The sequence below is a fragment of the Bacillus sp. AFS073361 genome (assembly GCF_002567005.1).
Lineage (GTDB): Bacteria > Bacillota > Bacilli > Bacillales > Cytobacillaceae > Neobacillus.
The window spans coordinates 1-57,671 of record NZ_NUZU01000019.1 but is presented as its reverse complement, the minus strand read 5'-3'; the positions used below and the strand labels follow the sequence as shown (position 1 = coordinate 57,671).

General features: G+C 40.3%; 50 protein-coding genes and 2 pseudogenes (1 of these 52 running past the window's edge). 13 read left to right on the top strand and 39 right to left on the bottom strand.

Features of this window, described 5'->3' with window-relative positions; all coding sequences use genetic code 11:
* The 4 genes from COJ96_RS11435 to COJ96_RS11420 all read right to left on the bottom strand — a co-directional run.
* Window positions 1–744: the 5' end (the start) of a SagB family peptide dehydrogenase gene (locus tag COJ96_RS11435; protein ID WP_098573149.1), read on the bottom strand. The gene continues 828 nt to the left of window position 1, outside the view; only the first 744 of its 1,572 coding nucleotides appear in the window; its start codon is at window positions 742–744; the stop codon falls past the left edge of the window.
* Between the two features lie 23 nt (window positions 745–767).
* On the bottom strand, window positions 768–2,717 hold the full coding sequence (locus tag COJ96_RS11430; RefSeq protein ID WP_098573146.1) for a TOMM precursor leader peptide-binding protein: 1,950 nt from the start codon (window positions 2,715–2,717) through the stop codon (window positions 768–770).
* Window positions 2,714–4,678, bottom strand: a complete 1,965-nt coding sequence (locus tag COJ96_RS11425; protein ID WP_098573143.1) for a putative thiazole-containing bacteriocin maturation protein — start codon at window positions 4,676–4,678, stop codon at window positions 2,714–2,716. Before COJ96_RS11425 ends, COJ96_RS11430 begins: the two co-directional genes overlap by 4 nt.
* A 159-nt stretch (window positions 4,679–4,837) precedes the next feature.
* The gene (locus tag COJ96_RS11420) at window positions 4,838–5,149 is read right to left on the bottom strand and encodes a hypothetical protein (protein ID WP_257148491.1); all 312 of its coding nucleotides are present in this window, start codon (window positions 5,147–5,149) and stop codon (window positions 4,838–4,840) included.
* Window positions 5,150–5,505: 356 nt separating this feature from the next.
* On the opposite strand from COJ96_RS11420, the gene COJ96_RS11415 reads away from it, so the two are divergent.
* The gene (locus COJ96_RS11415) at window positions 5,506–5,763 is read left to right on the top strand and encodes an HPr family phosphocarrier protein (protein ID WP_098573136.1); all 258 of its coding nucleotides are present in this window, start codon (window positions 5,506–5,508) and stop codon (window positions 5,761–5,763) included.
* Between the two features lie 61 nt (window positions 5,764–5,824).
* Here COJ96_RS11415 and COJ96_RS11410 read toward each other — a convergent pair whose 3' ends face one another.
* The 10 genes and pseudogenes from COJ96_RS11410 to pdxR form a co-directional block, all read right to left on the bottom strand.
* Entirely contained in the window at window positions 5,825–6,520 is a 696-nt protein-coding gene (locus COJ96_RS11410) for a YoaK family protein (RefSeq protein WP_098573133.1), read from the bottom strand.
* A 520-nt stretch (window positions 6,521–7,040) separates the two neighbouring features.
* Window positions 7,041–7,211, bottom strand: a complete 171-nt coding sequence (locus COJ96_RS28625; RefSeq protein ID WP_180230078.1) for a hypothetical protein — start codon at window positions 7,209–7,211, stop codon at window positions 7,041–7,043.
* A gap of 173 nt (window positions 7,212–7,384) precedes the next feature.
* On the bottom strand, window positions 7,385–8,371 hold the full coding sequence (locus COJ96_RS11405) for a Gfo/Idh/MocA family protein (protein WP_098573130.1): 987 nt from the start codon (window positions 8,369–8,371) through the stop codon (window positions 7,385–7,387).
* 13 nt (window positions 8,372–8,384) lie between these two features.
* A pseudogene (locus COJ96_RS29590) lies at window positions 8,385–8,477 on the bottom strand (SEC-C metal-binding domain-containing protein); the annotation flags it as partial.
* A gap of 1,232 nt (window positions 8,478–9,709) precedes the next feature.
* A complete protein-coding gene (locus COJ96_RS11395) occupies window positions 9,710–11,833 on the bottom strand; it encodes a glycoside hydrolase family 3 protein (protein ID WP_098573124.1) in 2,124 nt (707 codons plus the stop codon).
* Between the two features lie 383 nt (window positions 11,834–12,216).
* Window positions 12,217–13,416 (bottom strand): AraC family transcriptional regulator, encoded by a 1,200-nt coding sequence (locus tag COJ96_RS11385; RefSeq protein WP_098573118.1) that lies wholly within the window; start codon window positions 13,414–13,416, stop codon window positions 12,217–12,219.
* Between the two features lies 1 nt (window position 13,417).
* On the bottom strand, window positions 13,418–14,500 hold the full coding sequence (locus COJ96_RS11380; RefSeq protein WP_098573115.1) for an LLM class flavin-dependent oxidoreductase: 1,083 nt from the start codon (window positions 14,498–14,500) through the stop codon (window positions 13,418–13,420).
* Window positions 14,501–14,682: 182 nt separating this feature from the next.
* The gene (locus COJ96_RS11375; protein WP_098573114.1) at window positions 14,683–16,218 is read right to left on the bottom strand and encodes an NCS1 family nucleobase:cation symporter-1; all 1,536 of its coding nucleotides are present in this window, start codon (window positions 16,216–16,218) and stop codon (window positions 14,683–14,685) included.
* Window positions 16,219–16,729: 511 nt separating this feature from the next.
* Window positions 16,730–17,377 (bottom strand): pyroglutamyl-peptidase I, encoded by a 648-nt coding sequence (pcp, locus tag COJ96_RS11370; protein WP_098573111.1) that lies wholly within the window; start codon window positions 17,375–17,377, stop codon window positions 16,730–16,732.
* A 30-nt stretch (window positions 17,378–17,407) separates the two neighbouring features.
* Entirely contained in the window at window positions 17,408–18,838 is a 1,431-nt protein-coding gene (pdxR, locus tag COJ96_RS11365; RefSeq protein WP_098573108.1) for a MocR-like pyridoxine biosynthesis transcription factor PdxR, read from the bottom strand.
* 159 nt (window positions 18,839–18,997) lie between these two features.
* Here pdxR and COJ96_RS11360 point away from each other — a divergent pair, with 159 nt between their 5' ends.
* The 3 genes from COJ96_RS11360 to COJ96_RS11350 all read left to right on the top strand — a co-directional run bounded on the left by COJ96_RS11360 (window position 18,998) and on the right by COJ96_RS11350 (window position 21,114).
* A complete protein-coding gene (locus COJ96_RS11360) occupies window positions 18,998–19,189 on the top strand; it encodes a hypothetical protein (protein ID WP_098573105.1) in 192 nt (63 codons plus the stop codon).
* A 186-nt stretch (window positions 19,190–19,375) separates the two neighbouring features.
* On the top strand, window positions 19,376–20,302 hold the full coding sequence (locus COJ96_RS11355; protein WP_098573102.1) for a DMT family transporter: 927 nt from the start codon (window positions 19,376–19,378) through the stop codon (window positions 20,300–20,302).
* A gap of 131 nt (window positions 20,303–20,433) precedes the next feature.
* The gene (locus tag COJ96_RS11350; protein WP_098573099.1) at window positions 20,434–21,114 is read left to right on the top strand and encodes a zinc metallopeptidase; all 681 of its coding nucleotides are present in this window, start codon (window positions 20,434–20,436) and stop codon (window positions 21,112–21,114) included.
* A gap of 48 nt (window positions 21,115–21,162) precedes the next feature.
* Here the strand turns inward: COJ96_RS11350 and COJ96_RS28620 are convergent, their stop codons facing one another.
* Window positions 21,163–21,318: a hypothetical protein gene (locus COJ96_RS28620; RefSeq protein WP_155929020.1), complete on the bottom strand. Its 156-nt coding sequence runs from the start codon at window positions 21,316–21,318 to the stop codon at window positions 21,163–21,165.
* 330 nt (window positions 21,319–21,648) lie between these two features.
* On the opposite strand from COJ96_RS28620, the gene COJ96_RS11345 reads away from it, so the two are divergent.
* Both COJ96_RS11345 and COJ96_RS11340 read left to right on the top strand, forming a co-directional pair.
* On the top strand, window positions 21,649–22,428 hold the full coding sequence (locus tag COJ96_RS11345) for a Cof-type HAD-IIB family hydrolase (RefSeq protein ID WP_180230077.1): 780 nt from the start codon (window positions 21,649–21,651) through the stop codon (window positions 22,426–22,428).
* Between the two features lie 49 nt (window positions 22,429–22,477).
* Complete coding sequence (locus COJ96_RS11340; RefSeq protein WP_098573094.1) at window positions 22,478–23,005, top strand: GNAT family N-acetyltransferase; 528 nt, start codon at window positions 22,478–22,480, stop codon at window positions 23,003–23,005.
* 66 nt (window positions 23,006–23,071) lie between these two features.
* Here COJ96_RS11340 and COJ96_RS11335 read toward each other — a convergent pair whose 3' ends face one another.
* The 3 genes from COJ96_RS11335 to COJ96_RS11325 form a co-directional block, all read right to left on the bottom strand.
* Window positions 23,072–23,377, bottom strand: a complete 306-nt coding sequence (locus tag COJ96_RS11335) for a BC1872 family protein (protein ID WP_098573322.1) — start codon at window positions 23,375–23,377, stop codon at window positions 23,072–23,074.
* A gap of 534 nt (window positions 23,378–23,911) precedes the next feature.
* Window positions 23,912–25,027 carry a cysteine desulfurase family protein gene (locus tag COJ96_RS11330; protein ID WP_098573092.1) on the bottom strand — a complete coding sequence of 372 codons (1,116 nt, stop codon included), beginning with the start codon at window positions 25,025–25,027 and terminating at the stop codon, window positions 23,912–23,914.
* Window positions 25,028–25,050: 23 nt separating this feature from the next.
* Entirely contained in the window at window positions 25,051–25,785 is a 735-nt protein-coding gene (locus COJ96_RS11325) for a gamma-glutamyl-gamma-aminobutyrate hydrolase family protein (protein ID WP_098573090.1), read from the bottom strand.
* Window positions 25,786–26,227: 442 nt separating this feature from the next.
* Here COJ96_RS11325 and COJ96_RS11320 point away from each other — a divergent pair, with 442 nt between their 5' ends.
* Entirely contained in the window at window positions 26,228–26,464 is a 237-nt protein-coding gene (locus COJ96_RS11320) for a hypothetical protein (RefSeq protein WP_098573088.1), read from the top strand.
* A gap of 57 nt (window positions 26,465–26,521) precedes the next feature.
* On the opposite strand, the gene COJ96_RS11315 is transcribed toward COJ96_RS11320, so the two are convergent.
* The gene (locus COJ96_RS11315; protein ID WP_098573086.1) at window positions 26,522–26,776 is read right to left on the bottom strand and encodes a DUF1292 domain-containing protein; all 255 of its coding nucleotides are present in this window, start codon (window positions 26,774–26,776) and stop codon (window positions 26,522–26,524) included.
* 115 nt (window positions 26,777–26,891) lie between these two features.
* Here COJ96_RS11315 and COJ96_RS11310 point away from each other — a divergent pair, with 115 nt between their 5' ends.
* The 3 genes from COJ96_RS11310 to serC all read left to right on the top strand — a co-directional run bounded on the left by COJ96_RS11310 (window position 26,892) and on the right by serC (window position 29,961).
* Window positions 26,892–27,272: a hypothetical protein gene (locus COJ96_RS11310; protein WP_098573084.1), complete on the top strand. Its 381-nt coding sequence runs from the start codon at window positions 26,892–26,894 to the stop codon at window positions 27,270–27,272.
* A gap of 137 nt (window positions 27,273–27,409) precedes the next feature.
* A complete protein-coding gene (locus COJ96_RS11305; RefSeq protein WP_257148488.1) occupies window positions 27,410–28,711 on the top strand; it encodes an MFS transporter in 1,302 nt (433 codons plus the stop codon).
* Window positions 28,712–28,863: 152 nt separating this feature from the next.
* Window positions 28,864–29,961 (top strand): 3-phosphoserine/phosphohydroxythreonine transaminase, encoded by a 1,098-nt coding sequence (gene serC, locus COJ96_RS11300; RefSeq protein ID WP_098573082.1) that lies wholly within the window; start codon window positions 28,864–28,866, stop codon window positions 29,959–29,961.
* 63 nt (window positions 29,962–30,024) lie between these two features.
* On the opposite strand, the gene COJ96_RS11295 is transcribed toward serC, so the two are convergent.
* A complete protein-coding gene (locus tag COJ96_RS11295) occupies window positions 30,025–31,026 on the bottom strand; it encodes an LLM class flavin-dependent oxidoreductase (protein WP_098573080.1) in 1,002 nt (333 codons plus the stop codon).
* Between the two features lie 309 nt (window positions 31,027–31,335).
* Here COJ96_RS11295 and COJ96_RS11290 point away from each other — a divergent pair, with 309 nt between their 5' ends.
* On the top strand, window positions 31,336–31,761 hold the full coding sequence (locus COJ96_RS11290) for a hypothetical protein (protein WP_098573078.1): 426 nt from the start codon (window positions 31,336–31,338) through the stop codon (window positions 31,759–31,761).
* A 290-nt stretch (window positions 31,762–32,051) separates the two neighbouring features.
* Here the strand turns inward: COJ96_RS11290 and COJ96_RS11285 are convergent, their stop codons facing one another.
* The 8 genes from COJ96_RS11285 to COJ96_RS11250 all read right to left on the bottom strand — a co-directional run bounded on the left by COJ96_RS11285 (window position 32,052) and on the right by COJ96_RS11250 (window position 41,877).
* On the bottom strand, window positions 32,052–33,344 hold the full coding sequence (locus COJ96_RS11285) for an MFS transporter (RefSeq protein ID WP_098573076.1): 1,293 nt from the start codon (window positions 33,342–33,344) through the stop codon (window positions 32,052–32,054).
* A gap of 33 nt (window positions 33,345–33,377) precedes the next feature.
* Window positions 33,378–34,553: a M24 family metallopeptidase gene (locus tag COJ96_RS11280; protein ID WP_098573074.1), complete on the bottom strand. Its 1,176-nt coding sequence runs from the start codon at window positions 34,551–34,553 to the stop codon at window positions 33,378–33,380.
* A gap of 28 nt (window positions 34,554–34,581) precedes the next feature.
* Window positions 34,582–36,033 carry an aldehyde dehydrogenase family protein gene (locus COJ96_RS11275; RefSeq protein ID WP_098573317.1) on the bottom strand — a complete coding sequence of 484 codons (1,452 nt, stop codon included), beginning with the start codon at window positions 36,031–36,033 and terminating at the stop codon, window positions 34,582–34,584.
* A gap of 88 nt (window positions 36,034–36,121) precedes the next feature.
* Window positions 36,122–37,177, bottom strand: a complete 1,056-nt coding sequence (locus COJ96_RS11270) for a homoserine dehydrogenase (RefSeq protein WP_098573072.1) — start codon at window positions 37,175–37,177, stop codon at window positions 36,122–36,124.
* On the bottom strand, window positions 37,167–38,414 hold the full coding sequence (locus COJ96_RS11265) for a M20 metallopeptidase family protein (RefSeq protein WP_098573070.1): 1,248 nt from the start codon (window positions 38,412–38,414) through the stop codon (window positions 37,167–37,169). The genes COJ96_RS11270 and COJ96_RS11265 overlap by 11 nt, the downstream gene beginning before the upstream one ends.
* 35 nt (window positions 38,415–38,449) lie before the next feature.
* Window positions 38,450–39,649, bottom strand: coding sequence for a cystathionine gamma-synthase family protein (locus COJ96_RS11260; RefSeq protein WP_098573068.1), 1,200 nt, complete (start codon window positions 39,647–39,649; stop codon window positions 38,450–38,452).
* 16 nt (window positions 39,650–39,665) lie between these two features.
* Complete coding sequence (locus COJ96_RS11255) at window positions 39,666–40,670, bottom strand: cyclodeaminase (protein WP_098573066.1); 1,005 nt, start codon at window positions 40,668–40,670, stop codon at window positions 39,666–39,668.
* Between the two features lie 22 nt (window positions 40,671–40,692).
* Window positions 40,693–41,877: a M24 family metallopeptidase gene (locus tag COJ96_RS11250; RefSeq protein WP_098573064.1), complete on the bottom strand. Its 1,185-nt coding sequence runs from the start codon at window positions 41,875–41,877 to the stop codon at window positions 40,693–40,695.
* A gap of 243 nt (window positions 41,878–42,120) precedes the next feature.
* On the opposite strand from COJ96_RS11250, the gene COJ96_RS11245 reads away from it, so the two are divergent.
* On the top strand, window positions 42,121–43,296 hold the full coding sequence (locus COJ96_RS11245) for a M24 family metallopeptidase (protein ID WP_098573062.1): 1,176 nt from the start codon (window positions 42,121–42,123) through the stop codon (window positions 43,294–43,296).
* Window positions 43,297–43,367: 71 nt separating this feature from the next.
* On the opposite strand, the gene eutB is transcribed toward COJ96_RS11245, so the two are convergent.
* The 6 genes from eutB to COJ96_RS11215 all read right to left on the bottom strand — a co-directional run bounded on the left by eutB (window position 43,368) and on the right by COJ96_RS11215 (window position 50,695).
* A complete protein-coding gene (gene eutB / locus COJ96_RS11240) occupies window positions 43,368–44,375 on the bottom strand; it encodes a hydroxyectoine utilization dehydratase EutB (RefSeq protein ID WP_098573060.1) in 1,008 nt (335 codons plus the stop codon).
* Window positions 44,376–44,522: 147 nt separating this feature from the next.
* Entirely contained in the window at window positions 44,523–45,686 is a 1,164-nt protein-coding gene (locus tag COJ96_RS11235) for a M20 metallopeptidase family protein (RefSeq protein ID WP_257148487.1), read from the bottom strand.
* A gap of 81 nt (window positions 45,687–45,767) precedes the next feature.
* On the bottom strand, window positions 45,768–46,751 hold the full coding sequence (locus COJ96_RS11230) for an electron transfer flavoprotein subunit alpha/FixB family protein (RefSeq protein ID WP_098573058.1): 984 nt from the start codon (window positions 46,749–46,751) through the stop codon (window positions 45,768–45,770).
* A 10-nt stretch (window positions 46,752–46,761) separates the two neighbouring features.
* Window positions 46,762–47,532 carry an electron transfer flavoprotein subunit beta/FixA family protein gene (locus COJ96_RS11225; RefSeq protein WP_098573056.1) on the bottom strand — a complete coding sequence of 257 codons (771 nt, stop codon included), beginning with the start codon at window positions 47,530–47,532 and terminating at the stop codon, window positions 46,762–46,764.
* Between the two features lie 36 nt (window positions 47,533–47,568).
* On the bottom strand, window positions 47,569–48,795 hold the full coding sequence (locus COJ96_RS11220; RefSeq protein ID WP_098573054.1) for an NAD(P)/FAD-dependent oxidoreductase: 1,227 nt from the start codon (window positions 48,793–48,795) through the stop codon (window positions 47,569–47,571).
* Between the two features lie 211 nt (window positions 48,796–49,006).
* Complete coding sequence (locus tag COJ96_RS11215; RefSeq protein ID WP_098573052.1) at window positions 49,007–50,695, bottom strand: PucR family transcriptional regulator; 1,689 nt, start codon at window positions 50,693–50,695, stop codon at window positions 49,007–49,009.
* 253 nt (window positions 50,696–50,948) lie between these two features.
* On the opposite strand from COJ96_RS11215, the gene ehuB reads away from it, so the two are divergent.
* On the top strand, window positions 50,949–51,833 hold the full coding sequence (gene ehuB / locus COJ96_RS11210) for an ectoine/hydroxyectoine ABC transporter substrate-binding protein EhuB (RefSeq protein ID WP_098573050.1): 885 nt from the start codon (window positions 50,949–50,951) through the stop codon (window positions 51,831–51,833).
* Window positions 51,834–51,906: 73 nt separating this feature from the next.
* Here the strand turns inward: ehuB and ehuA are convergent, their stop codons facing one another.
* The 5 genes and pseudogenes from ehuA to COJ96_RS11185 form a co-directional block, all read right to left on the bottom strand.
* Complete coding sequence (gene ehuA, locus COJ96_RS11205; RefSeq protein ID WP_098573048.1) at window positions 51,907–52,722, bottom strand: ectoine/hydroxyectoine ABC transporter ATP-binding protein EhuA; 816 nt, start codon at window positions 52,720–52,722, stop codon at window positions 51,907–51,909.
* Complete coding sequence (gene ehuD / locus COJ96_RS11200; protein ID WP_218936509.1) at window positions 52,722–53,426, bottom strand: ectoine/hydroxyectoine ABC transporter permease subunit EhuD; 705 nt, start codon at window positions 53,424–53,426, stop codon at window positions 52,722–52,724. The genes ehuA and ehuD overlap by 1 nt, the downstream gene beginning before the upstream one ends.
* A gap of 1 nt (window position 53,427) precedes the next feature.
* On the bottom strand, window positions 53,428–54,087 hold the full coding sequence (gene ehuC, locus COJ96_RS11195; protein ID WP_373561685.1) for an ectoine/hydroxyectoine ABC transporter permease subunit EhuC: 660 nt from the start codon (window positions 54,085–54,087) through the stop codon (window positions 53,428–53,430).
* Between the two features lie 189 nt (window positions 54,088–54,276).
* Window positions 54,277–55,965 carry a PucR family transcriptional regulator gene (locus COJ96_RS11190; RefSeq protein ID WP_098573046.1) on the bottom strand — a complete coding sequence of 563 codons (1,689 nt, stop codon included), beginning with the start codon at window positions 55,963–55,965 and terminating at the stop codon, window positions 54,277–54,279.
* Between the two features lie 213 nt (window positions 55,966–56,178).
* A pseudogene (locus tag COJ96_RS11185) lies at window positions 56,179–57,536 on the bottom strand (transposase).
* Window positions 57,537–57,671: the final 135 nt, after the last annotated feature.

Sequence of the window (57,671 nt, the reverse complement as noted above, 5' to 3'; positions counted from 1 at the left end):
AGTAGACCAGATAGTCGGTTCAACTGAAAGCGGAATAACCGCATAAACACTTTCCTCCTGTTCGGAAAGCCCAATTAGATGGTTTATGGCTCGATCAAGAAACTGGAAGTAAACACCCGTTGCAAAGCCAAAGCGTTTTGATACCTCCAGTAGCTGTCCTATCACCACGCCGGCATCCAACCCTTGCAGACGGTAAGAAAAGTTATTGTATTTAAAGAAATTTTTCCAAAACATAGTCGACACAAATACTGTACCAAAGCAGGCAGATACATCATTACGATTACCAAGAGCGCGGGCTATATATGAATCAAAATTTCCTTCTCGCAACAAAACCAAGCGGTGATGAGCCGCATCATAATGGTACATCCCAACAGGCAAATCCTTTATCTTAAGATAAACATATAATTCGTTTGGATATAGTGCCCCTCCGGAAGGAGCGAACCGCCGAAACGACTGTACTAGGTTCGCTGTCTTAGCTGTGGGATCCGAGGGAAAGACTGTTTGGCTAACTTGAGTAAGGCCATAAACAAACCAGAGAAAATGACCAATTTTGCGAAGATTAGGATTAGTGGGCCGTTCTTGCTCCTCAAGTGTCAGCGGTACTTCAAGAGAAAATGGTACCTCTGGCAGGCCGCGGTAAAGCTTATAAGGGAGTGGCGCATCTTCCCAATCCACTTTCCAATTGGGTACGCTTGCCTTATCAATGTCAAAATGTAGATTAAGCAAAAACTCCTTTAGACTCATCCTCCTTGCCTCCTAGTCTCCGCTTATGGAAACGGATGCGGATGTGGGTTTAGTTGTTCAAGTGTCAACGGTTGTTTTGAATATCCAAGTTCCATCGGTACCTGGAGCACCCGCTCTAGCCCAGTTACGCGGGTAAGATGTTGTCCAAATGTCATCGGAAGCATTCCCGGAATCAGCACCTTCACGCAAAATAGCCCATTCCGTTTCAATTCTGGTGCCGTCTGGTCTACCACAATCACATCAAGATTTAATTGACGAAAAACATGAAGAATGTCTTGTAAATCATCTGTAAGGTCTGAATGCCTTGACTTCCATTTAAATTCCTCTGCAAATGTTCTTAATGGACGATTATCTTCAAGTAAAAAATCCAGCCGCTTTTCCGCTTGCGGCAAACCGTACAACATGCCATGATCATCCATCTGCTGCACCAGAGATGAATCATGCAGCATTCGGCTATACTCTACCCGGTTCGATTCCAATTTCTCATCTAGCGTTAACATCATTCCAGCCAACTCATGAACCGCACTTTTAACAGCCCTTACCGGGTCAAGATGTGCGCCAGCTGCACAGATAAGATTCAATCCCTTTTCTTTCCTGTTTTTAGCAATCGCACAAATACTCGGAATTCCGTGCTCCATCGTCGAATTATACAAATACAAATCATATCCCGCGACTGCCCGCATACGTTCGATCATCAACTGCAATTCTTGGTCGTCAGCAGAAGATGGGTCAAGTCTCGGCAGTTTCAGCTGCGCGTACCAGGTCATTAGAAATGAATCCCGCTCCACCACTTCCATAATTCCATAGAAAATAGCCTCTTCCAAACTCCCCCCTAACGCGCATCCATTGGAAGTTTCATAGACAAATCCACGCTGCCCGCATCCCAGGCTATAATAGGCAAGCAGCTCAGGCACAAGTATTGGACGCTCTTCCAAAAACGAATGGCCCCATACCCAATTCATTGGCCGTTCAGGATTAAACGGTTGATAGGGAAAACCATGCCGCTTATACTGTCCCTCTGCATGTACACCTACTTTCATAGGATTGAGTGCTTTATTTTGCAAATTACGGAAACTATTAAAAACGACTGTACGTTTCCCGCGTGGCTCTAGACCGCAGTACCGCTCCAGTCCTTCTAAAATGGCAGTCAACTCACTTACCTCATATGAATTTGTCCTGCCTGCCGTTCCCTCATCCCCGTCGAACAAAGGAAGATTTACACTAACATCGGCAAAGGGTGGCACTAAATTAACCATTTTACCATTCAAAAGGCCAGTTCGATGATCTAAATAGTCTTTAGTTAAAACTTTATTCAGCTCTTCCAACGAACGGCAGCGGTAACTGTCAGGGCTGATTTTCGGACTTGGCTGCAATGAAATCCGGGCAGCCTCCTCCGAATCGTCGGGTAATTGGCTGCAAATCGGACACACCGGGTCAGGCAGAAAAGAATGCCAAGAACTCGATAATGTTTTCAAATTGATTATACATACCTGGCCGTCCGAAAGAGCATAATCACCCTGTAGAATTCGTTTAACCTCCGCCCTGAGTTGGTATGCCAGTTGCAAGAGTCCTGTGTTCGATACAAATCCTTCAGGCTGAATACCTCTGTACTCCTTCAGCCTTTGTTGAATCCCCCACATCTCTTTTCGGTCGCGTCCAGCCATGAGACGTCTCAAATCCGCGCACTGAGAACATCCCGGTGTCCCTGGTCGAACTAGCGGCCCCACCACACCCTCTCCAAATGATACGAAGCCCCTCAGCCAAGGCGTCCCTGTTCGTCGAAACATCTCTTCTGCCTTTTGATGAACAGAAGGATTCCAGGCATCCTGCACTACCAGAGCCAAATCAGTTTTTTTCGGTACAACCGCCTCGAATTCGGTCTGGCGAACTACATGGTAATGGGCGAAAAGTTCTTCGCATACAATGTCTGCCGCCACCCCTTCTCCTATAACCAAAACGACAGCAGCGCTCAACTAAATTCCTCCTCTCGAAGCAACACGCCGAACACACCAGCCAAACCTTCTTTTAAAAATGGTTCAATTTCTTGTTCAAATACCGAAAGCCGCTTATGATTTTGTTTCAAGACATCCATAGCGGACCGCAAGTTCTCGGATTGTATCCACTCTTCATAAGCAGGGATGACAAGGCTTTGCGACACCTTTTTTTCCAGATGAAAGGACGATACATCAAATGCTCTAGCTAGGGAGCCGCCTTCCGGGTTTTGTACTTTGCTAAGAGCTTGTTGTAACGCCTTACGTAACGCCATTGTTATATTCAAATCTACACTGCGATACCATCCGTCACTCGTACTGACCCAAACCACAGGGAAACCGGACACTTCATCTCCTAACCCGATATGCGGTGCTCCCTGTATCGTAGTTAGCGCCTGCAAATAAAACCGGCAGCGTTCATCCTCCACAGCACTCAACTGGACCAGGGAGACTTTTATTCTCTGATTACGCTGTTGAATGTTCAATTCTTTGTCCAAACACTTTTGCAGCCCACGGCAAACACCTTCCGCAAATGTTTCTCCCGCACCAACTCCTACAAATTCCTCCCATTCTAGTAATCTACCCTCAACTTTCTGATTTGGAAGTAGATTTGTACCGCTCAAATCGATCATTCGTGAAACATATGCTTCAATCCCCGCCAGACCAGCTTCCCTGCGTGCCTCTTCATGTGTCAGACCTGAACAGACAATCTCACTTAACAGCTCAGCAGGTCCCTCCGATAACGGGTCCACTGCCTGAACACGACACTGAGCTAGCGGCAGCTGCTTTAATTCCTCCTCCCCCCATCGATGGAAAATCCCAGTCTCTTTTGATGTCAACTGGTAGAAGTATAGAAGCAATTCACTTTGCTGAACAGTGTTTAATCCCTGTTCAAGCCGGCTATTAAAATCTTCAACCCATTTCGCCGATATTCGTCCAATCACCAAAGGATGAGGCATAAACGAATGCCAGTTTCCTTCCAACGTATCAAGATCAAGCAAGAAGAATTGATTCTGTTGTTCCTGTTCAGTTACTCCTGTAACCTCCTTAAATAATTCAAATACAATCACATTGGCTAACATTGCTCCTGCTGTCGAAGAATATGCCGATAATTGTTGATCTTTGAAAAGCACAGATTGGTGCAAGCGGCGCCAAGCAGACTCCCAACATGCCTCAGAGTCTGGTTTTACTAACGGACCTGCAATACCCACTTGTTGTATGCAAATAGCAGGGAGTAAAAGCTTCTTTTCTTCCCTGCAAACCGTATGAAGAAGTCGCAGTTCCTCTAGATTTCCCTCCTGTGACACAAACAAAATCGAATCAAACGGCTGCACACTCTCCCGCCAAGAGCTTACTCTATCTTCCTTTAATTTGACCTCTTCTACCTCCACCTCAGGGTCTGATTTACGGGCATGTGCCACTAATTCCAACAACCGCCGTCTATTAGTCGGTACGGTGTCGGTGATTATCAGTTTGAACTTGGGCAATCCGGATTCAATCAAAGAAGAAACCAACGAAACCAAAAAGGGACCAGAGCCAACTGCCAACACTTTGGCCTGACGATAGGTTTGAAAACGATACGCCCCCGAATTAACAAAACTGTCCACAAATTCAATTTGTGCAGCATGCTTTTTAAGAACATAATCCTCCAATTGATGCGGATGGTCTTGACTTACATCTCTGACAAACCCATTTCGATACAGCACTTCTGCAATTTCATACACCCGATCCCGATATGGTCCAGGTAATCCTTCAGTTAAATTTCCCAACGTATACTCCCCGTTGAACATTGGAATTAGCTTCTCAACCCATTGCTCGATTGTACTGCCTTCCATACGAAAGGAGCTTATATTGTTCCGGAAATACACACCTCTGTTTGAATCGGGGAGAAAAAACGTATCCCTTTTCACTTTCAGTCGCATAGAAGGGTTCAAACTTGTCATTTCGTTCCTCCTTAGCCTTAACTTTTCTCCAAACTGTATGATGACTTCACTATAATTCTATGTAACGCAATTTGTCCCATATGTCTAAACTAATAGAGAAGAGCCTTTACAAAGCTCTTCTCATTAACCGACCAGTTTTACATTGGAAAAAGAGAGCGATTAACCTCCGCAGCGATGGCCTCCACCGCAATTATGGCCGCCGCAACGATGCCCGCCGCCACAATTAGAGCAATGCGAACAATTAAAGCAACTAGAGCAGCGGAAACAACTAAAGCAATTAAAGCAGTTAAAACAGCTAAAGCAACTAAAACAACTAAAACAACGGCCAATACCACCAATACCGCCTATACCACCAACACCACCAATACCGCCTATACCGCCAAAACCACCAATTCGAGACTGATCAAGATAGTATTGGTTTGGGTCAAAAGGAACTGCCTGACTCGCTTGGAAGTCGCCAACATTTAACATTTGGAGTTCATTTTGTAAGGGATTCATTTTCATACCTCCATCTATTTAATATCAATAATTTGTGTTAGTACATAAAACTTCAAGTACTCTCTTCATCAAAATATGACCTATGGCTGGGTATTGCTACTGATTCAGAAGCCCATATTATTGGGACATTCCTAATACTTTGCCTAAAATGTTGATTAAACTAACGGATTAGGGGTATTCAAAAGGAGGATTAAACCTGTTGTCAGGAGGACTACCACAAAGAATGGCCCATAATGAATTAATCAGAGCATTTTTTATGAGCTAGTTTCATACATAAAGAAAAGTGCATAATTTAGAATTTTTACAAAAGCGCACTAGGGAGGGAAATCATGATACAACAAACAGTGACTATCAACAGAAATGCAGGTTTATATGCTCAGCCGGTCAATCAATTAGTTCAAAATGCTTCTCGATTTAATGCGGATATCTTTCTAACATACAAGGGACGAAAGGTGAATGTAAAATCGGTCCTCGGCGTGTTATCTTTAGCGATTCCTAAACAAGCAGAAATTATCTTAGAAGTTTCAGGGGACGATGAAATTGAAGCACTGAGAGAGGTTATTCATACATTGGAAATGCTAGAGTAGAAAGATCTGAATAGAAAAGCAGAGGCTGGATCCAATTTGGGTTCCAGCCTCCTCCAAAAAACTATTTAAACGTTAAGGACTTGCTTACATATCCCCGGTCCCGATGATACAAAATAAGCGCGACTACTAAGATGCCCGAAGCAATCCAGATTGATGTGTTCCCTATGAAGGTGGTGGAAAATGTCCCGGTTAATGCACCAAATAAAAATGAGATAATAATTGCAAAGAATTCTTTGAATTGTTTTTTTGCTTCTTCATTATGTTCTTTTAAAGCCAAATAGGCTGCTTGTGTAGCCGTCCGAAGATTTCCTGTTGTCATTGTTGAATTGTAAACCCACTTGTCGAGTTTATTGAAAGTGGAAATTTGTAAAGACGAGACAAACGCTATACATACAGTTACCACGATATTCGGTATACTGCTTGGTAATAGACCGACAATAATTAAAACTAAGCACTCCAAGATAAGAATAGACCTTCTATAGCTATGCAGGACATGTCTTATCCGGGGAATTTTAGCAATTTCTGAGACCAAAACACCTAAAATAAAAGCCAGAATTGGGGGGATATAAAGCAAGGCTCCGTGCCATTCCCTGTTTGCTGCTTTAACAGCGAGGAGGACCAAATTTCCTGTTTGGGCATTGGCAAATACTCCATCTCTGCTAATAAACGTGTAGGCATCTAAAAAACCTCCAACCACCGCTAACAACATGCCTAAATAAAATGAGTTGGACGATAACGAAGGGATTTTATCTTTCATTTTATGTTCTCCTTGTTCCGATTTGTTGCTTGAATAGTATTTCCTAAATCCTGATTTTCTTAAAATATCATGTATTTGGATGAAAAAGTTACCTCATTTTTGACAATAAAAGAAAATTATTTAAAAACACGGGAAATTGAGTTTAAATTTATATGATTTTCCAATTCTATAGTTATAGGATTGGATGGTTTTAGATTTACTGGGCGAATATTTGCATTTTATGAGCAAATTCTAGCATCTATTGAGCGAATTCTCCCCTTCAATGAGCGAATAGCGAAATCTCTCTCAAAGAATCCTAGTTCTATCAGCGAATTTCCACGTCAAATCAGCGAAGTCGATATTTAGTGAAATCCCCAAAAAAAGGACCAACCTCATTAGTTAGCCCCTGGTTTCACAATCCAATATTATTGTTATTGATTATTTCTCATCCAATCGATTAGTTCTGCAATTGCGTCTTCAAAATCCACTGCTGCCGTCCCGTCTTCAGGTTAAAAATCAATAAAAAAACGCCTAAAGGCGCTTAATAATTGCACTTTGGACAAGGTTGAAAGCGGTCTTTACCATGTCCGCATTGTCTGCAATTGTCTGAGTATTTTTTCCCATTTTTACATTTCCATTGTTCATACGTAATGCCATGTGAATCTTTATCGTTTAAGTACTTGATATAATCATTCCCATAAGGATAGATCATCAACATCACCTCCAGTGCTCACTACCAATGTATGCGCTTACATACATGAAAAACACTGGAAAAATAAATAAAAGTACCTGTGTCATTTTTCATATGTACAAAAATACAGCATGGTTAAAACCATGCTGCATTCAATGAGTCTATATCCTTTTCAACAATAGTTCATTACTAGTTTAGTAATAATTCCTCACCATTTCTCCCATGACCCAGTTCGTTCTCGCACCTGAAACCCCTGTACTTGGGCACTGGGAGCCACCAGTTGTTAAGTCTGCAACAATTGTTTCAACAAGTGGTTGATGAACGTGCTGTGGCCGTTCGAAACTCCACTGTTCTGTTCCGCCAGCTGTCGTCAAAACGATGGGCTCGTTTCCGAAGGTGGAAAAGCTGATTTTCCCTTCGCTCCCCACGATTTCATTCAAATCGACATCTTCAAAAGCCGTGAAACACCAATTTCCTACGCCATGGATCCCAGATTCAAACTTATATGTACCCGTTACAATATCCTCCGCCGAATAATACCCAGCTTGATTGGAAGCTAAACCTTGAACGGAAGTAATCGGTCCAAGCAGAAAATCTAAAAGATCAAGCGTATGGCTGGCTAAATCAAAAAAAAGTCCCCCACCGGCCAATTCGGGTTGTACCCTCCAAGGAAGATGTTGCGGATCCCACACGTCTTCAGAAGCCTTTTGATATTGGGTAGACGATACAAAACGGACCTCTCCAATCGCACCGTCTTCCAATAACTCTTTAATTTTTAAAAATCGCTCTTGTGCCCTGCGATAATACGCCACATATAAGGGCACGCCAGCTTCCTCACAAGCCGCAATCATTTCTTGGCATTCAGCATAATTGCGAGCCATTGGCTTTTCTACATAAACAAGTTTCCCTGCCTTTGCTGCCTTGATGGTATATTCTTTATGTGGTCCTGGCGGTGTGGCAATATAAATTGCATTGACCTCAGGATCGTTAATGAGTTCATCGGCATTATCGTACCATTTGGGGACACCATGCCGTTTTGCATAATCCTCGGCAAGCTCCCCTGATCTCCTCATAACCGCTACCAATTCTGAATGATTGATTTTTTTGAAAGCTGGGCCGCTTTTCACTTCCGTTACGTCACCGCATCCAATAATTCCCCAACGAACCTTATCCAACTTCATCCTGCATCTCTCCTTATTTGCCACAGCACTTTTTATATTTTTTACCGCTCCCACATAGGCATGGATCATTTCGGCCAACTTTATTTTCCTTTTGAATTGGACTGCTTTGGGGATTGCCCCCCCGATTGCTAGCATTTCTGAAATCAATTTCTCTTGCAAGTGCGGCAAGTTTCCAATCCAATAGTTCCGGGTGTGACTCGCCTAAAATGGAATAATACCCATAAACAGTCTGTTCAATATCAACTAGGCTAGAGAAGTATTCATTTTTCATATGATTACTTATTACAGGTAATGCTTTTCGAGATAGCTGATGACAGAGGGCTTCAATCAGCATATCTTGTTCATCTAGTTCATCTAGTTCATCTGTCCCCCGATAAGCTTTTATTAAAGCTTGTACTGCCCGGTCAGATTTAATATTTTCAACAACGGAACTCGCATAAATAATCGAATCGGAATTTTTTAAATATGGTTCTACCGCCTGCACAACATCATCCGATTGAAAACCAATTAATGCGGCTGAAACCTCTTCTAACAAGATATCATCATCACGGTCCAACAATCTAGCTAAGAGGGGGATATGCTTTTCTAGTTTCAGTATTCCAATCATATATACAGCCAAGATACCATGAAACGAAAACCATTTTTCGTTTAATTCCTCTTGCAAAATTTCCTCGATATCCTCTTCTGTGATCCAGCCATTTTGAACGATACAGGCAGCAAGTTTTTTCGCTTCAATAAATTGTGAATGTTCATACGTTTTGGCTTTGTCGAGAGCATTGATTCTTTGTGCAAATTCTTCCCAAACTTCTTCCTCATCCCCATTTACAATCAGTTCAGCTAAAGACCAATGCTCTTCATTAAGATATTTCTGGAGCGGTTCTTTATATTTGAGGCTTAGCATGGGTTCGATCCGTTCTAATAACTTCACTGCCAAGTGGATTTGGGTCTTATCCATCTTTGGGATATTCTCTAACAGAAGCTTGACACCCTCTTCATTGATCTTCATGTTATCAATGTAAATTAGTATCGACGATTGCTTGTCCTCGTTCGTAAACGCTTCCTTCAATAATCTTAACGTCCATTCTTCAGGAACGTTTGGATAATCGTGTAAGGCATGAAGCACTATTTCTTGAATTAAGATATCCTGGCTAATTACATGTGGTTCTATTTTTTCTAAAAAAGTCATCGTATCCGTCCTTTAACCATCTTTATTCTCCTTAGTATTATAATTGATTTTAGCAGCATCACCAAAAGAAAACCTTAATGGAGCAATCAAAATACAAAAACTCGCCGCAAATCTTTTTGGGCGAGTTTCTGATTTATAATTGTTTTACTATCTTAAAATGTTAATCCATGACCAAGCTTATAAATATTACCATCACTATCTTTATAAGCGTACCGGAGACCTTCCGGCATATACTTATCCTTGTCATAGCCCGGTACATCATTTCTTGACACACAATTACCTTCTTCATCAACCGCAATGACGGCTTCACTCGCTGGCAATGTTAACGGTAAAACACCTACTGGTCGGCTATTACCTGCCATAACCTCATACTGTGCCTTAAAGTAGGTATCGTAACCCGCGATTAGAACATCTGCTAAAGGCTCAACGTTTCCAAGGATCCATGGCAAAATGACATTCACACTCATAATCACTTTTCCGCCGCGGATATGGATACTGTCTGCCACTTCTTTAAGATGGGCCATTCCACTTAAGGTGGTTTCCTGATAGGTAGTACCATCTAATGCCGTTTCTGTCTTATCTTCGCAGATTTCAAGTTCTAACAATCCTGGGGTTGCATTGAAATATGCTCCAGATTTGGGACTTAAGAAGAGAATAGCAATGTCAGCTTCTTCATAGTTATCCGTCAAGATAAATTGACCAAGCTCCTGACATTCCTTTCTTGCATTTTCCGTATAAGCTGCAGCCCGCTCTGGTTCTTTGTGGAAAACTTCCACATAAACTTTCTTAGTACCAAGCATATCAGCTGTTAAAGGTAAGGTCCGGTTTGTATTTTTTAGAACGGTTACTGATTTTTTATGAGCCTCATATGCGGCTTCCCAGCTAGCAGGATTACTAACTACTGTAGCAGCATTCTCTGGTGAAACATAGGTACGATCATCAAATAATCCTAACGCAAACATTTCAGTAAGCAGTCTTACATTTGCTTCATTAATCCGCTCTTCACTAATCCAGCCATTTTCAATCGCTTTTTTAAGGTTTTCAATATCGTTCGTATCAGAAATAAGATCTGTACCCGCATTAATTGCTTTTGCAAAACGTTCCGCCTCGCTTAAGGTTTCAACGCCCCAGCTCATTTTACTTGTGACTCCGCTGTCACTATTGATATAGCCTTTGAAGCCTAATTTTTCTCTAAGGATTGAATTTAAGAAATAATCATTAAAGGTAAAACCAACCTCTTCGAATGGAATGCTTTCACCTTCGAATTCTTGTACTGCACTTTTCTTGATGCTAGGGATCGAATAATATGGCATCATCGATGAAGTCCCATGCTCTACTGCTGCTCTAAACGGAGGCATATGATACTTTTCTAAGCTTCCAGGTGTTGGGTATAGGTTCCATTTCCCCTCTTCATAATGTGGGTCAAATCCATTTTCCCTTGGTCCACCACCGGGAAAATGCTTAGTAGTCATTGCGATACTATGGTTTCCAATGCCCTTCCCCTGAAAGCCGTCAATTATGCGGCCGATGGCATCCGAGATAAATTCCGGGTCTTCCCCGAAGGTACCATAGATCCGCTGCCATCTCGGGTCCGTAACAGTATCCGCCATGTACATATATCCTTTTCTTAACCCAACAGCATCCCACTCATCATGGGCGATTTCGGCAAAATGGCTAAAAAGGGAGGCATCGCCGCCATTTTTTATATCGCCTTTAGCTGCTGCTGCAAGTCCTAACGTTCCTGGCCAAGTAGAAAAAATCCCAGCTGCATCATTCATCCCAAAAATGAATTCTGTGTTTTCGTTTCTGGAATTCGATGCGATTAAGCAAGGAATACCCAGACGTGTTCCCTCACATACTTCATTCATGGTATTGACCCACTCGGCCATTTGAGCCGGGCTCCAGTTATCTCTGAGAATGAAGTGGCGCAGATGCATGTTCTCAATCGTATGCGTTGTACCATATACTTTTGCCAAAGCAAAAATAGTTTCGCCCTTTTCAACAATACCTTCATCTAACACGCCATCATGACTTGTTTTACTCTTATCTTTTTGAGTAAGTCCCATTTGACGCGTATTTATAAGCATCATTCCGACCTTTTCGTCGATATTCATTAATGAAACTAGATTCTCCGCACGTTCCTTCGGGCTTAAGCGCCAGTCCTTATATGGTTCTAGTTTCCCACTATTATTTAAATCTTTAAATTTTAATCCATCCACTTCAATGATGTTCTTGACTCTTACTTCTAAAATCGGCTGTTTATGGTTTTCTTTCATTTTAATGCCTCCTAAACTTGTAAGCACTAGTAATAGTAAGTACAACTTCATCTTAGCAATTTCAGGCCATATTCACACACACTATTGATATTTTTTATATAATATTGTGCTTTTAATGATATTTTTTAATTCGCCATTTCGCCTAAAATAAAGGCTGTGTTAAACTAGTCTGTTGATTTCCGTTCCAGGCACTTCGCTTTCCGCGGGCGTGCCGGGGAGCCTCCTCAGCGCTTTTAGCGCCTGCGGGGTCTCCCCTGCCCCGTACTCCCGCAGGAGTCTTCGTGCCTTCCACTCCAATCAACAGAGTTCCAAAATCAACATTATTCTTTAACACAGCCAAAATAAAAAAAGGACATGAATTTATCATGCCCCACCTTTTCTTTCTATTTGCAATCTCTATACTCTGTAGCCGTCATACCTTTTACTTCTTTAAATACTTTACAAAAGTAATTATAGCTGCTAAAGCCGACTTGAATACCAATATCTGTAATAGATAACCGACCTTGTTCAATAAGAAATATTGCCTCTTTTATCCGCTTATTATGAATATAATCAATCACACTAATCTTCAATTCTTCTTTAAATCTCCTGGCAAGATAGGATCGATTAAAACCGATTTCATCTGCAATAGATTGTACATTGATCGATTCTTTAAAGTAGACATTTATATACATTAACGCTTTTTTGACAACAGTACTATATCCTTTAACTGCAAAATTTTTAACCGCATCACAATATTCTTCCACCATACTGAAATTTATTGCATCTAAATCGGACATCGTCACAGCTGCCTCAATTTTAAATGCGAATTTTTCCGATATAGCATGTAAATATTGAGGTTCGACCCCTCCTTTAGCTGCAGCCAGCCGATTCATTGTATTACTTGAAAAGCTAAGATTTTTTTTCGCCCGTAAAGGATTCCCTGGAACTCTATAGGAAAAGTCACCCGTAAAATCAATCAATGCTTTCAGTGCAGAATCTTTATCCCCAATTTCGATAAAATGTAAAAATTTCTTTTCAGCGGCATATCTGAGCTTCACCTCCATACCATCTTGATCATAATCCAGAGGCTGTACCTCCGGTTGATTATGCTCATTATGATTTGGAGCCGTAACAAATTGGGAGTCAACTCGCGGATTCATTAATAGATTCACTAATAGATCACCAATTGCTAAGTAGGATTGTCCCAAATATGGCAATGATTTATAAAACTTCTCAAAGGGTTTACCCCAATTATTTTCAAGCCGATTTTCTCTGATAACACTCCAGATAAAATGGTCAGTGATCTTTTCTAACATGAAAGGTCCGACGATAACCATTCCATGAAATTGTTCATCCATGTGCAGGGCCGCTGCCAAATACGAAAGTTGGAAAGAATCTGTATGAAAACAAAAACTATTTTTATTGGCTGCTTCTAATGCATTTTTAAGATCCAAATAGATTTTCTTGCGTGCCTCCACAAATATGAGGGGGTCACTATCATCAGATATATGTAAAATGGTTTGAAATTGATGATCAATGACTTGTACATCTATTTGAAAAGCATTCTTAATTAGCCAGCATTTACTTTGAAGTTCATCCACTTTAATCACCTTTCAGATTCATTGGATTCACATGATCGTTTTCAGCTTCCCATCTCCCTATTTCATTTCTAACGATAGGAGCAACTTCTTTTCCTAATAGTTCGATGGCTTTCATTACATCATTATGGGGCATGGAACCAACAGGACAGTGAAGCATAAACCGTGTGATTCCAACATTCTTCCCTAGGTGGATGATTTTCTCGGCTACTGTTTTCGAATCCCCTACGTACAATGCTCCTTCCAAACTGCGAGCCGCATCAAAGCTCGAACGGTCATACATCCCCCATCCGCGCTCGCGTCCTAATTTATTCATAACCTGCTGGGTGGAAGGGAAAAACTTCTCAGCTGCTATTTCGCTCGTTTCCGCAATGAAACCGTGCGAGTGCGAGGCAACCGTTAGTTTAGACACATCATGACCAGCGTGAACGGCTGCTTTCTTATAAAGTCTTACAAGTGGCTCAAATTGCAACGGGCGCCCGCCGATAATGGCTAGAACGAGTGGCAACCCCAGCAGACCTGCTCGAATCACAGAATCACGGTTGCCTCCACTTCCAATCCAAACAGGCAAAGGATCTTGAACCGGCCTAGGGTACACACCGAGATTTTGGATAGCTGGTCGATGGCCGCCATCCCAGGTCACTTTCTCCGACTCTCGTATTTTTAATAATAGCTCTAGCTTCTGATCGAATAATTCATCATAGTCTTTTAAATCATAGCCAAACAGCGGAAACGACTCAATAAAAGAGCCTCTGCCTGCCATAATCTCGGCCCGGCCATTTGAAATTGCATCAAGTGTTGCAAAATCCTGAAAAACTCGGACCGGATCGGCGGAAGAAAGAACCGTTACTGCACTGGTTAATCGGATTCGATTGGTTTGTGAAGCGGCAGCAGCCAACACAACGGCAGGAGAAGAGGCAGCAAAATCCTCGCGATGATGCTCACCGACACCAAAAACATCGAGTCCAACCTGATCTGCAAGGACAATTTCCTCTACCACTTCACGGATTCGTTGCGCATGACTAATTACCTTCCAGGTTTTCACATCTGGCGTGGTCTCGACAAACGTGCTCACACCTATTTCCATAAAGAATCTCCTCCTATTAAGCTAAGGCCGCTTATGGCCTGAGTATATTTAAATGTAATTTAAGAAATACCAAGCGTAATTATCCTACATTTCCCGATATATTTCAAAATAATCGGATTTTTACTATTAAGAAGTAAAACAAAAATGAGTGTCAGGCATAAAGGTGCCTGACACTCATTTTTTTAATAAAAGAATTCTGTTTCATTATGTGCAACTGAATCTGCTTTATTACCAGGAGTTGACGATTTGAATGCTGTAATCTTTTCATATTCCCCTGGTTTTAGGACACTTTGATCCCCTCTCATTAAGTAGGTGTAAGCGATAATCGAGATAAATAATCCGAATGTCCAGGCATTTTCCCACAAAAAGCGAAGACCTGGGATGAGAAGTCCAAGTACAGGAACAGCGACACCAATTATCAGGGCGTAAACACCGTTTTTATTAAAACCGGATGTATAACTATAGCGGCCGTTTACATCATATAGTTCGTTAAGGGCCATTTGCCGCTTGCGAACAAGCCAGTAATCCGCAATGGCAATTCCATCAATCGGACCAAGTAAAGCACCGTACGTTCCCAACCAGCCAAAAATATAGTTTCCAAAGTTCTCCATGATATACCAAGGCTGCATTAAGATTGCAAAGATTCCAGTGATTATTGCCCCTATGCCAAAGGTAATTCGTCTTGGATTTAGATTTTCAATGGCACGGGCCGGTGCAACAATGTTTGCCCCGACATTAATCGTTAAGGACGCAATGACAATGATTAATGTTCCCAAAAAGATAACGAATGGCGGGAATTTTGCAAGCAATTGAACGGGATCCCAGAGTGCAGTCCCGAAAATAACTACGGTCGCAGATGTGACTGCAATTCCAATAAAGGAGAAGATACTCATGGTAAGTGGAAGAGAGAAACTTTGAGCCAACATTTGTGATTTTTGACTTTTCGCATAGCGGCAAAAGTCAGGAATATTCAAGGCAAGTGTTGCCCAAAAGGCAATGACACCGGTTAATGCAGGAAAAAATACTTTTAAAAATGCCCCTGTGGTCGTGAACTTTGATGGCGTGTCCAGGATTGGCCCCCAGCCTCCTGCATTCGTAAATGCCCAGATAAAAAGAATTATAGCAGAGATACCTACAATCGGTGTGGCAATTAAGCCAAGGACTTTCATCGCTTGAGGTCCTTTATAAGCAACAACTACATTTAATCCCCAAAACAAAGCAAATACAATCGCCGTATGTCCTGGGATGTTTCTCCAAGCGGCAAATGATGCCGATAAAAGTGTGTCAATCGCACCTGTACCAATCCAGGTGTTAATCCCAAACCACCCAGCAGCAACAATCGCTCTAGCTAAAGCCGGGATATGGGCACCTTTTGAGCCAAACCATAAACGAGCAAATACCGGATAGGGAATGCCAAACTTTGTACCAGCGTGGGAATTTAATAAAATAGGGATAAGAACAATGACATTTCCAAGAAAAATCGTTCCAATTGCCTGCCACCAATTCATTCCTAACGAAATCAAGCCACTAGCCATCGTATAAGCAGGAATACACAAGCACATACCAATCCATAAAGTAGCAAAGTTCAGCCCTTTCCATGAATGTTCCTTCATAGTCGTGGGGCGCAGGTCATCATTCCACATTTCACTGTTACTTAAACCATTAGCTGCTTCAGGCGTCAGGGTAACAATACCATTTTGTTCAATTTGCGTTTTCAACAAATTTCCCCCTTATTGGTTATTTAACATGCTTTTCTAGTGAAACAATGATGTGTAAATTCAATTGAACGAATATTTAAAAAATTCACAGCGGATTTTACTATCTCCCCATAACATCCCCCCTCTATCCTTCAACTCCTGCCAGCAGGGTCCTATTTGCCGTCCCTATGGTTGAGGCAAAGCAAAAGGTTAAAAACCTACTTCTCTACCTTATATTATATCTCTCTAATTCTTCCTGTCATTGGACAAATAGTAGTATGATTTAGGTTAATTTTTTTATGTTATGTAAAGTGTGAATCAAGGATTAGATATTTCTTCCTGAATAGATTCCATACCATATAGAGGATTATAATCAGGAGAACAGAATCTGTCCTCCATTGCGTATGAAATCCTTACATTATTTCTTTATTATTGGCTGTGTTAAACTGGTTCTGTTGATTTTCGTTCCAGGCACTTCGCTTTCCACAACAGAGTGCCAAAATCAATATTAACCTTTAACACAGCCTTATAATTAGCTAATCTCCCCGCCAACTGCTGCAATATCTTGCTCATTTAAAATTACAGCTTCAATGGATAATTCCAGACCCTTTACAATTAATTCTAGACTCATGCTTGGTTGACCGGGGTTACGGACAATTTGTTCAGGGATAAAGGGAATATGGATAAAGCCGCCTCGGATGTCTTTGCGGCTAGTTTCAATAAGATTCATCAACCCATAAAAAATATGATTGCAGACGAATGTTCCAGCTGTGTTTGAAACGGAAGCAGGAATTCCGTTCTCCGTCATCTTTTTCACCATAGCCTTGACTGGCAATTTAGAGAAATAAGCTGTTGGTCCCCCCGGGACAATCTCTTTATCAATTGGCTGTTTATTCTCGTTATCTGGGATTCTGGCGTCGTCTACATTAATTGCCACACGTTCAGGCGTGATTGTGGCACGCCCCCCTGCTTGGCCGACACAAATGACTATATCTGGATTTAGTTCAGCGATCGCTTCTTTAAGACTAGTAATCGCTTTGCCAAAAACCGTGGGGATTTCTCTTGTGATCACTTCGCAGCCTGCAATTTCTTTTCCTTGTAATAACTTTACCGCTTCATGCGCAGGATTAACGGGCTCTCCTCCAAATGGGTCAAAGCCAGTAATAAGTATCTTTTTCATCGTCATTATCCTTTCTACTAATTATTTACTTTATAGATTCTTTAATGCCTGTGAAAATCTATTAATACCCTCATGAATCAAATTTGTTTCCGCCCTGCCATAGGTAAAACGGAGACACCCTTTTTCAGTGCCTAAAACATTTCCTGGGACAAAGGCAATTCCCTTCTTGATTGATTCCTCCAGTAATTTCTGCACGTCGATAGGTCTGTTCACTTTACACCACAGATGAATCCCCCCATCTGGAATAGAGAAGGAAACTTTTTCACCCAATAGTTGATTAAGACTTTGAACAAGTTGATCTCTCCGTTGTTCAAGCTGTTTTCTTAAAAATTGTATATGTGTATCATAGGACTGTGACTTGAGAAATTCGTTCGCCACCCATTGAGGAAATACACTGTGTCCAAAATCAACTTGTTGTTTGGCGTCAGCAAGCCGTTGAATGACCTTTGAGGGGCCAATAACCCAACCGATTCGTAATCCTGAAGCAATAATTTTCGACAACGAACTAATATATAGAACATTCCCATTATCATCCATTGATTTTAACGATGGATTTACCACTCCATCAAAGGAGGTCAAACTATAGGGGTCATCTTCAATAATTGGAATTCCAAATTCTGCTGAAATGTTTAAAATTCGTTGACGCCGTTGCAGGGAAAGAACCTTTCCCGTTGGGTTTTGATAATCGGGATTTAGGAATACCATTCTTATTCTATGTTTCTTATGTAGTTGAACAAGGTCTTCCGGATTTACCCCATTTGAATCCACAGGCAATCGGAAGATTTTTAAACCTGCCGTCTGGAAAATGGGCAGAGAATAACAATAGGATGGATCTTCAATTGCCACAGCGTCACCAGGTTTAAGCAGGCATTGGACAATCAGATGCAGTGCTTGCTGTGCACCCGATGTGATAAGAATCGAAGAAGAAGTTGTATTAATTTTCTTATATTCATTCACATGATCGGCAATCGTACACCTTAATTCTTCATTTCCTTGCGGATCGTCATAGCCAAGATAGCCTGTAAAAGGATGCGCGGATAGAATATGTTGGAATTGCTCATTTGGAAATAAACTAGATGACAATTCACCACTTGCCATATTAATAAGGTCATTATCTTGGGTTTCCTTACGAATTCTTTGAACAACAGGAAGGTTGGGAAGAAATGAGCCACGCTCCAAATATCTACCCCAGTTTGGAATCCGTCTATGTTCGAGCCCCCAAATATCCGTACTCACAATGGTCCCACTACCTTTTTTTCTCTCAACAATCCCCATTGACTGCAGTTCTTCATATGCGGCTACCACTGTACTACGATTCACTTGCAGCTCTTCAGCTAAGGCCCTTTCTGAAGGTAACATGGTTTCCGGTGAAAAATGGCCTGTGGCAATACCTTGTTCAATGTAATCAGCAATTTGTTTATAAATTGGTCTTTTAGTTGTTCGATCGGGTCTCCAATCCACCCAACTCACTCCTTTCCAATTACTTGTGACAGTAAAAGTGGATGGTCCATTTTTTTAGTAATTGGCTGGTCATTTTTTATAACTTTAACCTTAATATAGGAATCATACTATGTCTAATGAAAAATCAATAATTTTATCATATAGTGAGGATGAAATACTATGACGTTTGGCATGATTCTTATCATTGTTGTTTTAATTGGTGCCCTTATTGGTACCTTAGCACTTACTGGGAAACCGGATGAGGACTATAAAAGTTCCACAAAACAAAACACGATACGGTTGACCGCTATTTATGCCATTGTCATCTTAGCTGCAATTGGGGGCTTGGCTTGGTATATCAGTATAAGCTAAATCATAAAACTTTAGCAGAACACACATAATAAGTTTAAAAAATTTCGTTTAGAAATAAACAAAAGAAATAATTTTAATTTCCCCTATTTATCGCATAATTCAAAATCTATTAAAAATAATTATTTCGAAATCCGAAAAAAATGTTACAATTCTAATTATTACTTTTAATAGATTGAAGGGACATACATGAAAAAAAAGCAATGGCTTATATATGGAATGTTGATTTTCGCTACGGCGACATGGGGAAGTGCATTTATTGCTGGAAAAATTGCTGTTCAAGACTTTGAACCGGCTACAGTTGCTTTTTTACGTTTTTTAGGAGCTTCTGTCCTATTGTTCCCGCTGATGTGGTTAACTGAAAAAAATCGGATCAGGCCTACTCTTAAAGACTATAGCTTGTTTGCGGTTTTAGGTTTAACTGGAATAGCACTTTATAATATATGCTTTTTTATTGCTACCAAACATGCACCGGTAATTAAGAGTTCCTTATTTATTGCGTCAAATCCAGTTTTAATTGTTCTTTTGTCAGGCATCTTTTTAAAAGAGACGATTACCAAGAACCATATAATTGGTATGGTGACTGCTCTTATTGGGGTAACTTTTATCATTACAGATGGTCATGTGCTTTCACTGGTGGAGATAGGCTTTGAAACGATCGATTTTGTTTTACTTGGTGCGGTGATTTGTTGGGCCTTGTACAGCGTCGTTGGCAAAGTGGTTTTAAAAAAATTTAGTTCAGTCGAATCTACTACTTATGCCGTAGCTTTTGGTACATTATTTTTATTACCATTTGCATTAGTGGAAACCACTTGGAAAGATGTACAGCATGCTGACATTTCAACCTGGATAGCCATCACCCATATGAGTATTTTCGTAACAGTGGTGGCATTTATTATGTATTATTACGGGATCAAGGAAATTGGTGCGGCAAAAGCTTCGATTTTTATTAATGTCATGCCAGTATCGGCCGTCTTGATGGCAACCATCTTTTTAAATGAAACCTTCACTTTGTCTCATGGAATTGGAGCAGCCTTTGTCCTATCTGGTGTTTATATTGGAACAAATCCGAAGATATTTAAGAAAAAAATAAGTACGGTCAACCGTGCTATTTAATTAAAATACTCGAGTAAAAGGACTGACCAAATTGGTTAGTCCTTTTTTTAACAAGCACATTATTACTAAAAAAGTGTCCCTTAAAGTATAATAATGTATATAAAATAGCATCTTGAGAAGGAGTATGCATTATGGGTTTTATCGTTTATTTTATTCTAATCATGATAATTCCAATATTTGTGCAGATGTATTTAAGGAGTACCTACTCTAAATTTTTGAAAGTAGGCTCATCTTCTGGATTTACGGGTGCCCAGGCTGCTAGAAGAATCTTGGATCAAAATGGCTTATACGACGTATCTGTAGAAGAAGTGAGAGGTCACTTATCGGACCACTACGATCCAAGAAGTAGAAGTGTTAGGCTTTCCTCAACGAACTACCATGGGACCTCGATTGCTTCGATATCCGTTGCCATTCACGAGGTTGGCCATTGTTTACAACAAAAGGATGGTTATGTACCTTTACGTGTAAGACATGCATTGGTACCAGTCGCAAATATTGGCTCAAATTTTTCATTTATCTTGATTTTAATCGGTATTCTCTTATCCTCTGCCAACTTTTTATTACTTGGAATTATCGCTATGGGCGCTGCCGTTCTGTTTCAGGTAGTTACGTTACCTGTCGAATTCAATGCGAGTTCCAGAGCTCTGGATGTAATGGTTGGTTCTGGTCTGATTAGAAATGAAGAAGAGTATCGAGCGAAAAAAGTGCTAAACGCGGCTGCGCTTACGTACGTAGCAGCAACTGTAGTAGCAGTAGCAGAATTACTCCGTTTTGTACTCATGTTTACTGGAATGCAAAATAATGAAGATTAAGAAGTTAAAAAAAGACTCCTGGGTTGGAGTCTTTTTTTGCTTCAGTTATTAGGATTTTTCTGACGTTATGTCGTTATATGGCAAAATCAGTTTTTCCAGCCTATTGTAGTCCATCGAACTTATTTCCTCCATTAATCTCGGAATGGCTTTTTCAGGATAGCCGTAATCACGAAGTAGTTTTCGCTTTTTCTCTATTTGATCCACAGAAATACCTCCCCTAATGCGTGTTGTGTTTTTTCCATAATAAAAGAAACCATTATCATTTTCACATTTTGCCCGAGACCTTCATGTTCTATGAATCCTTTTCAAATTCCGCCTCTAAGTTTACATAATGTAATTATCGTTAATAAAAAAATGGAACATACCTAGTCGGATTTTCTGTTAAATTTGACTGGGAATATCCTGAACCTATATAATAGATCCCCATCGATCATAAATGTTCCTGTTTAGGTGTGTTTTGCATAGGGTTTTTCTTGGAACATGTTATACTTTGCTATAGAAATATCTGTGAAAGAATTTATGGGAGCGTGTTTTATGAATTATAAGGTTGTCATCTTAGATATAGACGGAACCATCCTCCCGCATGGAAAAACACTTAGTCATGCCACAAAGGATGCCATCCAGAGGTTAAAAGAGAAACAGACGAAAGTGGTGATTGCTACCGGGAGAGCACCTTACTTTACTGAGTCGATTATTCAAGAAACTGGGGTCGACTCGATGGTCTTTTTTAACGGTTCCTTTGCCTTCCATGAAGGAAAAGAAATATACAAGAGTTCGATTGATAAGCAAGTATTAGAAAGAGTCCATCAATTATCCAATGACTTACAACATCCGCTGACTTATTTAGGCGATACGAGTTTTAAAGTCACGCATTTAGAACATCCCTTCGTCGTAGAAGCGTACCAGCATGATCCATGGAAACCGGAGCTGGCCCCGCCGCAATTTTGGAAAGACCAGGATATTTATCAAATCTTCCTTCATTGCGATCTGGAAGAGGAATTATCCTATCAGTCAAAGGTTCCAGAACTGGATTTCCGCAGATGGAGTTCAGGGGCACGAACCTGTGATGTGAATTTGTCTAACTCAAACAAAGCAGTGGGACTTAGTAAATTATTAGAAAAACTTGGGATTGCACCTGATGAGGCCGTTGCCTTTGGCGATGGTTTAAATGATATGGAAATGCTGTCACTAGTCGGAATGGGAGTCGCCATGGGAAATGCCCGTGATGAATTGAAAGCAATGGCCAATATGGTCACACTCTCCGCCGAAGAAGACGGTGTCCGTTATGGATTAGAGCGTCTTGGTTTAATTTAAACCGAGAGCTCTTTTCAGTTTTGAAATGGGAGATAAGGAGTGAGCAATCATGAATTTATCATATGATGTAATCTCGGACGAAGAAATAGAATATTGCCGGGATGTATGCAATGAACTAATGGCCTTTCAAAAGTCGAAAGCTTACATAACACCCGAACTGTTTGACAGCATGAACTTTGACACCCGCCTGGTCCCTTCGATTAATAGCGCCATTCATAATTATATCGTGATCGTGAAGGATGGCGAACAAGTCGTTGGGTACGTCTATTCTAATATCTCGCCAAAAGAGACCTATTCTAATGATTTTGCTACTTTTTTTGACATGTCTACAGTTCGTAGACCAAATGTTGGTTGTTTATCGCAATTTTATATTAAGGGCGAGTATCGGAAGTATGGAGTTGGGTCTACACTTTTCAAGATGTCGATGGAGTGGTTAAAACAATTTGATGACGTCGAGGATTATTTTATCTTTGTCTCTAACGGCAATAATGACGCGCTGGAATTTTACAAACGTAAGGGATTTTCGGTCAGTCATGAGATCTTGGACGGTTTTATAACAGTGTTACGAAGCAAGTAGAAGCAATAAAAGCTTGTAGGATTTGATCCATATGGATATAATCTACAAGCTTTTTATATGTACTTATTACAGCCATTCCTCAGCGATCGAACTATTATCAGCAATGGTGAAGGCTGCATTGCTGATGGCTTGAGCTAATGTGTCGCCCGTTTCACATATGTTGTTAAAGCAAACTTCAGTGCTCCCATTGGTTGTATAGGTAAAACCGAAGTCTTTTAATTTTTCTACGATGAGCATCGCGTGCTCGAGATTTTGCTCAGGTTGAAAATCTGAAACTGGTATAAATGTCCCCTTTTCAAAATCAAACCATCTGTCCCATCTATTTAACTTCCAGCCTAGTATTCTACGAGCAATAATTTCTACTTGGTTCATTTCATTCTGGCTCCTTCCTCTGTATTTTCTTATTTTACCATTTTCATCGTGCCTGTTCCTCGTAATCAATTTCAATTTTGTGACTCTTCTAAGGTGTGGAGGAGGTATAGATGACCACAGTTTGCTTGAAGGAGCCAGGTCGGTCGTCAATCGGGACTATTGGCGATCCATATTAGCCAAAACGACGCCGGTCGGTCATTAGTCACGTCTATTGACGACCGGCATGAGACGAAACTAGCCAGGTCGGTCGTTAATCGGAGCTATTGGCGACCTATTTTAGCCGAAATGTCGTCGGTCAGTCGTCAATCACGTCTATTGACGACCCGCATGAGACAAAAAAGCGACGGTCGGTCATCAATCACTCCTATTGGCGACTATATTAGCCGATACGAGGCCCGGCGGTCGTCAATCACTCCTATGGCGACCCATATTAGCCGATACGAGGACAGTCAGTCGTCAATCAACTATTACAAATTCACGCCTTTCATGCCTGCTTGATGTTAGCGTTCACCAGCAGCTACATTCGTAAGACTTTCAAAGAATCCCCTTAATCGAATCCACAACTTGGTCAATCTCATCTTTCGTCGTATACCTTCCTAAACTAAAACGGATGGCACCCATTCCAACTTCTTCAGAAACACCCATTTCCTTTAAAACTGGGGATAATTCTATACTTCCCGCGTGACAGGCAGACCCTGTGGACGCAGCTAACTGAGGGATCGCATCCAATATCTCTTGACCCACTCTTCTTACAAAACTGACATTCAAAGTATTCGGCAGACGGTCCTCCAAATGGCCATTCAATACTACCTGATTGCCGAACTTCTCCTTTAATTGCATCCAAAAATAATCGGTTAACTCTTTTATTCCACAATCTTCTACGTGTTGTTTAGCCATCTCACAGGCCTTTCCTAAGCCCACCGCTAATAAAGTATTTTCGGTACCTGCCCTAAGGCCAAACTCATGGCCCGCTCCATGGATAAGCGGTTCCAGATGGATTCCCTCTCGTATATACAACGCGCCAATTCCTTTAGGTGCATAAAGCTTATGGCCGGCAATCGTTAGCATATCCACTTTCAAATCATTCACATTCACCGGAACTTTTCCAACCGATTGGGAAGCATCCGTATGAAAAGCAACCCCATGTTCCTTAGCTATTTCCCCAATCTCCATAATGGGCTGCAATGTACCTGTTTCATTATTGGAGTGCATTATCGAAATCAGAATGGTTTCTTTTATGATTGCGTTTTTTATTGCTTCTAGTGTAACCTTCCCATTCCGATCAACGTCTACATATGTGACTTTTGCCCCAATTTGTTCTAAGAATTTGCACGGATTCATAATCGCAGGATGTTCAATTTTGGAAGTAATGATATGGTTGCCTTTATGCCGATTTTTTAAAAAATAACCTTTTAATGCAAGATTATTGGCTTCACTGCCTCCGCTTGTAAAAATAACCTCTCTGGGGGAACAGCCAATTAATTCCGCAACCTGTGCTCGGGTTTGATGTAATAATTCCTTTACTGGTAACCCTGCCCAGTGTAAGGCCGACGGGTTTCCATAAAATTGATCTAACAATGGCTTCATGGCCGCGGCTACTTCAGGAGCAATCGGTGTACTGGCATTGTAATCAAGATAAATTTTTTCCATCTAGTTATTCAATTCCTTTCCCCTTAGACAGAAGCTGGGACCTTAACTATACTGTTAATAAAATCTTTGAATAAATTGTTCATTTCATGGTTTGTACTCGCCATTGATTCAGGATGCCACTGAACACCGACCGTAAAGGTGGTTGGATGGATATACTCCACTGCTTCAACAATCCCATCGGATGACTGGGCAACAACTCGAAGGTCATTGGCCACCTTATCAATGGCTTGATGATGGAGACTATTCACACGTACTCGTTCAGAACCGACCATTTCGAATAATTTACTATCGGTGGCGATGGTCACCCAGTGAGTATCTCGACTTCTATCAATTTTCTGGTTGTGTTGAATGGGTTCCTTGACTTGACTCGGGATGTCCTGGATTAACGTACCGCCAAGAGCAACATTCAAAATCTGAACGCCTCTGCAAATGGCAAGGATCGGAATATTGTTTTCAAGCGCGTATTTCACCATCGCAATCTCTGCCACGTCCCGCTCCGGTGTAGTTGGACCCAAGTGTGGATGCGGATCCTGTCCAAAAAGTTTCGGATCGACATCCTCTCCTCCACTGAGAATGAGTCCATCGCATAAGGCGAGCGTTTCTATTGCCATCTTAGGGTTAATGTAAGGAAGAATGACAGGTATTCCTCCATTGGCAGCAACACATTTATGATAATCATGGTGCACATAGACACCTTCCATATATTCGTTATGTTTTACATAGGCACCCGTAATGCCGATAACTGGTTTTTTGTTCATAATTTTTCCCCCTTAACATGCTAACAACAATATCTTACCATAATCATTCTAATAGATTATATTCTTGAATGAGCTGCTATTTGAACTTCAAAAAAAATTTACATAATCTTTAAATAACCTTCATAGATTACTCTGTACGACTTATATAAAATAATATAAATATTGTCAAGGGATGGAGATAAAATGGAGTATGTTCTTTACAATGGCAAGAAATATTTAATCCTTTATAAGTACACTTCAGGATTCTGTGAAATTAAGGAAGTCGATAGTATACATAATATACAATTGGTTCATTCATCAGAATTAACGGACCTAAACTAAAAAAAGCTGAAAAAGGGAATGTACCCTTTTTCAGCTTTTTTTTAGTTGAAGAAATTTAAACCTAGTTATGTATATTTCGCCACATTTTCTCAAATTATATGATAAAAAAGGTGGGGTTCTCATGAATAATTGGCATCTGATTTTGGCCGGAATTGTCTTGTTAGTCTTAATCATCGGTTTAGTTGTTACGTTGGGTACTGGAAGAATGGTAAGTACTAAATCAGGAGAATTTGATACTCCAATTAATGAAGGCACACAAAGACATCCTTATTTATTAAATCCAGTTTTTCTTGTCTGGATAATCGCAATGACTGCTATCATCATTTATATCATCTATCTTGGTTTTAATTACTATTGAAAAAAAATCAAGCGAAAGGCCCTCGGTTTTCTGGAGGTACCTTTCGCTGCTTTTGTTTTATTCTGCTGGAGCATGTTCCACGGCGATTTGGTATGCATCCAATATCGCTTCACTTTCGGAAGGATCATTAATACCCACTAAATCTTGATTCCCTTCCTCTCCTTCTATTTTCATAACGATGGTTTCATCCTCAGCCTTTAATAACGCATAGGATTCATCCTCCATATCAAACAATGCTTCAACAGCATAATCTTTAAGATTCCCTTGGGTATCCTGAATCGTTATATAATCACGTGGTTCATCACGTTTCATCCTATCTCACCTCAACAAGTATTGTTCCCTTAACAAAGAATGTGCTAGATGGAAATTTATAGTTTTTACTATCCGTAGTAAATTGGGCAAAATAAAAATGCGAGAGGAGACCATTATGACAGACAAAATTATTGAAGCAGTTTCACCCGAGAAACAACAAGAAATTGAACGAGTAATCCATGGCATGACTTTCACAAAAAATTTCCGTTCTGCAACTGCTGAAGAGTGGTATCTTTTCTTGCCCTGCTACTCAGATCCACGATCAGGCGGGGCAGCTGGAAAAACCATGATTCATTATAATCTATACGGAAATCGAGAAATTTTTATTAATACTACAGTGATTATTGACGATCCAGTGCTACATAAACCTGATGCTCACCTGCTCGTCTACGCGATTGCAGATGAACTGGTCAATCGGCTCGTTGGTTATGCGGACACACTGCTTTCAGTTCATGCCGGTGAAAATTCATATGATGCTGAGTATAAACAGAAATAAATGATTAGAACTGGAATTATATGAATTATAAGCGTGAACAAGTTTTGAATTTTTCGACACTATTCTATATAAACTGCTTTTCTTTCTTGTTAAAATAAAAAACAAATATCAACCTTTAAAAAGAAAGAGGTTTAAGTGTGTCAAATAATCCAAAAAATTCAAAACCAGCTTGGTTGCAAAACTACGTCGATTCACCAGAAAAGCAGCAAAAGTTATATCGCCGGACATTGCTCATTGTCGTCATGTCACAAATTTTTGGTGGGGCTGGACTAGCTGCTGGTATTACTGTTGGTGCACTCCTTGCCCAAGAAATGTTAGGGACGGACAGTTATGCAGGGATTCCGGCAGCATTGTTAACGTTTGGCTCGGCAGGAGCAGCGCTGCTAATCGGTCGTGCCTCCCAACGATTTGGCCGTCGCATTGGTCTTGCAGGAGGATTTTTGACTGGCGGGATTGGTGCAGTTGGAGTCATTGTTTCGGCCATTACTAGTAATATCTTTCTTCTTTTTGCATCACTCCTTGTATACGGTGCGGGATCTGCTTCAAATTTACAAGCACGCTATGCAGGGGTAGACTTAGCCAAGCCCACACAGCGAGCGACCGCTGTCAGTATCGCCATGGTTTCAACGACCTTTGGGGCAGTGGCAGGACCAAACTTGGTGGACGTCATGGGCCGATTTGCAATCTCTATTGGTGTCCCTGCTCTTGCTGGTCCTTTCATTTTAGGGGCTGCAGCCTTTCTACTGGCAGGATTAGTCCTTCTATTTTTTCTACGGCCAGATCCTTTGATTGTTGCCAACGCCCTTGCAGATCGGGAGGTCATCGACAAGAGTGATCCTGTTGAGAAGCAATCTAGTAATCTTGCAATGAATAAACGAGGAATCGTTGTCGGAGCAACCATTATGGTGTTAACGCAAATTGTCATGACCGCAATCATGACGATGACACCTGTTTATATGAAACATCATGGTCATGGTCTAAGAGAGGTTGGAATGGTCATCGGCTTCCATATTGGCGCGATGTATCTTCCTTCTCTCATCACAGGTATTCTCGTGGATAAAGTCGGTCGAACCGCAATGGCCATCGCTTCTGGTGCTACACTTCTTTCGGCGGGCTTACTAGCAGGCAGCGCTCCTTCAGATTCCATGCTTCTCTTAATCGTCGCGCTTTCCTTGCTTGGACTTGGCTGGAATTTTGGATTAATAAGTGGGACTGCATTAATCGTCGATTCCACTCATCCCTCAACACGTGCCAAAACCCAAGGAGCGGTAGATGTCTTAATTGCTTTAGCAGGGGCTTCTGGGGGAGCCCTATCCGGAATGGTGGTCGCACAAACAAGTTACGCAGGGCTTTCATTCGCTGGAGCAATTCTTTCCCTTTTGCTTATTCCTGTCGTTATCTGGTCTCATAGTAATCAAAAAATAAAGGAAATAAGCTGATGAGAAGAAATAGGATTTTTGGAAATGACATCCTATTTCTTTTTGTTATTTTGAAAAAAATATTTAAAAATTCACTATTTCACAATTAAAATTATTTTCGGAAATTTATATGTGTGGTATAGTCATAGAAAAGAAAAAATGGAGTGATAAAAATGAAACTGCAAGTCCAACGTGCTTATAATTTCAATGCAGGCCCTTCTGCATTACCCATTTCTGTTCTAGAAAAAGCTCAGGCAGAACTAATAGATTTTCGAGGTACGGGCATGTCCGTCATGGAACTTAGTCACCGCAGCAAAGCTTATGAAGAGGTACATAATCAGGCGATTGTCAGCTTAAAGGAGCTTCTGTCTATTCCTGATACGCATGAAGTACTCTTCTTGCAGGGGGGCGCTAGTCTTCAGTTTTCAATGGTACCGATGAATTTTTTACAAACAGGTAAAAAAGCGGCATATGTCATGACTGGCTCTTGGTCAGAGAAAGCTTTCACCGAGGCAAAACTATTTGGTGAAGTTTACCATGCGGCTTCTACGAAAGAAGGCAGCTACCGCAGCATTCCTGCCATCGATCAATTGCAGTACCATTCATCTGACGCATATGTCCATGTAACTTCAAATAATACGATTTATGGTACACAATGGAAGAACTTCCCAGATACTGGTGATGTTCCATTAATCGCTGACATGTCAAGTGATATTCTGTCTAAGCCAATTGATGTCAGTAAGTTTGCGCTCATTTATGCTGGTGCCCAGAAAAACCTTGGCCCTTCAGGCGTAACCGTTGTGATTATTCGCAAGGATTTCCTTGAACAAGCAAACACAAATATCCCAACGATGTTAAAGTACAGCACCCACTCTAAAAATAATTCTTTGTATAACACACCGCCGACTTTTGGTATTTATATGCTTGGAGAGGTATTAAACTGGGCGTGTGAATTGGGCGGTTTGGATGCCATTGCGAGGCTGAATGAGAAAAAAGCGAACTTAATTTACGATACAATCGACGCTAGTAATGGTTTTTATATTGGTCATGCCACACCAGAAAGCCGTTCTCTCATGAATATTACATTCAACTTAGCATCAAAAGACTTAGAAAAGAAATTCCTTGAGGAAGCGAAACAGGAAGGCTTTGTCGGCGTAAACGGACACCGCTCCATTGGCGGATGCCGAGTATCAGCCTATAATGCGGTACCAGTGGAAGCCTGCCAGGCATTCAAAGAGTTTATGATTAAATTCCAATCAGAAAATAATTAAGATTTCTGTACAACAAAAAGACCAGAGGAGATAAAATGTCTCTTCTGGTCTTTTTTATTTTCATTATCTACCGTCAACTACTTCTTTCAATATTTCATACGAACGTTTTTGTTTTTCTGTGTCATAAATATACGATACCGCCATGATTTCATCGACGTGATAATTCTCTTGGAATGCTGTCAACTGTTGGCGGACAGTTTCCTTACTTCCGATTAATGTCACACTTTGCTTCGTTGCCGCCATTTCTTTCTCCATCGGGGTCCAAATCTCATCCAGACTTTCAACTGGCGGCTGTAATGGATTTTGCGTCCCACGAACGACATTGAGGAAAAATTGCTGCATTGTTGTCGATAAAAATTGGGCTTCTTCATCTGTTTCGGCAGCAATAACATTTAAACAAACCATCATATATGGTTTATCCAAATATTCAGATGGCTGGAATCGACTCCGATAGATAGAGATCGCTTCTTCCATGTATCTCGGTGCAAAGTGGGAGGCAAATACATACGGAAGACCCAAGCTTGCTGCTAAATATGCGGAATCTATTGAAGATCCTAGGATATATATAGGTATATTCGTTTCAAGACCAGGATAGGCTTTGACATAACTTTGCTGTTCTGCTGGGCCAAAATATGTAAGCAAGGCCTTTACATCATCCGGGAAGGTGTAAACTGAATCATTTTTCGAGCGTCTTAAGGCGTTTGCCGTCATCATATCTGTACCAGGTGCCCGCCCGAGTCCAAGGTCAACGCGATCGGGATAGATAGTTGCTAGAGTGCCAAATTGTTCAGCTACCACAAGCGGAGAGTGATTTGGCAGCATTATCCCGCCAGAACCTACATGAATGCTTTTGGTATGCTCTAACACATGTTTAATCAAAATAGATGTAGCTGAACTCACAAGTGTAGCAGTATTATGATGTTCTGCAATCCAATAACGTTGATAGCCCATTGTTTCAACCGCTTGTGCAAGTTCCACCATTGATTCAATCGCTTGACTTGGGTTCTGCCCCTTTCGAATTGGTGCTAAATTTAAGACAGATAAAGGTATTTGAATAGTTGTCATTTTATCATTCCTTTCCCTAGAGAGAATATTACTATAGTAACAATAGGAAAGAAGAAATCAAAAATAAATGCTTACATTATATTTCAGGCTCCTATCTATTATAAGGGGAGGATTATTGACGCTTACTATCTTGATACCAGAATTGGAAAAATTGGCAGATTAATCAGTGAGACTCGCCCGCAATATTATATTAGAAGATGCATATAAAATAGTAAGCTACTAATCATAGCAAGTTTATGAATTTATGATCAGGTACAGGAGTGATCGATATTACTCTTGCACCTAGAAACAAAAAAGGAGGTGTTTATTTTGCCAAAACACAATAAAAATAATAAGGAACAAGCCCAGAAAAATCAATCTCAGACTGAAGGAGAAGGATCTCAAGCTCAAGCTGAAGAAAACGCTCAAGCTCAAACTGAAGCAGAAAACACACAATCTCAAGTTGTTAGTGAAGACTCTCAACCTCAAGCTGATGCAGAAAACTCTCAACCTCAAGCTGATGAGGAAAACTCTCAAGCTCAAGCTGATGGGGAAAACTCTCAAGCTCAAGCTGATGAGGAAAACTCTCAAGCTCAGGCTGATGGGGAAACCTCTCAAGCTCAGGCTGATGGGGAAAACTCTCAAGCTCAAGCCGATGGAGCCAACTCTCAAGCTCAAGCCGATGGAGCCAACTCTCAAGCTCAAAATAATCAAAACAAAAAGAAAGGCCCAAAGGGAAAGAAGAAAAATAACTAATTGCGAAACTGCTGATAAGTTGGTGGCAAAATTTATTTTTTGCCACCAAATCACCCTCCATATAACCTCACTACATATTGAGAAATTTGTGTTTATCCCCCAAACAATAAAGATCACCCGAATAATTTACACTTAAAAAAGTCCATTATTCGGGTTGTATATCCAATGGAGCAGCCAGACACTTGCAATAAAAAGACCTCCGCCTACTCCTTAATCAGATTCCAGCGGAGGTCGATTATTTAATTTACGCAAACTGAAAAGATTTTACTAGATAGGAAATGAAATTCCTATTAAATGATTTTAGTTTTTTCAATTGAAGTATCACTATCAATTTTAGTTGAGTTATTAATAGCTTTCGGCAAATTCATGATAGCGATTATCGCCATTAATGCCGTACCCATTAAGAAGAATGCAGGCATTAATTTATTCCCTGTCGATGTTTGTAATGAAGTAATGATAAGAGGCGCTCCCCCTCCAAAGATGGCTGTTGAAACATTGTAGGAAGCTCCATATGCCGTGTTTCGTACTCGATTTGGAAACAACATTGGCAGTGTGGATGGGAAAACACCTATAAAAATAGCAACGATTACATCTAAAGCAAAATAACCAACCAATGGGCCTGATGGTGCACCACTAGAAACGTAAGCAATGATTGGAATGGCTGTTAGAATCGTTAATCCAGATGACAATAATAGAAAAGGCTTTTTTCCATACCGGTCGCTCATTACACCAAATATTGGAATAAGAATGAGCATTAATACCATTCCTAGCGTAGTAACAATCATTGATTCCATACTCGATAAACCGACTTGCGTCTCAAAGTAAGATGGAAGATAGGTCAATAATGTATAATAAGCTCCATTTGCGAACGCCACTACTAAAAATGAGATAACTAAAGGTTTTCGTGCTGTTAAGAACATCTCTTTGAGAGGATTCTTTGACAAGGTGTTTTCTTCCTTCATTTTTATAAATGTTGGCGTATCATCAATTTTCGTTCTGACGTACATACCTACTAACGCTAATGGCAGTGAACAAATAAATGGGATCCGCCAGCCCCAACTTGCCATATCTTCAGTACTTAGAATAGAAGTAAGAATAGCGACAAAAACAGATCCGATGATATAACCCAACAATGAACCTGATTCAAGTAAACTAGTGAATAGTCCCCGGCGATTTGAAGGAGAAGACTCATTCATAAAAACAGAAGCACCTGTATATTCCCCGCCTGCAGCCAACCCTTGGGCAATCCGTAGACTGATAAGCAACACTGTTGCCGTTACACCAATGGTTCCATAATGTGGAACCAGACCAATGGCAGCTGTTGACAGTGACATAAGCATAATTGTTATGACCAATATCTTCTTTCTACCCAAGCGATCACCAATTGATCCAAAAATCAAGCCTCCCAATGGTCTAAAGAAGAACGAAATGGCAAACACCGCAAAAGCGTAAAGTAAAGCAGTTGTACCGCTCCCTTCCGGAAAAAACTGGGATCCGATAATTGCTGCAGTATAACTATAAATACCGTATTCATACCATTCAACAAGATTGCCAATTGCAGTCGCCATTGTAGCCTTCTTCATACATGCACCATCCCCTTTATTAAATTCCACTCGCTAAACAAATTCCTTTAATGTCAGGTTCCTTGGAAGATTGGCAAAGGTTTCACAGCCGTTTTCTGTGATTCGAATCGACTCACTTACTTCAAAGCCATAATGATCAAGCCACAATCCTGGAATGAGGTGGAAAGTCATGTTTGGCTGCAAAATCGTTTTGTCCCCTTTTCGTATGCTCACTGTATGCTCGCCCCAATCCGGTGGATAATTCAGACCCATCGCATATCCTAGACGCGATTCTTTTACAAAGCCGCTTTTTTCAATCGTTTTTCTCCAAGTTTCTTCAATTTCTTCACAAGCAATACCTGGACGGATCATCTCCAAACAAGCATTGATCCCTTCGACGGCAACCTTTGAAAGGGTTTCCATTTCAGGCTTCGGTTTTCCAATTTGAACGGTCCGTGCCAATGGCGAATGGTATCTTTTATAGCAACCCGCTAATTCTAAAATAACAGCGTCCCCATCTTTATAACGGTCATCGGTCCAAGTTAAATGCGGAGTAGAAGTTTTTTCACCTGAAGGCAGCAAAGGAACAATGGAAGGATAATCACCGCCAAATTCCTCGGTACCTGTGATTTGCGTATAGAAAATTTTTGCAGCCACGTCACACTCTCTGATACCCTCCTGAATCAACTCGATGCCAGCCTGCATTGCTTTTTCAACGATGATTGCAGCTTTTTTCATATATGCGATTTCAGCATCCGACTTTATGAGGCGCACCCAATTTACTAGTAAGGTGGCATCTGTAAAAGTGGCATTCACTAAACCTTTTTTCAGCTGTTCATAGCACTTAGCTGAAAAGTAATAGTTTTCCATTTCAACACCAATGGAGCGATTATCATGACCAATTTCCCTTAAAATACTTGCGACAAAATCCATCGGATGTTTACTTTCCGATTGCACATATTCATCTGGATAAGGAATGATATTATCACGATAGAGCCATGTGGTTACCTTTGCTGCATTAGCATCCATTTCTCGCCCAATCCACATTGGTTGATCTTCATCAACGATTAGAACGAGCATCTGATGGACATAAAATGACCATCCATCATAGCCAGATAGGTAATTAATATTGGCTGGATCCGTGATAAGAAGGACATCAATTCCCTTTTGGATCATTCTCTCTTTTGTTTTTCTGATTCTTTCCTTATACTCAATTGTTGAAAATGACATCAAAAAACCCCCATATTCTCAAGATGGATTATCTAAAATGTTCGGTAGACAACTTAAAGCACACAACCTTTGGTTCGGTCATTTCCTGGATGGCAAACTTTATTCCTTCTCTGCCTAATCCAGATTTTTTCACTCCGCCAAACGGCATGGCATCAATCCGATAGTCGCTGCTGTCATTAATCATAATGCCGCCAACGTCCATTTGCGCAATCGCCTGATGGGCTTTTTCAATATTTTTAGTAAAAATCCCCGCCTGCAGACCAAAATCAACTCGGTTAGATTCTTGAATGGCGTGGTCTAAGTCCTGTACCGGATAAAGAAGAACTACCGGTCCAAAAATTTCTTCGTTAGCGATTCTACAATTTTCAGGAATATTGGTTAGGACAGTAGGAGTATAAAAAGCACCCTTGCGATGACCGCCCGTTAAAAGATTGGCCCCTTTTTCGATGGCTTCATTCACTAAAGCTTCCACGCGCTTCGCTTCTTTTTCATTAATTAGCGGACCCATATCCGTTTCTTGTACTTGTTTATCACCTGTAATGTATTGCTCCGTACGAGTGACGAACTTTTTTTGAAAACTAGACATGACGCTCTCTTGAATATAGAGACGCTGCACACCAAGGCAATTCTGACCCGCTGCCCAAAACGCACCGGACACGTTTGATTCGACTGCTTCTTCTAGATCAGCATCCTCCAATACGATCACTGGGGAATTGGATCCAAGCTCCATACTAATTTTCTTTAACCCTGCTTTTCGAACGATGTTTTCCCCCGCTTCCAGTCCTCCGGTGAAGGAAATCATTCGTATGGCGGGATGGGTTACTAGAACATCCCCTATCTCATGCCCATAACCTGTTATGACGGATAAAACTTTCGGAGGAAGTCCTGCATGTGCAAAGGCTTCGGCAAGCAATAGGGCACTTAGTGGAGTCACCGTAGCTGGTTTCACGATAATGGCGTTACCAGATGCGATCGCTGGTCCTACTTTGTGTGCAACAAGGTTTAATGGATCATTAAACGGAGTGATTGCGCCAATAATACCAATTGGGAAGCGATAGTAATACCCGATTCGGTTTTCACTTCCTGGCATTTGATCAAAGGAGATCGTTTCACCATTAATTCTTCTTGCCTCTTCTGCACTGATTCTTAAGGTTTGTATACATCTAGTTGTTTCTTTGGTTGCTTCCCTGATTGTTTTACTGCCTTCTTTTGAGATGGTAACAGCGAATCTTTCTCGATGCATTTCAATATAATCCGCTGCTGCATTGAGGATTCTCATTCTCTCGTGGACGGGCATGGCTGCGGCAAGCTTTGCACCCTCCTTAGCTTCCTCAATACAGCGAATCATATCTTCAGCTGATGCAGCTGGAACGGTATCTATTAAGCTGTTATCTTGTGGATCACGCACTTCAATAATCTGGTCACGCCCCACCCATTCTCCACCAAGCAGCATCTTCTTTCCTGCCATTTGAACTGACATAATCATTCCCGCCCTTCTCTTATTAACGTTAATTAGTGACTCCTGAGAATTGTCAGGTTCCGTCTTGAGCATAGGGAAGTTCCATTCCTTACACAGTTACGGGTTTACGTTCACGGTTGATATTAATCAAGTCTATTAAAAGTGAAAATCCTGTTTCTGTTTTTCCGGCTCCCGCCCCGCTTAGTGTGACAGGTCCTAGTAAATCACACTCATATGTAATCGCATTGACTGCGCCGCCAATGGATGCTAAGGAATCCGTGATATCCACCTTTTCTGGTGCGATGGAAGCAATAATCGTTCCGTTTTCCTTTTTGACTTTAGCCAGCAGCTTCCATCGTTTTCCTTCTGCCTTTGCTTCTTCAATGTCGGTTAATGTAATCTCAGTAATTCCCTTGCAAGAAACATCTTCAACGCTTAACGGGATACCCATGACATAGTTCGCTAGAATGACAATTTTATATCTTGCATCATAACCTTCCACATCACTAGTTGGATCCGCCTCCGCATAGCCAAGCGCCTGTGCCTCTTTTAAGGCAGCTTCATAGGTGACACCTTCTTGTTCCATTTTCGTTAAGATATAATTGGTCGTACCATTTAGAATACCGCGAATTTCTTTAATTTCATTTCCAGCCAAAGTAACAATAGGCATTCTTAAAGATGGGGTCCCACTCATAACGGTGCCTTCAAATCCCCAATAAACACCATTCTTCTCAGCAATTTCTGATAGTTCCTTATAAGCAAGAGCTACCGGACCTTTATTTGTCATGACAACATTTTTTCCACTTTCAAATGCGGCTTTGCAATGATCTATCGCCGGCTGGCCAGTTTTTACATCGGTATATGACACTTCAATTATCGTATCTGCATTTGTACCAACAATCGTTTGCAGGCTGTTCCATCCAGTGATTAATCCTGGTGACTGCGGATAGTTTTCCAAATTCCCGGTTTCTTTTAAGGTTTTCAATACGACCTCTAAATCCAGACCATTGGGATGATAGATGGAACCTTTCAGAAAATCGGAAATAGCAACTACAGTTGCTTCAAAGCCTTCTTTTTGTTTCAATTCTTCTTTTTTATCAAGCAGAATTTCTGCTAACCCTTGACCAACTACACCAAATCCGATAAAAGCTAGTTTATGAGACATGTGCCTTTCCCTCCTTATTAACTGGTGAATTAGATTCATCTTTTAAAAAATGGACAGCAGTTTGTGCTAGAATAGCTGCACCCATCGCTAGGCTGTTTTCATCAATATCAAAGATGGGAGTATGTAAATCTCTTTTGATTCCATCCGCTGTGCCGCTTCCAAGGAAAAATAATGCTCCCGGTAACTTTTGTGTCACATAGCCGAAATCTTCACCGCCCATCCCAAAGGGACGCCTTACAATTTGGCACTCTGGATACATTTCTTCTATCGATTTTAATAAGTAACTGTTCACACGAGTATCATTGAATAAAGCCGGCTCTCCTCTTTCGACATCGAGCGTAAAACTTCCACCCAACGATTCAACCACAGAGAGAGCCTTATTTAATTCGGCACTCAATAAATCCCTGACCTCTGGTGTATAGCTGCGAATCGTTCCTGAGATATTCACTTCATTTGGGATAATATTGCTTGCCGTCCCCGCATGGATCTGACCAATACTGATGACTCCAGCTTCCAATGCTGGTATTTTACGAGCAACGATTCCATGCAATGCTTGCATGACAACCCCGAGCATCCAGATGGGATCCGTTCCAAGTTCTGGATAGGCGCCATGACCACCTGTTCCAAAAATTTTCGCCGAAAACACATCGACATTAGCCATGCTGTATCCATCGTTCACTTGTGCTGCCCCAACAGGAAGCCATGGGCACATATGAAGGGCAATCGCAGCATCTACTTGGTCATAAGCACCGGCTTGAACCATGTACGGCGAACCTGATAGGCCTTTGTCATCCGTACTTTCCTCAGCCGGTTGGAAAATAAATTTAATAGTTCCTTTCAACTCTTCTTTTTTAAATTTATTTGCAAGAAGATGGGCTGTACCAAGTAATATAGATGTGTGGGCATCATGACCACATGCATGCATGATTCCTTCATTTTCTGATTTAAAATGATGGGTGTTTTCTTCCTTAATTGGCAGTGCGTCCATATCCGCACGGATGGCAATCACAGGGCCCACGCCTTGCGTTAATGTGGCTACGACACTCGTTTCTACACCAATACCCGTTTCAACCTCTAATCCATCAATTTTCTTTAGCGTTTCAGCAACAAATTTTGAGGTCCCGAACTCTTGAAAACTGAGTTCGGGATGTTGATGAAACAGGCGCCGCCATTCAATAATCCTATCTGATAACTCGTTTGCTTGAACTACTGTAGGGTGATCGTAACGTTCCGGCATCTGTTGTTTTCCTCCTAAAACTGGATTGAAAGCTATTAAACCTTTAAAATACTTTCAACATGGTTGAAGGCCTGCTCGAAATCTGCAAGGATGTCTTCGATGTCTTCAATTCCACAAGAGATTCGAATGAGTCCTTCCGGAATTCCCATGGCTGCACGTTCTTCTGGTGTACATTCTACGTGGCTTGTTGTACGAGCCGGTCCAACTGTTGTTTCTACCGCACCTAAATTTGCTGCTCGGTTGGCATATTGTAATTTAGGAAGAAGGTCGCGAACGGTATCTACTCCACCCTTTACGGCAAAGCTAAGCATTCCGCCAAAGTTTTTCATTTGTTTCTTTGCAATATCATGGTTTGGATGTGTTTCAAGACCTGGATAATAAACTGCCTCGACCATTTCTTTTGTCTCCAAGTATTTTGCTAGGGTCATCGCATTTTCACATTGCTGGCGGACACGTAAATGAAGTGTTTTCATTCCGCGCAGGATAAGATAGGCTGCCATTGGATCCATTGTTGCTCCATTAATTTCACGGAAATGGTAGATTTTTTCAACCAGTTCGTGAGAACCACAAACGACACCGCCTAACGCGTCTGCATGTCCACCCAAAAACTTTGTCGCACTATGAATGACTAAATCCGCACCTAATGCGATTGGATTTTGGTTAATTGGAGTTCCAAAGGTATTATCCACGACAACAAGCGCCCCTGCCGCTCGGCCTGCATTTGCCATACGTTCAATATCGGTAATTTTCACGGTTGGATTTGTTGGTGTTTCCAAATATAAAATTTTACAGCCTTTGGCAACTTCACGTTCAATTTGGTCATGGTTTCCTGTTTCACATAGAGCCACTTCAATTTCTTGGCGCGGCAGGAACTCAGTAAAGATTTTATTTGTTCCGCCATATGTATCTTTAATTGAAACAATGCGGTCACCAGGTACTAAAAAGGTAGAAAGTGTATTGCTGATCGCTGCCATCCCTGTTGAGAAACTTGTTGCAGCTTCTGCACCTTCAAGGATTTTGACTTTATCTTCAAATGCTTGAACAGTTGGATTTGTATTACGTCCATAGATATGACCTTTTTTCTTGCCAATTGCCACATCATACCATTCATCCATATCGTCATAGCCATAAGCGACACTTAATACAACTGGAACTTGTGTTGCGCCATGTACTAAATAATCTTTCTCTCCTGCCCATACTGATTGTGTTCCCATTTTTGGTTGTTTGTTTGTCATATTAACCACTCCTCAATTAGTTTTTTATTAGTAAATTGCTGCCCTCAATGTTTAATCCTAAATTTCTCTTCTTCATTTCTTGATAGGCAAACAAGGCAATCGCTGTATCCTGTACACCTGTACCTGTTAAATCACAAACTGTAATTTGTTCATCGCTTGTTCTTCCTTCCACCTGCAAGGAAGTAAGCTCACCCAATTCAATAATTTGCGAGTTCTCTGTAAGTACGCCTCTCGCTAGTGCATGATGTAATTCCCCTAAACGGGCGCATTGAGCTTTTGTATCACAAACCAGCAGATCCGCTTTCGCCAATACCTCAGCTTCTAATTCTTGTTTATGTTCCGCATCCGAACCCATTGCTGTAATATGTAGTCCAGGATGGAGCCAGTCTGCTTTAATTAGCGGTTCTTTTGTCGGGGTTGTAGTAATCACGGTATCACTGTTTTTTACGACAGTTTCCGCATCAGGCACCGCTGTGATTTCAACTCCCAATTCTGCGGCCATTTCAGCTGCAAATGCTTGAGCGCGTTCCGCGGAGCGAGCATAAACCAATACTTTGCTAACATTCCTTACAAGACTTAACGACCTGAGTTGAAATCTTGCCTGGCTGCCGGCACCAATAACACCTACGGTTTCAATAGATTCTTTAGACAGATATTTAGCGGCTACTGCACCTGCAGCGGCAGTACGAACTTCGGTTAAGTACCCATTATCTAAAAGAATAGCTTCAGGTACACCAGTCTGTGTGCTGATTAAAATCATCATGCCGTTCCCGCTTGGTAAGCCTAGCTGATAATTATTAAAAAAGCCGGAAGAAATTTTAATCGCAAACATTTCTTTGTCCTTGATATAAGCTGATTTCACATCAACTTCGCCATTCTGTTCCTCAATGTCCACTCTCATGATTGGTGGCATGATCACTTCATTACTGGACAGTTTAGTAAAGGCATCCTCCACTACTTTTATTGCATCTTGATTGATTTGGACATATTGTTTTAATTCCTTTTCGGTAAAAATAAGCATCGGGTTGTTCACCTCCCCCACATTATTTCGTCATTTGATGCCCCTTTAGAGTCAAATCCCTGTTGACATTGGCAAATGTTTCGCACACGGTTTCGGTAACCCGGACCGACTCACTTACTTCAAAACCGTAATGGTCCAACCATAATCCTGGTATAAGGTGAAAAGTCATATTTGGCTGCAGGATTGTTTTATCACCTTTTCGAATACTCATGGTGTGTTCGCCCCAATCAGGTGGATAATTCAGTCCCATTGAATATCCAAGTCGTGAATCTTTCACAAATCCACTTTTTTCAATGGTTTTTCTCCATGTTTCTTCAATTTCTTCACATGCAATGCCCGGGCGAATCATCTCCAAGCAAGCATTTATGCCTTCCACGGCGACACTTGAAAGGGTTTTCATTTCTTCCTTTGGTGTACCGATCTGAACGGTCCTTGCGAGCGGTGAATGATATCTTTTGTAACAGCCCGCAATTTCCAAAATCACTGCATCGCCATTTTTATATCGTTCATCTGTCCAAGTTAAATGGGGTGTCGATGTTTTTTCTCCGGATGGCAGGAGTGGTACGATGGAAGGATAATCCCCGCCAAACTCTTCTGTTCCAGTGATTTGTGTATAAAATATCTTGGCTGCCACATCACATTCTCTTACGCCTTCTTCAATCAAATCGATCCCTGCCTGCATCGCTTTTTCTACAATTTTTGCTGCCCGCTTCATGTATTCAATTTCTGTATCCGACTTGATTAGCCGAACCCAGTTGACTAATAAAGAAGCATCTAAAAAGGTTGCATTCGGTAATCCCTTTGTGAGCTGTTGATAACATTTGGCTGTGAAATAATAGTTTTCCATTTCTACGCCAATCGAGCGCATTTCCTGGCCTAACTCTTTTAATCGATCGGCCACGAAATCCATAGGATGCAAGATGTCCGACTGAACATATTCATCTGGGTAAGGGATAATATTGTCGTGCGAGAGCCATGTTGTCACTTTTGCGCCATTGGCATCCTGACCCCGTCCAATCCATTTCGGTTCTTCTTCATCAATAATGAGGACAAGCATCTGGTGTACATAAAATGACCATCCATCATAGCCAGAAAGGTAATTTAAATTGGCTGGATCAGTAATTAGGAGGACATCAATTCCTTTTTGCATCATCCTTTCTTTTGTTTTACGGAGTCTTTCTTTATACTCAGTTGTTAAGAATGACATATCCTCATACACTCCTGTCTAACTTTAACTAAATCTTTTGAATATTTCATTTATCTGGGTTCATTATACGAAATACCAATTATGTTTTTCATCTGACAGATTGTATGAACGTTCTTGTTCGTTTCTAGTCAAATTTGTCAAAATGCACTTTTATCGCGATTTTATTCCAACAATCTGTAGGATGATTATTCCACTTTCTTTTCTGTATGATGATTAAAGAAGATGAAATGGAGGTAGACGAACATGTTGCCATTTGAAAAAACGGAATACCAGGAACGAGTAAGAAAAGTAAAGACAAGTATGGAAGAACAAGGAATCGAAGTATTATTATTAACTGATCCCTCAAACATGAACTATGTATCGGGATATGATGCGATGTCCTATTACGTACCACAGGGAGTAATCATTGCAACAGGCCTAGAGGAGCCAGTATGTTTCATCAGATTGCAAGATTTATATTGCGCATCCGAAACCACTTGGATGTGTGATGAAAATGTGATTTCCTATCCAGATAAATATTTGTGGGAACCAAAGGTCTTGCATGTAATGGATTTTATTGGAGGATTTTTAAAAGAAAAAGGGCTTCATAATAAAAAAATAGGACTCGAATTTGATGCCTATTATTTTAATGCACATTGGTATAACCGATTAGAGAAAGTTTTGCCAGATGCGACCTTGGTTGATGCGACAGCACTTGTAAACTGGGTAAGAGGACAAAAATCGGTAAAAGAATTGGAATACATGCAGATAGCAGCTAGAATAGTAGAAAAGACTATGTATAATGCAATCGAGAAAATTGGCGTGGGAGTAAGAGAATCCGAGGTTGCAGCTGGCGTATATAGTGACTTAGTGAAAGGAACGGGAGTGTATGGTGGGGAATATCCAGCACTGGCACCTGTTATGCCTGCAGGAGAAAGAACAGCAGGAGCCCACTTCTCATGGACCACAGAAGGAAAATATCAAGATAGTCAGTTAGTATATATGGAACTATCAGGAAGTTACAAACGATATCATGCACCGTTAACAAGGACCATCTTTATTGGGGAGCCTTCTGCGAGAGTGAGAGAAACGGCTAAAATTGTCGTTGAGGGATTAAATGTAGCCCTTTCTGCAGTAAAGCCGGGTGTAACATGTGAAGAGGTAGAAAAAGCTTGGCAAGCTACCATTAACAAATACGGTTTAGAAAAAGAATCTAGAATGGGCTATACGGTTGGCATAGGTTATCCACCAGTGTGGATGGAAAATTCAGCATTTTTTAAACCAGGTGATAAGACTGTCCTAAAGCCGAATATGACGTTCCACATGATGCCTGGGATGTGGTTGGATGGTTATGGTGTAGCAATCACCGAAACGATAAGGGTTAATGAAAGTGGCTGCGAAACCATTACAAGATTCCCAAGAGAGTTGTTTGTTAGGTAGATTCATTTTGATCCAACAAAAAACAGATACTTCCTAACCTATGTTTAGGGGTATCTGTTTTTATTTGTTACTTAGTTTTCAGATGTATATTTTTGAATGACCGAATGTAATACTGAAAGATCTACATTATGACCACTTATTATAACAGCCAGATCCCCTTCTTGTTGAGGAATTCTTTTTCCTAAAACAGCCGCAATTCCTGTCGCTGCTGCCCCTTCCATAATGATTCGGTGCTTATCCATCATATAAGCCATACTGAAGGCAATTTCTTCTTCAGGAATCAGTAAGACATCATCCATATATTGCTGGACCATGTTGAATGTGTATTGATTATCAAGTCCAATTCCACCTAGTAAACTATCAGCAAGTGTCTCGCTTTCCTCTAGAACGACTGGCTTGCCGGCCTTTAAGCTTTCATACATTACTGCAGATTTTTCCATAGAAACACCTGTTACCCGAAGATTCTTATCATTGGACTTTAAGGCCAAGCCAATTCCAGAGAGCAGCCCGCCGCCGGAAAGCGGCACAATCACATCTGTTAAATGAGGAAGATCCTCCAACAATTCCAATCCTATCGTTCCTTGTCCTGCGATAACATGGGGATCATCAAAGGGCTCTATCACTGTTAATCCCTTCTCCTTTTCCAATTGATAGCAGCGAACTCCTGCGTCGTCTTGGCTGTCGCCAACGATTTCAATTTGAGCACCCAGCCTTTTTAGTGAGTCTACTTTTGCCTTGGGCACCCGATTGGAAATACAGACAACCGCATCAATTCCAAGTTTCTTAGCTATATACGCTACAGCCATCCCATGATTTCCTGTTGAAAACGTGGCAACCCCGCGTTTTTTTTCTTCTTCACTCAAACTTAGTATTTTATTAGCCGCCCCTCTCACTTTAAAGGCTCCTACCTCATGAACATTTTCCAACTTTAAATAAACATTACGACCGATTTTTTCTGATAGAATCGAAGAATGGATGATTGGCGTTCTGTTAATAATCGGGCTTATTCGTTTTCTTGCTTCCCAAACATCACGAATGTCGATATCTTTGGATGTTTTTATTAGTTTAGTAAAAGTCATACAATCTCCCTCCTAGAACCTGAAATTATGTTTTTATATTATTGATACTAAATCCATCTATTTGGGATATCTATTGCCAAAACTGACAATAATCTAAAGATACTTTTCATACAGTTTTAACGATAGAAAGACCAGATTACTGACTAGCTAACCCAAATACTTCATTGCAAGTTGATAAAACCATTGCGCTGCTTTAGGTAACACACTTTCATCAATCTGAAATCGAGGATGATGATGGGGATACATTGGTTTATTGGGATCTCCTGCACCCACAAAACAAAAAGCACCTGGAACCTCCTTGAGATAATAGGCAAAATCTTCCCCTACCATTTTTGGTTTCATGATTCCTGTAAATTCCATTCCAAACAGATCCTTTGCAACCTCTAAACTAATCTCCACTTCTTTTTCGTGGTTGACTACAGATGGGTATCCACACTGATAATCTAGTTTAATAGATGCTCCATAGATTTTTGCCAGACCTTCTGTTAATTCTACTAGTTTCTGTTGAAGTGTATTCCGCACTTCAGGAGTAAAACTGCGCGTTGTTCCTTCTAATACAGCTTTATTTGCAATAATATTAAAAGCAGTTCCTGATTTTAATTCCCCAAATGTAATGACCCCAGACTCTAAAGGATCAATGCACCGACTGATTATTTGCTGGGACGCCATAACCAGGTGGGATGCTACAACAATCGAATCAATCGTCTTATGAGGCATCCCGCCATGACCCCCCTTACCTTCAATTTCAATCGTAAACCGGTCCGTTGCCGCCATCATTGGACCGTGGCACGTTCGAAAGGTTCCAGAAGGCAATTCCGACCAAATGTGTATGCCAAAGATGGCTTCCACACCATTTAAAACACCTGACTGAATCATCCCAAACGCCCCACCAGGATTCACTTCTTCTGCCGGCTGAAATATTAATCTCACAATCCCCTTTAATTTCTCTTTTTCAAAAGATAATAATTTAGCCGCTCCCATTAATATGGCGGTATGGCCGTCATGGCCGCAAGCATGCATCACTCCTGGAACCAATGAAGCAAAAGGCAAGTCCGTTTCCTCTTGAATCGGCAAGGCATCCATATCAGCCCGGAAGACAATCGTTGGCCCTTGTTCAACTCCTATTAAATCTGCAATAACCCCAAACCCATTCACATGTTCCTTGACGTGTAAACCGCAGCTTCTCAAATAGTCAGCGACTATTTTGGAAGTTCTTTGTTCATGAAACGAAAGTTCAGGATGCTTATGGAATTCCCGCCTATACTTGATGATTTCCTCCGCAACACTTTCATGTAATTCATTTATCCGCACGAATTCACCCCATCTAATAATAATGAGGGGGCTGACCATAAGTAAAAATGGCAGCCCCAATGCTTATCAATCTCTCAAAATTTAATTTGTAATCGCTTGCTTTTCAGCAATAATCTTCTTAAATTCTTCTGTTAATAATGGCAACACTTCAAACAAATCTCCGACAATCCCATAATCAGCTATCTGAAAAATATTCGCTTCTGGATCTTTGTTAATCGCAACAATGACCTGAGAGCTGGACATTCCTGCTAGATGCTGAATCGCACCAGATATACCGCAAGCAATATATAAATCGGGGGTAACCACTTTCCCTGTTTGGCCAATTTGCAAGGAATAATCACAATATTCTGCATCGCAAGCGGCACGAGATGCCCCAACTGCCCCACCGAGAACCCCCGCTAACTCTTGTAATGGTTTAAATCCTTCGGAACTTTTCACGCCCCGTCCACCGGATACAATCACCTTAGCTTCTGAAAGATCGACTTTACCAGAAGCTTTCTTCACCACTTCTTTAACCACTGTCCGTAAATCTTTGATCTCTACTAGCAAATTGATTGTTTCACTAATAGCTTGGTTTTCAATTGCTTGGATATTGTTTGGCCGAATCGTAGCCATAATGAGACCGTCAGTAACTACTTTCTTTTGAAACGCTTTTCCTGAATAAATCGGTCTAGTAAAAACAATTTCCTCGCCAGCTTCTACTTCAATACAGTCTGAAATAACTGCTGCATTTAATCGTGCTGCTACGCGAGGAAAAATGTCTTTACCGATCGACGTATGTCCTGTTAAGACCACTTTCGGCTTTACTTCATCAATAACATTTAACAAAGCCTGTTTGTAACCATCAGGGGAATAATTGTTTAATTCTTCATGGTCAACAATGAACACTTTCTGTGCTCCATATTTTGCAAGTTCTTGACAATATCTTTCTGCATCGCTTCCAAATACACAAGCGGTAACTTCATCACCCTTCGCGATTCGAGCAGCCACAGTTAATACTTCAAAAGAAACGTTTCTCATTTTTCCATTTTTAGCTTCTGCGAGTACAAGTACTTTCGTCATCATTTTTCCCCCTTTAAACAGCCTTAATATCACCATGTAGCAACAGAACTAACTCTTTTACTTGAGCTTGGATGTCACCTTTTAGAATTTGTCCCGCCTCTTTTTTCTTCGGTAAATAGTGGTCGATGATTCTCGATTTCGGCTGAAGATCATCCTCACTAATATCTAAATCCTCAATGTCCAGTCTTTCCAACGTTTTCTTTTTCGCCTTCATAATTCCCGGCAATGATGGATAACGCGGTTCATTCAAGCCTTGCTGAGCCGTAACTAATATTGGCAAAGCGGATTCAATGATTTCCAAATCTCCTTCCACGTCCCTTTCAACCTTAACGAAGCTGTCTTTAATCTCCAATTTCGTAATCGTGGCTACATGGGCAATTCCCAGTTCCTCCGCTATTCGAGGTCCTACTTGACTCGCACCATTGTCTACCGACATATTCCCGCCTAGAATAATATCAAAATCTCTTTCTTTGATGGCAGCCGCTAATATTTTTGCAACCCCCTGCTCGTCCAGTGACAAATCGTCCTCATTTTCTATCAGGACGGCATTGTCGGCGCCCATCGCAAGTGCTGTCCGTAAGGCACTTTCAGCCTCAGATCGTCCCAAAGTAATAACTGTTACCTCACCGCCATGCAAATCTTTTAACTTAACAGCCTCCTCCACCGCATATTCATCATATGGGTTAATAATTAACTGGGCATTGTCGTTAACCACTTCCCCATTTTCAATGATGATTTTTTCTTCTGTATCAAATGTTTGTTTCAAAATGACAACAATATTCATCCTCGTTTACCTCCTTTTTCCTAAGAAATTTTCATTTTAGACGTGGCTATTAACTGTTGTGGTATATGGATGATCAGGTAAAAGTAAATCATTTTCTTCGAAACGGGTTAATCGGAACGGAGCAAGATCAATGCCTTCTTGCTTACTTTTCCCTACCAATACTAGGTCCGCCGTCAATTTCCCCACGCTTGGTGCTATTTTGAATCCGTGACCGCTAAACCCTGTACAAAGGTAGGCACCAACAATTGGCGTTCGACTTATAAACGGAATTCCATCTGGTGTCACTTCATAGGCCGCAGAATAACTAGCTAACAACTTGGCTTGTTCGAGCGATGGAAAACAGCTTAAAAATTTCATAATTGCCTTCTCTATCGCTGCTTCCGTCGCATGCTTAGGGTATTGGTCTGCATCATAATCGGCTGGATCAATATATTGTGGATCCGCATGATCGGCATTCCCCAGCAGCAGGTGACCACTGCTTACTTCTGGTTTAATATACTGGTCATGCTTGAAATCTCCAAAAGAAGGAACCTTGCCCAATGAAGCACCTGGAGAAATATAAATGAGTTGTGCCCGCTGCCCTTTAACTGGTACATTCACACCCACATTTTTCATAATGTGGTGTGCTCCTACTCCAGCCGCTACAATGACATATGGAGTAAAGATTACCTGACCATCAATGGTCTCTACCCCTACAACCTTGCTGCCATCATCACTTGTCAACACCCTCTTCACACCGCAATGCTGCTTAATTGTAACTCCCAATGCCCTCGCAGCATCCGCAAAGGCTTGGTTGGTTAGAACCGGATCACCATAACCACCTTCAGGTTCATAGGCAAATGCACCGAATTGCTCCGTATCCAATTCGGGCCATATTTCCTTTTTGACTGCTTCCTTTGATACGATACTTGTATTCACGCCATTTTTCTTTTGCATTTCTACATTCTTATTCAATGTTTCAATATTTTCATGATCGACACCAAACATATACCCTACAGGCTGGTAGCCGACTTCATTTCCTAAAATCTCGTTTGCGTATTTAAAGGTTTCCAAACTTTGCACAGCCATTCGCGTTAATATGGGATAGCTGTAATGGCCGCGAAGCACACCGCTTGATTGGCCGGTGGCGCCTGATCCGATTGCATTTTTATCTAACACCACAATGTTTTTTACATTTCTCTTCGCAAGCTCATAGGCCGTGCTGCATCCCATTAACCCCGCGCCGATTATGACAACATCAGCTGTCTTTGGCAGATTGTTCATTCTGTATCCACACCTCTCATACATATTGTTCAGATTTTTTAGGAATATCCTAAATCTACTGAATTCATCTTAACTCTCCGTTCTGGGACACGTCATTAGACATTTTGTTGGAACTATTTTTATGAAATTACGACATTTTGAAGATTGGTATATTTTTGCCCATGCAAAAAGGACAGGCAAAAAAGCCTGTCCTTTAATTTATCTTCCTAACCTATTCTGCGGAAGCCTCGCCAAGCTTCCATAATTTAATGCTCAATTCTAATAGGAATCGATCTTCTGGGTCGAATAACGAAAGATTTGTGAGCGATTCAATTTTTTTCAATCGATAGAGTAAAGTATGCCGGTGTAGATGTAAATCCCTTGCCGTCTGACTTGTTTTCCCTTGATTTGCATTATAAACCATTGCTGTTTCCATTAAGTTTGCGTTTTTTTGTTCGTCGTAGCTTATAAGGGATTGGATCGTATGATTGACAATTTCACTCATTTCTTTATCATTCGCAATTCTTAATAACGCGCGTTCCACTCTTGTATCCTCATAGTTGGTACAACAACCTGCTCCGTCTTTCTTTCTACCAATATGTAAAGCTTTTTGAGCATCCAAAAAGCTCTCTGAAAACCTTCTCTCGCCCTCATGACATCTGCCCATTCCCCAAGATAAAATGACCCCGGGTAATAATTTATTTAAGCGGCGATTTAATAAATCAAGAAAGTTATGTACTTTATCAGATTTACTTGTTAACGACGTCTCTACAAATAAGATAATGTCATTTCGATGATCTGTCGTCATTACTTTTTGCTTTGCCATATTAGCTACTAGAAAAATTTCGTCCTGAATATAGTGAAGCATGCTTTCTTTCCATCGTTCGAAGGGTGAATCTGAATAATTTCGATAGTAAAGTTCCTGTAAGTTTTCAGGAGTCCCGATTAGACAAATATAGGGCAGTTCCAAAACATAACCAAGAGATTTGGCTTGTGAAATCTTTTGATCCCAGCTAGAAAGATCTCCCTTTGCTAGACTCCAGACAAAGTCCCCTCTTAGTTTCATTTTTGTTTCTTCAATTGCGTTTTCACGAAGAAACCACATCGCAAGGACTGTAGAGGCATGTTCTAGAACACTAACATTTTGAATGGAAAGAAAGGACTCTACTTTTGTTTCATCTTTAATTTCAATATTTAGATACCCTTGAAACCGATTCGTCGACTGGATCGGGATTTGTAAAATAACGCTATTCAGAAGATTAATTCTTTCGATTCTAGTAAGCAGTGGATGTTGACTATTCTTTAATGATATTCGCGAGACAACTTCTTTGGTAGCCGTATGATGATTCCATTTTTCGATCAAATCATTAGCATTCATACTTTTCCCTTTGATGTCATTGGCTTTATCAACAACAATGATGGACTTACCTATTTTTTCTGCCACAAAATCGGCGATCTTTGATAGATTTTGATTATTCAGGATCATATTTAGAAGCGTTTGTTGGATGTTTTCAACCAGCTGCATCTCTTGGTTTTGCTCTCTATTAATCTTATTCATAATGCAATGAGAAATTTCAGCAAAGCGAATTTCCCAAGGGATTTCAATAATAGGAAACTCCTTGTCTTCTGCAAACTTAATCACGCTTTTGGGGATATCCTTAATATACTTACCCTTGGCAATTGCAAGGGCCGATGCACCTGATTCATACACACTTTCTACAAATTGATGAAAAACTTCCATGTTATTTCCTGATCCTGCACCTGTATTCAGGACAAACTCATTTTTACGAATATAATTTTCTACGGGAATATCCATAATCGAAACCCATTCGACTGGCTGTTTTGACAACTTGTTTTTTGCTGTTCTTACTTTGGCTCCACTTAATATATCTAGTTCTAGAACATCCTGTATTGTCAGCACTTGACTTAAAACCTCCAGAAAAATTATTTTTCAACATTAGTAAATGCAAATTATGAAGGTATCAAAAGTACATCGATATTTTAAAATTTTACATTATTAAGAATTTAACATCAATACAATTAATAGTTTACTCCTTCAAATTGTAGAAAAAACGTCTAACTATTTCGACATTTTGGTAATAGTCAATAGCTAGTGTAAAAGCTAAACTTAGATTAAGTTTCGGAAAAATCAGAAAAGTAGAAGGAGGAAAAAAATGAAAAAATTACTATCTATTCTAGGCCTGCTCATGTTGCTAGGTTTGACTGCATGTCAAGGAAGCGATTCAGTTTCAAAAGAAACAAATGGATCATCAGAGTCAACTTTAGAAAAGGTAAAAAGTAAAGGAGTTGTTACGATCGGATTTGCGAATGAGAAACCTTATGCTTATCAAGACAGCAATGGAAAAATAACTGGGGAGGCAGTTGAAGTGGCCCGTGCAGTGTTAATAAATTTAGGAGTTAAAGAGGTTAATGGTGTCCTTACAGAATTTGGATCATTAATTCCTGGCCTCAAAGCCAAGCGATTTGATATGATTACAGCCGGAATGTTTATTAAACCCGATCGTTGTGAACAAGTGAGCTTCGCAGAGCCAGAATACACAATTGGGGCTGCCTTAGGAGTTAAAGCAAAAAATCCACTTGGGCTAACAAGCTACGAAGATATTAAAGCAAATCCTGATGCAAAAGTTGGAGTCATGGCTGGAGCGATTGAACATGATTATTTAAAGAGTTCAGGAATTCCAGACAAACAAATCACTATTATTCCAGATATTCCTTCAGCTGTACAAGCTCTTCTTGCGAAACGAGTAGATGCCATTACGATGACCGGTCCTTCATTGGAAGCAATGTTAGAAAGTGCTGGAAGTAATGAAATTGATAGAGTAAAAGATTTTAAACAACCAATTATTGATGGGAAACCAACTCAAGGTTTTGGAGCATCTGCTTTCCGTTTAGATGATACTGAATTCCGAGATGCCTTTAATGCTGAGTTGCAAAAGTTAAAGGATTCTGGAGAATTACTAAAAATTATTAGTCCGTTTGGATTCTCTGAAAATGAACTACCTGGTGATATGAAAACAGAGCAAATTTGTAAATCATAATAATAGAATTAGCCAAATAAAAAGATCCCCTTAGGCCGATGAATGATCGGAACTAAGGGGATCTTTTTGACTGCTATCTCATTCTTTTCAAGAAGGCCTGAAGACGCTCACTTTTCGGATTCTCAAATACCTCTTTTGGCGGCCCTTGTTCGACGATTTTCCCTCCATCTGTAAAGACGATTCGATCAGCGACATCTTTTGCAAAATCCATTTCATGGGTTACTAATATCATCGCCATTTCACCCTCAGCAGCAATTTCTCGAATAACATCAAGTACCTCACCTACTAGTTCTGGGTCAAGAGCTGACGTTGGTTCATCAAACAGCATGACCTTTGGACGCATCACGAGTGCACGCGCAATGGCCACACGCTGCTGTTGTCCACCCGATAATTGTGCAGGATAGCTATCTAATTTGTTCCCTAACCCTACCTTTTCTAACATGGCCTTAGCACGTTCCTCAGCGTCTTTACGGCTCATTCCGAGCACTTTTACCGGTGCCTCAATACAGTTTCGCAAAACTGTCATATGTGGAAAAAGATTAAATTGCTGAAAGACCATTCCAATTTGTCCCCGCATTTTATGTAAGTGCTTCTCATCTGCTTTTACGAGCTTCCCCTTTGCCTCTTTATGCCAGAGAGGCTCACCGTTAATTTCAATAACTCCTGAGGTTGGTTCCTCTAAAGTCATTAATAGCCTGATTAAGGTTGTTTTGCCTGATCCACTTGGCCCAATAATCGCCACTTTTTCACCTGGAGATACTTCAAAATCTAACTCCCGAATTACTTTAATATCACCAAATGATTTACTTACCTGCTTATATGAAACTAGTGGAACTCCTGTGTTAATTGCTAATTCCTCTACAAATTCTAGTTTTTTAGCTGCCAGCATTATGCCGCCACTCCCTTATGTTTAGAATTTTTTTCTTTTTTCACTACCATTCTTCGATTCAATTTCACTTCTAATCTATTAATGAGTAATGCAGATGGATAGCTTAGTAGTAAGAACAGTAAACCTACAATCGTGAATGGTTCCAAATATCGAAATGACCCAGAACCTGCAATTTTTGCCGTTTGCAGCATTTCAACCACTGTGATTGCTGATAATATTGGAGTATCTTTAAACATAGATATTAGATAATTACCTAACATTGGTATGATCGGTGGAATGGCTTGCGGAAGGATAACCCTCGTCCATTTCTGGCTGCTAGTGAAATTAAGGGCCGTTGCTGCCTCCCATTGTCCACGCGGAACAGAATTAATTCCAGAACGATAAATCTCCGCACAATACGTGCTGTAATGAACACCTAAGGCAAGTGTTCCAGCAACAAAAGGGGATAAAGATATGCCAAAAAACGGTAACACATAGAATACAAAGAATAATTGTACTAGTGGCGGGGTTGCCCGAATAAATTCACTTACCCCAATCACTAGCCATGTGAGCGGTTTAAATGACGAACGGCGGAGGACAGCTAATCCTAATCCAAGGATCATAGCCAATCCAAACGCAACAATAGTGGCTGACAATGTTGTCCACATGGCTTTAAATATAACTGGAAATACCTCCATTGCATAATTCCAATCCCAAATATTCATTTTAAACACCTCCTACAGAAGTTCTATGTTCTAACCAACGGGCTATTATAATAAGAGGCAGGGCAATGACAAAGTAAATAATGAGTAACGATGTGAAGATTTCTGTTGTTTGTCCAATATTAGTATTCCTTATTGTTAAGGCTTGATAGGTTAGATCACCGAGAGTTATTAATGAGACAAGTGAAGTTCCCTTCACTAATTCAATCGAGATATTCCCAAAACCAGGAAGCATGATTTTTAAACTTTGAGGAAGTATAATATTCCTCATTCTTTGAAAAGGTGTCATATTCAAAGCGATCGCAGCTTCCGTCTGACCTTTTGGAATAGAAAGAATGGCCCCGCGAACAATCTCTGATGCATACGCCCCGTAGCATAAGGACATAGCAATCACACCTGCCGCTAGTGCGGATAATTCTATTCCGAAGAAAGGGAGCACAAAGTATATCCAGAACAATTGGACAAGCAGTGATGTTCCCCGGAATATTTCAATGTAAAACGTACTAATTCCTCTTATCATTTTAAATTTAGATAACTTTCCAAGTCCCGCAAGAAATGCAATTAAGTAAGTAAAAATCATAGACAATAGAAGGACTTGCACGGTAACCTTTGCTCCATTTAATAAAGATGGTAATAGTTCAACATACGTATTAATAGCGGTCACTTCCTTTCAATATTACTAAATTATTTGAATTTTTAAAACATTAGAGTGTTAGTTATATTTTAGATAAACACTATCTATTGAACAATGACAATTTTGTATGAATTTATTTAATAAATTTATCCAGTTTAAACAATAACGAATCTATGGACATCAAAAAAGCCAACTATGATAGTTGGCTTTTTTGATGTATTAACATCCCATTTTCCATGTTTTTATGCTTAAATCTAATAAAAACAAATCATCAGGATCGACAAGTGAAAGACCCGTTAATTCTTCAATCTTCCGTAAACGGTAGAGTAAAGATTGTCTATGTAAAAATAATGCTCTAGCGGTTTGGCTTACATTCCCTTGATATTGGTTATAGGTGCTAATCGTTTCTATTAAGTCAAGATTCCGCTGTATATTATATTCTACTAGAGGCTCGATGGTGGACATAATGATTTCTTTCATATCAGGATTTTGAAAAAGATTTAACAGGAGACGGTCGACACGGGTATTTTCATACATAACCCGATGACCAATCCCTTTTTTATTCCTGCCGATATTTAAGGCAATTTTCGCATTTTGATAACTTTCTTTAAAACCGGAAATGTCCTCATTATAATTACCAATCCCCCAAGAAATAACGACGTTGGGCAGCAAATTCTTCATTCGACGATCTACAAGATCTAAAAAGTTCGTAATACTTTCATTCTTATTATCTAGTGAAATTTCAAGAAAAACCAACAGTTTCTCCTCATAATAGGTAATCATTACTTCTTTATTTAATGCTTGTGCCGCATAGAATATTTCTTCTTTTATGTAATGGATCATGCTATCAGCCCATTGTTGATAAGCAGCTTTGGCTAATTTCCTTTTTTTAAAAATTTCTTTTAAATTTTCTGGAGCTCCAATTATGCATAGATATGGGAGTTTCAAATTATAGCCAATAATTTCAGCCCTTGAATTTGCTTGCTCCCAGGAATTAAATTCTCCATTAATTAGCTCGTTAATAAAAGAAGCATGGAGTTTTATTTTTGTTTCTTCTACTGCATTTTTCCTTGAGAACCATAGAGCTATTGTTGTCGCAGCATGCTCGAGGACATTGACCGTATTTTGTGTTAAAAAACAATCCAAATTTATATCAGACGACAATATGACAAACAGATAATTTTGTGTATTTTCTGAAACTTGAATAACAGGCAGTTGTACAATGCAATGCTCTTCTATATTAATCAATTGAATTTTCTGAATCATAGGGTCATGTGAAGATAAGGACACCGTCTTCAGAGCAGGGATGATTCCTTTAACAACATACCTCTTCCAGTTTTCCAATAAATTCGGTATCTCTTTACTTTGGGCATGAATGGTACCAGTTTGATCTGTGATAATGACAGGAAATCCTAGGTGCTCATGTAAATAGGTTGATATACATGCAAGGTCTGCCTCTTTTAAAATTAAATTTAAAAGATCCTGCTGAACTTTTTCTGATTTCCGATTTTCTTCGTTAGAGACATGATTTAACCTCAACATGACCGCTTCAATTAGACTCGAAAAACGGACTTCCCATGGTATTTCAATAATTATAAAATTATTCTTTTCGGCCATTTCAATGACTTCTCTCGGGATTTCATAAATATGCCGTCCTAATGCAACAGCTAGTGCGGATGCTTCGGAATCCATGATATCTTTAACAAATTTTTCAAATTCCTCAAGATTATGGCCACAACCTATCGCTGTAGTTAAAACAAATTCATTCTTTCGGACAAAGTTCTCAACCGGCATTTCGATAGCAGATACCCATTTAACATCGGTTTTGTTAATAAGTTTTGCTCCAGATAACACTTTAGCGTCTTTCATAATTTCTAATTGTAAAATATCGAATATTTGTAAACTCACCGAATCCCTCCTGGATGATGTTCTCAATCTCTAGTAACTATTCCTCATTACATCGTTGGATTTATCTGAGGGACAATGGATTGTTTATCGAAAAAACTATTTCAAAATAATCTTATATATATATTAAGAATAGTTTTATACTTGAGTTAATTTCATAATTGTTTTTTTGAATTATTAGGCTGACCGAATTATCAAATGCAATTTTTTATAAAATTAGGCAGCCAATTTCATTTCTCTCATTTGCTTGTTGATTCGATCTACAGCCAGTTTTGTTGCGTTGTACACAAGAGTAATTAAATCAAAATGAACTTTTGCCTTTTTGCCAGTTCGGTATCGAACATTTTTTAATTGGAAGAACTCTTTTAAATAAGCATTCACTCGTTCAACCGCAGTTCTTTGTTTATAAAGTTTTTTCCAAGCTTCAGAACCTCGTCCTGGAGCTGAATATCTTCGAATATCGGTATCAATCTTCACCTTATAGACCTTCTGGCATAGAGAGTCATTGGATAGCGGGCAGGTTTCACATCTTTTGGTCTTACGTACTTCAATGAGCGATTTTTTTCATCATAACTATCGTATCGATAAGAATGTTCTCTCACGCATGTCGGGGCAAAATGCTCATCAAAGCCAATCATTTCTCCTTCATTGCGCTTATTATAGGCGATGATTCCGTAAGCTTTCATATTTAGAAGCTGTTGATAGATTGGCAAATAGTCATAACCAGCGTCCATAAGACCGAAACGAATGTGTAGCGCAGGAAGCCTTTCCTGGATCCCTTTAAGGAGAGGAATGGCTGCTTTTCCATCGTTCAAACTAGCAGAAGTCATCATGGATTGTAAGATATACTGGCTGCTTGTTCCCACTGCTAGATGTGCCTTGAAACCGAACCAAAAGGTATTTTTACCTTCACTATTTTTCTTAATGCCCCAATTGGGCTCCAACGGAGCCTCGGTTCGTAAAGTCTCTAAGCTAATGGGCAATTGAGCTTCTATTGTCTTTTCGTAAATTGATTTTTGATTTTCTCTTTCTTGTACTTCTAATTTAAAGGCTTCTTGTTCAGCCTTTGGTTTGCGTCCACGCTTTTTTGGTTCTTGCTTTGGCTTCTTTTCTTGTGGAGTGGAACGGTCTCTAGACTCAAAATGAGTCGCATCGATGGCCACAGACTCATCACAAACAAACCCTTCTTGAATAGCTTGAAGGAGTAATGAATCCTGAACCAATTCAAAGGCAGTTGAATCACTTAATTTAGAAGTAAGACGAGAAAAGGAGGCTTCAGACGGAATTCGATCCGAAAATAGAAAACCACAATCCAAACGAAACATAAAATCCTGAGTCAGACGTTTAATCAAATCTTTAATTGTTGGTATTCTTTCCAGAATACGAGCTACAAGTGCATAAATCATAGCAGGATAATTGAGTTCTGTTGGTGCACCGTAAACAGACTTTTTATTAACTGCAAATAATAATGGTTCAAGGTGAAGAGTAGAAAAAACTGCTTCAAAACGTTTAGAAGGTTCTAATTCATAAAAATCCTGCATGTCAAACAGGCTTCCTTGTCGTATAATAGACATGGGAGACAACCTCTTTTCTATTCATGTAATGTTTGTTTGGTCACTTACATTATACAAGAATTTGGGGAGGTACTCCTTTTTTCATGCCTTGAAACGCTTGAGAGACAAGGGATTGGAAATATGAAATTCATTCAC

Excerpts from the sequence above, each read along its gene's own strand:
- COJ96_RS11425 (WP_098573143.1), bottom strand. The coding sequence starts at position 4,678 with ATGACAAGTTTGAACCCTTCTATGCGACTGAAAGTGAAAAGGGATACG.
- COJ96_RS11420 (WP_257148491.1), bottom strand. The coding sequence starts at position 5,149 with ATGTTAAATGTTGGCGACTTCCAAGCGAGTCAGGCAGTTCCTTTTGAC.
- COJ96_RS11415 (WP_098573136.1), top strand. The coding sequence starts at position 5,506 with ATGATACAACAAACAGTGACTATCAACAGAAATGCAGGTTTATATGCT.
- COJ96_RS11410 (WP_098573133.1), bottom strand. The coding sequence starts at position 6,520 with ATGAAAGATAAAATCCCTTCGTTATCGTCCAACTCATTTTATTTAGGC.
- COJ96_RS28625 (WP_180230078.1), bottom strand. The coding sequence starts at position 7,211 with ATGATCTATCCTTATGGGAATGATTATATCAAGTACTTAAACGATAAA.
- COJ96_RS11405 (WP_098573130.1), bottom strand. The coding sequence starts at position 8,371 with ATGAAGTTGGATAAGGTTCGTTGGGGAATTATTGGATGCGGTGACGTA.
- COJ96_RS11395 (WP_098573124.1), bottom strand. The coding sequence starts at position 11,833 with ATGAAAGAAAACCATAAACAGCCGATTTTAGAAGTAAGAGTCAAGAAC.
- COJ96_RS11380 (WP_098573115.1), bottom strand. The coding sequence starts at position 14,500 with ATGGAAATAGGTGTGAGCACGTTTGTCGAGACCACGCCAGATGTGAAA.
- pcp (WP_098573111.1), bottom strand. The coding sequence starts at position 17,377 with ATGAAAAAGATACTTATTACTGGCTTTGACCCATTTGGAGGAGAGCCC.
- COJ96_RS11360 (WP_098573105.1), top strand. The coding sequence starts at position 18,998 with ATGACGTTTGGCATGATTCTTATCATTGTTGTTTTAATTGGTGCCCTT.
- COJ96_RS11355 (WP_098573102.1), top strand. The coding sequence starts at position 19,376 with ATGAAAAAAAAGCAATGGCTTATATATGGAATGTTGATTTTCGCTACG.
- COJ96_RS11350 (WP_098573099.1), top strand. The coding sequence starts at position 20,434 with ATGGGTTTTATCGTTTATTTTATTCTAATCATGATAATTCCAATATTT.
- COJ96_RS11345 (WP_180230077.1), top strand. The coding sequence starts at position 21,649 with ATGAATTATAAGGTTGTCATCTTAGATATAGACGGAACCATCCTCCCG.
- COJ96_RS11340 (WP_098573094.1), top strand. The coding sequence starts at position 22,478 with ATGAATTTATCATATGATGTAATCTCGGACGAAGAAATAGAATATTGC.
- COJ96_RS11335 (WP_098573322.1), bottom strand. The coding sequence starts at position 23,377 with ATGAACCAAGTAGAAATTATTGCTCGTAGAATACTAGGCTGGAAGTTA.
- COJ96_RS11330 (WP_098573092.1), bottom strand. The coding sequence starts at position 25,027 with ATGGAAAAAATTTATCTTGATTACAATGCCAGTACACCGATTGCTCCT.
- COJ96_RS11325 (WP_098573090.1), bottom strand. The coding sequence starts at position 25,785 with ATGAACAAAAAACCAGTTATCGGCATTACGGGTGCCTATGTAAAACAT.
- COJ96_RS11320 (WP_098573088.1), top strand. The coding sequence starts at position 26,228 with ATGAATAATTGGCATCTGATTTTGGCCGGAATTGTCTTGTTAGTCTTA.
- COJ96_RS11315 (WP_098573086.1), bottom strand. The coding sequence starts at position 26,776 with ATGAAACGTGATGAACCACGTGATTATATAACGATTCAGGATACCCAA.
- COJ96_RS11310 (WP_098573084.1), top strand. The coding sequence starts at position 26,892 with ATGACAGACAAAATTATTGAAGCAGTTTCACCCGAGAAACAACAAGAA.
- serC (WP_098573082.1), top strand. The coding sequence starts at position 28,864 with ATGAAACTGCAAGTCCAACGTGCTTATAATTTCAATGCAGGCCCTTCT.
- COJ96_RS11295 (WP_098573080.1), bottom strand. The coding sequence starts at position 31,026 with ATGACAACTATTCAAATACCTTTATCTGTCTTAAATTTAGCACCAATT.
- COJ96_RS11285 (WP_098573076.1), bottom strand. The coding sequence starts at position 33,344 with ATGAAGAAGGCTACAATGGCGACTGCAATTGGCAATCTTGTTGAATGG.
- COJ96_RS11280 (WP_098573074.1), bottom strand. The coding sequence starts at position 34,553 with ATGTCATTTTCAACAATTGAGTATAAGGAAAGAATCAGAAAAACAAAA.
- COJ96_RS11275 (WP_098573317.1), bottom strand. The coding sequence starts at position 36,033 with ATGTCAGTTCAAATGGCAGGAAAGAAGATGCTGCTTGGTGGAGAATGG.
- COJ96_RS11270 (WP_098573072.1), bottom strand. The coding sequence starts at position 37,177 with ATGTCTCATAAACTAGCTTTTATCGGATTTGGTGTAGTTGGTCAAGGG.
- COJ96_RS11265 (WP_098573070.1), bottom strand. The coding sequence starts at position 38,414 with ATGCCGGAACGTTACGATCACCCTACAGTAGTTCAAGCAAACGAGTTA.
- COJ96_RS11260 (WP_098573068.1), bottom strand. The coding sequence starts at position 39,649 with ATGACAAACAAACAACCAAAAATGGGAACACAATCAGTATGGGCAGGA.
- COJ96_RS11255 (WP_098573066.1), bottom strand. The coding sequence starts at position 40,670 with ATGCTTATTTTTACCGAAAAGGAATTAAAACAATATGTCCAAATCAAT.
- COJ96_RS11250 (WP_098573064.1), bottom strand. The coding sequence starts at position 41,877 with ATGTCATTCTTAACAACTGAGTATAAAGAAAGACTCCGTAAAACAAAA.
- COJ96_RS11245 (WP_098573062.1), top strand. The coding sequence starts at position 42,121 with ATGTTGCCATTTGAAAAAACGGAATACCAGGAACGAGTAAGAAAAGTA.
- eutB (WP_098573060.1), bottom strand. The coding sequence starts at position 44,375 with ATGACTTTTACTAAACTAATAAAAACATCCAAAGATATCGACATTCGT.
- COJ96_RS11230 (WP_098573058.1), bottom strand. The coding sequence starts at position 46,751 with ATGATGACGAAAGTACTTGTACTCGCAGAAGCTAAAAATGGAAAAATG.
- COJ96_RS11225 (WP_098573056.1), bottom strand. The coding sequence starts at position 47,532 with ATGAATATTGTTGTCATTTTGAAACAAACATTTGATACAGAAGAAAAA.
- COJ96_RS11220 (WP_098573054.1), bottom strand. The coding sequence starts at position 48,795 with ATGAACAATCTGCCAAAGACAGCTGATGTTGTCATAATCGGCGCGGGG.
- ehuB (WP_098573050.1), top strand. The coding sequence starts at position 50,949 with ATGAAAAAATTACTATCTATTCTAGGCCTGCTCATGTTGCTAGGTTTG.
- ehuA (WP_098573048.1), bottom strand. The coding sequence starts at position 52,722 with ATGCTGGCAGCTAAAAAACTAGAATTTGTAGAGGAATTAGCAATTAAC.
- ehuD (WP_218936509.1), bottom strand. The coding sequence starts at position 53,426 with ATGAATATTTGGGATTGGAATTATGCAATGGAGGTATTTCCAGTTATA.